Genomic DNA, 57,671 nt, shown 5'->3' on the forward strand with positions numbered 1-57,671 from the left:
TACAGGAGCTCGCGCCCGTCGGCGAGGCGTGTGCTGGTGACCGCGGACAACGACGCCGGGGCGTCGCTGCGGCTGATGATGCTGGTCATGGGGTTCCTTCAGGGGTGGGGACCGGGCGGTCAGAGGGCCTGGACGTGCAGGAGCAGGGCGTGCTCCGGGTTCAGGACCGGAAGGGGCAGGCCGACGTGCTGGAGGAAGGCGCCGGACGCGACGGCGCCGTCTTCGAGCCAGGCCGGCGGCTGGATCTGAGAGAAGGTGTGCGCGTAGTCGCCGTCGAGGGGTGTCGGCAGTTCGGCCCGGACACGGTAGGTCCGCTTCGGGTCAAGGCCCGGCAGCGAGGCCTGCCCGGGGACCTCAGCCGGAGAGGATGCGAGGGACACGGCAGCGAACAGGGCCTCGCCGGCGTCGTGGGCAACCACACCGTGGACACTCAGGGTGGGCTCGGCGGTGTCCGCGTTTACCCGCTTGCCGGAGTGGATCAGGGCGCGGTGGCGCTTGTACAGCGCAATCACGCGGCGCAGAGTGGCGCGCTCCTCGCTCGTGGCCGCGCGGATGTCCCACTCCATGCCGAAGTGGCCAAAGAGTGCGGTGATGGCGCGGAAGGAGATGTCGTGGGTGCGGGCCGTGGTGTGCGAGGTGGTCGGGCCGATATGCGCTCCGACGAGTTCCGGAGGCAGAATCGCCTGGGTCCAGCGCTGGATGGTCTGGCGTTCCAGGGCGTCGTTGCAGTCCGAGGCCCACACGCGGTCGGTGCGCTGCAGGATGCCGAGGTCCACGCGGGCCCCGCCGGAGGAGCAGCTTTCGATCTCCACGTCCGGGTGCGCTGCCTTGAGCGCGTCGAAGAGGCGGTAGGCGGCCAGCGTCTGTTTGTGGACGGACGGGCGGCCGCCGCGGCCGTGCTCGGTGAGGTCGCGGTTCTGGTCCCACTTGAGGTAGGCGATGGTGTTTTCGCGCAGCAGGGCGTCGAGGCGGTCGTAGATGTACTGCCAGGCCTCCGGATTGGCGAGGTCCAGGACGTGCTGGTGGCGCCAGGTGTGCGCGAGCCGGCCGCCGTCCTTGTACGAAAGCGCCGACGGGCCCACGATCCAGTCCGGGTGTTCGCGGGCGACGTCGGAGTCCAGGTTGACCATCTCCGGCTCCACCCACAGGCCGAATTCCATGCCGTGGCCGGTGACGGCGTCGATCAGCGGGGTGAGGCCGTTGGGCCACAGGCCCTCGTCTACGTACCAGTCGCCGAGGCCCGCGTGGTCGTCGCGGCGGCCGCGGAACCAGCCGTCGTCGAGGACGAAGCGTTCCACGCCGAGCCCGGCGGCCGATTCGGCGAGTTCCAGCAGGGGTTCGAGGCGATGGTCAAAGTACACGGCCTCCCACGTGTTGAGCACCACGGGGCGGACCCGCCCGGACGTGGTGTCCACGTGCTGCGGCCGGGCACGGAACCAGTCATAGAAGGCCTCGGTGATGCCGTCCAGGCCATGGCCGGAGTAGGCGGCAAAGAGCGACGGCGTCCGGTAGCTGCCGCCGGGGGGGAGCACCACTTCGCCGGAGCCGAGCAGCTCCGCGGCGCCGAGCATGCGCCGGCCGTCGGTGAGGCTGTCGAGGTACTGCTCGTGGTTGCCGCTCCAGCCGAAATGCGTGGCCCAGACCTGGCCCCGGCGGTTGGAGAAGCCGGCGGACCCGGCAGCCACCAGCAGCGAGGAATCGTGGCCGGTCCGGCCGTGCCGGCCGGTACGGACCCAGGTTCCCTGCTGGACGGCGTGCCGCTGCGGGTGGTTTTCGCGGCACCAGCGGCCGGTGAGGTCGAGCAGTTCCGTGGCGTCCCGCGGCACCGGCAGCACCGCGGCCAGTTCCTCGAGCTGGTACTCGGCCGTGCCGCTGTTGGTCAGCGTGTGCGCCAGCTCCAGGAGGCCGCCGGGGTGAAGGGTGAGCTCGGAACTGATTTCCAGTCCGGCCTCGGAATCCCGGTGGATGATCAGTACCCCGTGCCCGCCCTCCTGCATCTGGGCGGACACCACCCGCAGGGCCGGCGAGAAGTCCTGGCCGGGTCCGCCGTCGGCGTTCCGGTGCCCGCGCAGGCCCGGCCGTCCGGCCCAGCCGGAGGAGGCCTGCGGGAGCAGCCCGGCGGTGACGGGGATGTCGAGGGCGGAGTGGGGGACGGGCCCGCGGAGGACCGCCAGGTCGGGGAGGTGTTCGCCGAGGTCGGCGCCCCAGTGGACGATCTCGGCCTCGCCGGAGTCGAAGGCCAGCAGGAGGCTGGTGCCGGCAGAACGCAGGTGCACGGGGTGCATGGGATTCGCTTTCAGTTGTGCGGAAGTCAGGTGCTGGTGCGCGGGATCCGGCTCGGGATCCCGCGCACCGGGCGCCGCCGTTACTGGCGGCTATGGCTTCAGAGGCTTACTTGAAGAGGGCGTTGACCTGGTTGTTGGCCTCGGTGAGGGAGCTGGCAGGCTTCTTGCCGGAGAGGACGGCGTCCATGGCCGGCTTCATGATGCCGTCCACCTTGGCTGCCTTATCCGCGATCGGGAACAGGAACGTGGTTCCTTCCTTGACGTGGGTGGTGAAGGCGGAGACGTCGGTGCCCTTGGCCTTGAATGCTTCGGCTGCCTTCTCGGAGGAGCTGGTGAGAGCCGGGAACACGACGCCCTTGGAGGCTACGACGTCCTGGCAGGCGGTGGAGGCGAGGTATTCGACCCACTTGACTGAGGCGGCCGGGTTCTTGCTGCCGGCCCAGACGGAGTCGGCCAGGCCGTTGAACATGCTGGCGCGCTTGCCCTCGGGGCCCTTCGGGGTGGGGGCGAACGCGGTCTTCACGCCCTTGTAGCTCTTGTACTGGCCGATCAGCCAGTCACCGGTGGTGTTGATGGCAGCCTTGCCGGCGCCGAAGTTGTCCGCCAGGCTGGCGCCGACGGTGGTTTCGAGCTTGGGCATGTAGCCCTTTTCTACGAGTCCGGCCCACCAGGCGATGGTTTCCTGGAACTTGGGGTCGTCGTAGTTGAACTTGGTGCCCCAGGGGTTCTTGTCCGTGGCGCTCCAGCCGGTGGTGGCGCTGAGGAAGCTCCACTCGGTCTGGCCCTGCCCGGAGCCGCTGCCGGCGAGACCGAGGCCGTAGACGGCCACTTTGTTCTTGTCGAAACCTGCCGCGTCGCCGCGCACGCCGTTCTTGTCCACGGTCAGGTGCGCGATTGCCTTCTCGTAGCTGCCGCCGTCCTGCGGGTTCCAGTCCAGGTTGGCCATCTGCTCGGCGGTCAGGCCCGCGGAGTCCGTCATGGCCGTGTTGTAGAAGAGGCCCACGGTGTCCCAGTCCTTGGGCAGTCCGTAGCGCTTGCCGTCCTGGCCCACCCAGAGCTCGGGGAGTCCCTTGGTGTAGCTCTCCAGCTTGATGCCGTCCTTGGCCACTGCGTCGTCAAGGGAGAGCAGCTGCTTCTTCGCGGCGTACTCGGGGTACTTCGAGAGGTGGTTGGTGAAGACGTCGGGGGCAGTGCCGGCGACGAAGCCGTTGGTCAGCGTGGTCCAGTAGTCGTCCCAGCCGCGCTGGGTGATCTTGACCTTGATGTCCGGGTTGGCCTTGGTGAAATCGTCCGCGCACTGCTGGTAGGCCGGGAGCTGGTTGGCGTCCCACAGCCAGTAGTTGATTTCGCCCTTGGCCTCGGTGGAGGCCGGGGCGGACCCGCCGCAGGCGGAGAGGGAGATTGCGATGGCTGCGGCGGCAGCGACGGCGCCGAGGGTCTTCTTCATGGTGGACCTTTCATGGAAGTGCTTCTTTGAGGGGAACGCTTGTTGACGGGGCAGTGCGTGTTGGGTCGGGGTTACTTGATGCCGGAGAAGCCGATGGAGTTGACCACCCGTTTGCCGAAGGCGATGAAGAGCAGGAGGACGGGCAGGGCCGCGATCAGTGTTGCGGCCATCAGGCCGGACCAGTCGGGGGCGCCCTGCGGGGACTGGGACTTGAAGACGCCCAGACCCACGGTGAGGACGCGGACACTTTCGTCCTGGCCCACCAGCAGCGGCCAGAAGTACTCGTTCCACTGGCCGATGAAGGTTAGCAGCGCCAGGGTGGCCAGCGGGGCCGCGGCGTTCGGGAGCACGATCTGGAAGAAGATCCGCACGTGCTTGGCGCCGTCGAGCATGGCGGCCTCTTCCACTTCGCGGGACATGGAGAGGAAGAACTGGCGCAGGAAGAAGATGGCGAAGGGGGTCATGAACAGGAACGGCAGGGCCAGACCGGCGAACGTGTTGAGCAGGCCGAGGTTCTTGATCATCAGGAAGTTGGGCAGGGCTGTGAAGATCGGCGGGACCATCATGGTGGCCAGGAACAGGCCGAACACCACGTTCCGGCCCGGCCAGCGGAGCCGGGAGAAGGCGTAGGCGGCCATCGCGCTGAAGAAGACCTGCCCGGCGGTGGTGACGGTGGCGAAGATGACGGAGTTCCGCAGGTACAGCCAGAAGTTGATGGCGGCGCCGGAGCCGCCCTCGGCGATGGCTTCCTCGGGGCTCTGCAGCCCCAGGACCCGCTTGAAGGCGCCGAGGCTGAAGTCGGCCGGCAGCAGGTTGCTGGCGTTCGAGGCCAGGGAGGCGTTGCTGGACAGTGCGGTGCGGAGCATCCAGAGGAACGGCGCGATCGTCACGACGACGGCGATGGCGACGAGGGTCCAGGCGCCGACGCGGCGCCAGTTAACCGGCTTCCTGGGAGCGGGAACGGTGGCGGCGGGTTTCTTGCGGGAAGGGGCGGAGGTAGTCATGGCTGGGGTTCCTTAGTCCAGATCCGATTCGTTGCCCTTGAGGAACTTCATCTGGACGAAGGCCACAAGAGCGAGAATGACGAAGAGAATGACGGACAGGGCCGAGGCGTAGCCGAAGTCGGATTCACCGAAGGCCTTCTGGTAGATGTACATCTGGATGACGCGGGAGGCATTGATCGGGCCGCCACCCGTGGTCACTGCCACGGTGTCGAAGACCTGGAAGGAGCCGATCACGGTGACCACCAGGACCAGCACCAGCACGGGGCGCAGGAGCGGCATCGTGATGCTCCAGAAGGTCCGGGTCGGGGAGGCGCCGTCGAGCGAGGCGACCTCGTACACGTGGTTGGGGATGGACTGCAGGCCGGCGAAGATCAGCAGGGCCGTGTATCCCATGTGGCGCCAGACGTTGACGCCGGCGATGGTGGGGATGGCCCATTGCTCGCTGCCGAAGAAGGCGATGCGCGGCAGGCCCAGCCAGTTGATGACCTCGTTGACGATTCCCAGCTGGTAGTCGAGCATCCAGAACCACAGCAGCGCGACGATCACGTTGGCCACGAGGAAGGGCAGCAGCAGGGCGCCGCGGATAAGCGTGGACTTGGCGACGTTGTGCATCAGCAGGGCCAGTCCGAGCGCGATCACCGTCTGGAAGCCGATGTTCAATGCCACGTACTGGACCGTGACGGCCATGGCGTTCCAGAACAGATCGTCCGCGAAGATCGCGGTGTAGTTCTTGATCCCGATCCAGGTGGGATCCCCCAAGACGCTGTACTCGGTGAAGCTGAGGTAGACGCCGCGGATGCTCGGCACAAGGTAGAACGCCACGAAGCCGAGCAGGGCCGGGGCGATGAAGAGAAGGGCAACCTTCAGGTCGCTCCGGGGTCGGCGCCGGCGGCGGGGGGCAGCGTTGCCCGTTCCCGTGCCGGTCGCCTTGCGGGCCGGGGCGGCTCCGCGGGCAGTTGTGGTGGTCATTGGTGGTTCCTCCGCAGTTACGTGGATGCTGTGACGTGGATTACAACTGGGGATGAATCTACACGAGTAACTTTCCAATGCGCAACAGTTTCTTCCATGTTTCCGGGCTGGAAACTTCCGCTCATCATCAGCTATTGACTCGAGTAGAAGCTGGTGTGAAACTTGCGTGCATGACGTTCTCACTAGGCATCGTTGGCGCCGGACAATTCGCAGGCGCCTTCGCCAAACTCTTCGACGCCCACCCCGCCATTTCCGAAGTCCATGTCACCGACGTCCTGCCGGAACGGGCCGAGGCCCTCCGGGAGCGGCTGGGCCTGGCCGGGACCTATCCCAGCTTCGAGGCCATGCTCGACAGCGGCCTGGACGCCGTGGCGATCTTCACCCAGCGCTGGACGCACGGGCCCCTGGTGCTGCAGGCGCTCCGCGCGGGCAAGCACGTCTACTCGGCAGTACCGATGGCCATCAGTGAGGACGAGATCGCCCAGATCATCGACGCCGTCCGCGACACGGGCCTGACCTACATGATGGGCGAGACGAGCTACTACAACCCCGCCACGGTGTATGCCCGCAAGCGCAGGGCCGAAGGCGCATTTGGTCGCATTTTCTATGCCGAGGGCGACTACGTCCATGACATGGACCTTGGCTTCTACGAGGCCTACCAGTACAGCGGCGGGGAGGACTGGAAGCGCACCGCCAGCTACCCGCCCATGCTGTATCCGACCCACTCCACCGGCGGCGTACTGGGCGCAATCGGCGGCCATGCCGTCAGCGTCAGCTGCATTGGCGTCTCCGACGAGCGCGGCGACGGCGTGTTCGACAAGGACGTCAGCATGTTCGGCAACGACTTCTCCAATGCCACCGCGCTGTTCGAACTCTCAACCGGCGGGTCCATGCGCATCAACGAGATGCGCCGCGTCGGCTACCCCTCCCACCTGCGCGAAAGCCGCTTCCGGTACTTCGGCACGGACGCCAGCTTCGAGCAGCTGGCCACGGTCAGTGTGTGGCAGGACAAGGAGTCCGTGACCGACGTCAGCGCGGAACTGGCCACCGGGGCCACGCTCGCTGCCGACGATCCTTCGCTGGCCGGCGTCGCCCCGGCCCTGCGGGACGCCTTCACCTCCGGCATGGCACCCGTGCACGACGCCGGCAGGCTCCCCGCCGAGTTCCGCGGACTTCACAACGGGCACGAGGGAAGCCACCACTTCCTGGTGGACGACTTCGCCACAGCCGTCGCCACCGGAACGCTCCCGCCCGTCAACGCCTGGGAAGCCGCCCGCTACACCCTCCCGGGCATCGTGGCGCATGAATCCGCCCTCCGCGGCGGTGAGCGGTTGCCCGTGCCGGACCACGGCGACGCCCCGGCCAAGCTGCCCGCACAGGGACCCAACGAGGAAGGCTTTGCCGGGGAACTCCGGCGGTAGCATGGTCACTGTGCCACATTCGCCAGCCCCCGCCAGGCCCACGATCACCCGCAAAGACGTGGCCCGGCTGGCAGGTGTCAGCACCGCCGTCGTCAGTTATGTGGTGAACGATGGCCCCAAACGGGTCTCCCCGGCGACGGCCGCGAAAGTGCGTGAGGCCATCAGCGCCCTCGGGTACCGGCCGAACGCCGCGGCGAGGGCACTGAAACTGGGCTCGAGTGAAATGCTCGGCATGGTGGTCGCGGATACCACCAACCCCTTCTTCGCCGCCCTGGCCCACGCCGTGGAGGAAGCCGCAGCGGCGCGCGGCTACGCGCTGCTGCTGGCCAACTCGGGCGGATCAGCGGCCAACGAACGCCGCCAGGTCCGGAACCTCGCGAGCCGCCGCGTGGACGGCGTCTTCCTCTCCAGCGTGCTGTTCGAACCCGACCTGACAGAGCTTGAGCATTCGGAGATCCCTGCCGTGCTGCTGAACCACAGCAGCGAGGTGCCCGGCTTCAACTCTGTCGGCGTGGAACTGCAGGAAGGCTCCCGGCGCGCCGTTGAACACCTTGTGGGCCACGGGCACCGCAAGATCGCGCTGGTCATGGGCATGAACGTCGGCAATGATCTGGACGGGCGCGAGATCGGCTGGCAGCAGGGGCTCGCGGAGGCGGGGCTCCCGGAAGGGCCGATTGTGCGTTGCGACTTCGACCGCCAAGGCGGCTACCGGGCCGGGCAGCGGCTGCTCGCCGCCGCGGACCGGCCCACCGCGGTGTTTGTCAGCTCCGACCTGCAGGCTGTCGGCCTGCTGCGCGCAGTGCAGGAGGCCGGCCTGCGGATTCCCGAGGACCTGGCCGTCTTCTCCTTCGACGGCTCGGCCGAGGCGGAGTACAGCTGGCCACCGCTGAGCACCGTGGCACAGCCCGTGCAGGCGATGGCCGAGGCCGCCGTCGAGGCGCTCATCGACTCGGACGGCGTGTCTCCCACCCGGAACAGGACCTTCCCTGTGGACCTGGTCCTCCGGGCGTCGTGCGGCTGCGTGCCAGGGCCCGTGCCCGCCGCGCCCGCCCGGTAAGGTTCCGCCCCGCGCCGATACTTGTTCCCGGCGTCCTTCCCTGCGGCCGGCAGGGGCCAAATGGTCTATCGTTAGCGCTAACAGGATCCGGGGGCGGGCCACCAGCGGGCGTCCAATGCCCTCCTATAGTTTGATTTCAAGCCGGTGGACGCATCGGAGCGGAAGGGGCCTCGCATGGGGAACAGCAACGACCGGCGGCAGCCGCGGCTCGAAGACGTCGCAGCGCTGGCCAAGGTTTCCCATCAGACTGTGTCGCGGGTGATCAACAACCACCCGAACGTCAGCACGGCAACAAGGTCGCGGGTCGAGGCAGCGATCGCCGAACTCGGCTACCGGCGCAACACGGCCGCTCGGAGTCTGGTGACCCGGCGCACCCAGACCATCGGCGTCCTCGCCTCCGAGCTCGGGCAGTACGGCCCTGCGAATACCCTGCTAGGGGTCCAGCAAGCCGCCCGGGAAGCAGGGTATTTCGTGAGCATTGCCGCGATCAAGGGGGCCGGGGCGAAGGCCATTTCCGATGCTGTGCGCCATCTGACGGACCAGGGCGCGGACGGAATGATCGTGATCGTGCCGCACGACGGGACACTTCAGGTGCTCGAGGACCTGAACCTGGATCTTCCGGTGATTGTCGTCGGCGGAACCGGGGAAGGGCGGCTGAGCGGCGCAATGGTCGACCAGAAGCTGGGGGCGCGGCTGGCCGTCGCCCATCTGATCAGCCTGGGCCACCAGCAGATCGGGCATGTCTCCGGACCGCTGGACTGGGTGGACGGCAAAGCCCGGGTTGACGGGTGGCGCGAGGAGCTGGCGGAAGCCGGCCTCTCCGACGAACTTCTGGTCGAGGGGGACTGGAGTGCGGGCAGCGGGTACCGGATCGGGCAGCAGCTGGCAGAGCAGCGCAGCGCCACCGCGGTGTTTGTCAGCAACGACCAGATGGCGCTCGGACTGCTGCGGGCGTTCGGCGAAAAGGGCATCCGCGTGCCGGAAGACGTCTCCCTGGTCGGCTTCGACGACCAGCCCGAATCCGCCTACTTCATGCCGCCGCTGACTACCGTGCGGCAGGACTTCGAGGAACTCGGAAAGCGCTGCATGGACCTGATACGCGCCCAGATCGAGGACGATGCCACCAGCGGCGCCCTGGTGGTCAAACCTGAGCTCGTGGTGCGCGCCAGCACCGCGCCGCGGCCCCTGCCCTCCTAAGGGCCGAAGCCCTGTCCGTTGCCGGCTATGCCTGCCAGCACTTCTTGACAGTATCTTTGTTAGCGCTAACAATAAGGGAGGTCGCAACGTTGCGGAACCTATTGGAGGATTTGATGGACGTCTCAGTGGACGGAACCGAAAAATTTGTCATTGGCGTGGACTACGGCACGCTTTCCGGGCGGGCCGTCGTCGTCCGGGTCCGGGACGGCAAGGAACTGGGCAGCGGAGTTTTCGACTACCCGCATGCCGTGGTCACCGGCGAGCTTCCGGAGGACACAGCGGGCGTCGCCGGCATCCGGCTTCCGGGCGAATGGGCACTCCAGGTGCCCGATGACTACCGGGAGGTCCTGCGACACGCTGTGCCAGCGGCGATCGCCGACGCCGGCATCGATCCGGCCGCCGTCGTGGGGATCGCGACGGACTTCACGGCCTGCACCATGGTTCCGGTCAAGGCCGACGGCACCCCGCTCAGTGAACTGCCGGGCTTTGCGGACAGGCCGCACTCCTATGTGAAGCTCTGGCGGCACCACGCCGCGCAGCCGCAGGCGGACCGCATCAACGCCCTCGCCGCCGAACGGGGCGAAAGCTGGCTGCCGCGCTACGGCGGGCTGATCTCCTCCGAATGGGAATTCGCCAAAGGACTGCAGCTGCTCGAGGAAGACCCGGAGAGCTACGCCGCGATGGACCGCTGGGTGGAAGCCGCGGACTGGATCGTCTGGCAGCTCTGCGGCGACTACGTCCGCAACGCCTGCACGGCCGGGTACAAGGGGATCTACCAGGACGGGCGCTACCCGTCCGAAGAGTTCCTGGCCGCCCTGAACCCGGAATTCAAGGATTTTGTTAGCGCTAAACTCCAGCACACCATCGGCCGCCTTGGCGACGCGGCGGGCCGCCTGACCGCCGAAGCCGCCGCCTGGACCGGACTGCCCGAGGGGATCGCCGTCGCGGTGGGCAATGTGGACGCGCACGTCACCGCCCCGGCCGCCAAAGCGGTGGAGCCGGGCCAGCTGGTGGCCATCATGGGAACCTCCACCTGCCACGTTCTGAACGGCGATGAACTGCGGGAAGTGCCCGGCATGTGCGGCGTCGTCGACGGCGGGATCGTGGACGGCCTCTGGGGCTACGAGGCCGGGCAGAGCGGGGTGGGGGACATCTTCGGCTGGTTCACCAGGAACGGCGTTCCGCCGGAATACCACCAGGGCGCCAAAGCTGCCGGACTGGGTATCCACGAATATCTCACCGAACTCGCGTCCGGCCAGGCGATCGGGCAGCACGGCCTGATCGCGCTCGACTGGCACTCGGGAAACCGTTCCGTGCTGGTGGACCACGAACTCTCCGGCCTGGTTGTCGGCCAGACGCTGGCCACCCGCCCGGAGGACGTTTACCGGGCGCTTCTGGAGGCCACGGCTTTCGGCACCCGGACCATCGTGGACGCCTTCCGTGACTCAGGGGTGCCGGTGAAGGAGTTCATCGTCGCCGGCGGGCTCTTGAAGAACGAGCTGCTCATGCAGATCTATGCCGATGTCACAGGTCTGCAGCTCTCCACCATCGGATCGGCGCAGGGGCCGGCCCTGGGTTCGGCCATCCACGCCGCCGTCGCTGCCGGAAAGTACCCGAACATCAGGGTGGCTGCGGCCGCGATGGGCTCGGCGCCGGGCGCCGTCTACACGCCGATCCCGGAGAACGTCGCGGCCTACGAGGAACTCTTCCGGGAGTACCGGACCCTGCACGACTACTTTGGCAGGGGAGCGAACGAGGTCATGCACCGGCTCAAGGCGATCCAGCGCAATGCTGTCCGGCCCCTCGTCACCAAGACCCTCCTCACCGAAGGAGTGCCGGCATGAGCGCGCTGCTGGAGACCATTGCCCGCATCCGGCAGGAAGTCTGCACACTGCACTCGGAGCTGACCCGCTACGGGCTGGTGGTGTGGACGGCCGGCAATGTCTCGGCCCGCATCCCCGGTTACGAGCTCATGGTCATCAAGCCTTCGGGCGTCTCCTACGACGAGCTGACGCCTGAGCTCATGGTGGTTACCGACCTGCACGGCACCCCGGTCAGCTCAGTTCCCGCCGGAGACGGCGCCGCCGGCGGGACCGTCGAATGGCGCAACCCGGCCCTGTCGCCGTCCTCGGACACCGCGGCACACGCCTACGTTTACCGGCATATGCCCGAGGTCGGGGGAGTGGTGCACACCCATTCGACCTACGCCACGGCCTGGGCTGCCCGGGGAGAGCCGATCCCCTGCGTGCTGACCATGATGGGGGATGAGTTCGGCGGGACGATCCCGGTGGGCCCGTTCGCGCTGATCGGGGACGACTCGATCGGGCAGGGCATCGTGGACACTCTGGTCCAGTCCACCTCTCCCGCCGTGCTGATGCAGAACCACGGGCCCTTCACGGTGGGCAAGGATGCCCGCTCCGCCGTGAAAGCCGCAGTGATGTGCGAGGAGGTGGCCAAGACGGTCCACGTGTCCCGCCAGCTCGGCGAGCCCCTGCCGATCGATCCGGCCCAGATCGACTCGCTCTACGCCCGCTACCAGAACGTCTACGGCCGCTAGGCCCAAAACCCAAGCCGCCAGGCCGCGAAACCGCGGTCGCCCTTCGCCTTCGTCAGGAGAAAACATGTCCAACGCCAACAACACGTCCCTTGAGCAGTACGAGGTCTGGTTCCTCACCGGCAGCCAGCACCTCTACGGCGAGGACGTCCTCAAGCAGGTCGCCGCCCAGTCGCAGGAGATCGCCGACGCGCTGAACGCCGCCGCCGATGTCCCGGTGAGAATCGTCTGGAAGCCCGTGCTCACCGACTCGGATGCCATCCGCCGCACCGCCCTGGAAGCGAATTCCGACGACGCCGTGATCGGCGTGACCGCCTGGATGCACACCTTCAGCCCGGCCAAGATGTGGATCCAGGGCCTGGACCTGCTCCGCAAACCGCTGCTGCACCTGCACACCCAGGCCAACGCCGAACTGCCCTGGGCGGACATCGACTTCGACTTCATGAACCTGAACCAGGCCGCGCACGGCGACCGCGAGTTCGGCTACATCCAGTCCCGCCTCGGCATTCCCCGCAAGACCGTGGTGGGGCACGTGTCCAACCCCGAGGTCTCCCGCCAGGTCGGATCCTGGCAGCGCGCCTCGGCGGGCTGGGCCGCCGTCCGGACCCTCAAACTGACCCGCTTCGGCGACAACATGCGCAATGTTGCCGTCACCGAAGGGGACAAGACCGAGGCCGAGCTGCGCTTCGGCGTCTCGGTCAACACCTGGTCCGTCAACGAACTCGCCGACGCCGTGCACGGCGCGGAAGAATCCGACGTCGACACCCTCGTCGCCGAATACGAGCGGCTCTACGACGTGGCCCCCGAACTTCGGGCCGGCGGAGCCCGGCACGAGTCGCTGCGCTACAGCGCCCGGATCGAACTGGGCCTGCGCAGCTTCCTCGAGGCCAACGGCTCCGCGGCCTTCACCACCTCTTTCGAAGACCTCGGCGCACTCCGCCAGCTGCCGGGCATGGCCGTGCAGCGGCTCATGGCCGACGGCTACGGCTTCGGCGCCGAGGGCGACTGGAAAACCGCCATCCTGGTCCGCGCCGCCAAGGTCATGGGCGCCGGGCTCCCCGGCGGCGCCTCGCTCATGGAGGACTACACCTACCATCTGGTCCCGGGCCAGGAGAAAATCCTGGGCGCCCACATGCTCGAGGTCTGCCCGTCCCTGACCGCCACCACGCCCCGCGTGGAAATCCACCCGCTCGGCATCGGCGGCAAGGAAGACCCGGTCCGCATGGTCTTCGACACCGACGCCGGCCCCGGCGTCGTGGTGGCGCTGTCCGATATGCGCGACCGCTTCCGCCTCGTGGCCAACGCCGTCGACGTCGTGGACCTCGAGGAGCCGCTGCCCAACCTGCCGGTGGCCCGCGCCCTCTGGTCGCCCAAGCCGGACTTCGCCACCTCCGCGGCCGCCTGGCTGACCGCCGGGGCCGCCCACCACACCGTCCTCTCCACCGCCGTCGGCATGGACGTCTTCGAGGACTTCGCCGAGATCGCCCAAACCGAACTGCTGACCATCGACGACGGCACAACCATCCGGGGATTCAAGAAGGAACTGGCCTGGAACGCCGCCTACTACAAACTGGCCGGCGGTCTGTGACCGGGGACGAATTCGGGCTCCGGCACGGGGAATACTCCGCGCTCATCACCGCCCGCGGTGCGGCGGTGCGGGAACTGCGGCACAGGGAACGGGACCTGATCGTCCCGTTCCCGGCGGGCGGGCCCAACCCGGACTTCCGCGGCGTCGTCGTTGCGCCGTGGCCGAACCGGATTCCTGACGGCAGGTACACCTTCGACGGCGTGGACTACCTGGTGCCCGTCAATGAGCCCGGCCGGCAGTGCGCCCTGCACGGCTTTACCCCGGAGCTTGACTGGAAGATGGAGTTCCGGACGGAATCCGCCGTGGAGCTCTCCTGCGCCATCGAGCCGGTGCCCGGCTACCCCTTCGCGCTGTCGATCACAGCGCGCTACCGGCTTGACGGCGGCGGCCTGCGCACGAGAATCACGGCTTCCAATGTGGGGGAGCGCGCGGCGCCCTACGGGGTCTGTCCGCACCCCTACCTGCTGGCAGGACCGGCTCCGCTGGACGAATGGACCCTCGAGGTCCCGGCGCGGACGTTCCTTGAGGTGACGCCCGACCGGTTGCTGCCGGTCACCACCCGGCCCGTTGACGGTCACGAGTACGACTTCCGCACCGCCCGCGTCATCGGTGCGACCCAGATCGACCACGCTTTCACCGACATTGTGTTCGACGGCGGTGGGCAGGCACACGTTGTGCTCCGGGACCCGGGCGGGGCCGGCGTCGGCCTGGCCTGGGATCGCAGCTGCGCCTGGCTGCAGGTCCACACCGCCGACAAGCAGCCGCCGATACCCGACCGGCTGGGGCTCGCCGTGGAACCCATGACCTGCCCGCCGGACGCCTTCAACACCGGCACGGACCTCGTGCGGCTCGAACCCGGAGCCTCACACGACGCGACCTGGCGCATCTTTGCCGACTGACGGCCAGATCTCACGCCGTCAGTCGAAGGGGGTAAATCGTCGGATGTGCGTTGACTCACATGTTTCGAGAAGCTATCTTTGATCATATTGTTAGCGATAACAATCGGCCGCGGTTCCCTTACCGGCTGAATCCCCGTTCTATTCAGACCTCCGCAATCCTCCCGATGTTAAAGCCCCGCAGGGGCACAATGACGTGCAGGACTGCGATCAGGAGCAACTTCGCGGACTATGGGTCCGCGGAAGGAGAAAATTGTGAAGATCAGGAAACTCCTGGGCGCCGTTGCGGTTGTCCTCGCTGTGACCGTAGGGGCCACAGGGTGCGGCAGCCGGCCCGGCACGGCCGCCCCGGCCGCCAGTGCCGATGCTGCCGGTTCCCTCGTCGGGATCTCGATGCCGACGCAGACTTCGGAACGGTGGATCGCCGACGGCAAGAACGTCTCGGACTCCTTGACGAAGCTAGGGTACAAGGCTGACCTGCAGTACGCCAATGACGACATCCCCACGCAGGTGTCCCAGATCGAGAACATGCTCACCAAGGGCGCCAAAGCCCTGATCGTCGCGGCCATCGACGGCACCACGCTGACCGACGTCCTCGCCAAGGCGAAAGAACAGAACGTCAAGGTCATCGCCTACGACCGGCTCATCAACGGCACTCCGAACGTCGACTTCTACACCACCTTCGACAACTACACGGTGGGCGTGCAGCAGGCCACTTCGCTGCTGACCGGCCTGGGCCTTGTTGACGCCAGCGGCAACAAGGTCGAAGGCAAGGGCCCGTTCAATGTGGAGCTCTTCGCCGGCAGCCCGGATGACAACAACGCCAACTTCTTCTGGACCGGCGCCATGGACACCCTCAAGCCGTACCTGGACGCCGGAACCCTGAAGGTGCCCAGCGGCCAGACCAAGTTTGAGCAGGCTGCCATCCTGCGCTGGCAGGCCCCCGTGGCCCAGAAGCGCATGGAGGACATCCTCACGGCCGCCTACAGCTCCGGCACCAAGCTCGACGGCGTCCTCTCCCCGTATGACGGCCTCTCCATCGGCATCATCTCGGCCCTGACCAGCACCGGCGGCTACGCCAAGGGAAGCCTGCCGATCGTCACCGGCCAGGACGCCGAAAAGGGTTCGGTGAAGTCCATCACCGCCGGCGAGCAGTACTCCACGATCTTCAAGGACACCCGCCAGCTCGGAGCCCAGGCCGTGAAGATGGTCGACGCCCTCCTGAAGGGACAGGAACCCGAGGTCAACGACACCAAGACCTATGACAACAAGGTCAAGGTAGTCCCTGCGTACCTGCTCAAGTCCGTGATCATCACGAATGAGAACTACAAGAAGGAACTCATCGACTCCGGTTACTACACCGCGGCCGACGTCAAGTAGCCACCTCGAAGGGTGGCGGGCCGCGTCGAGTCCGGGCCGCCACCCTTCCCGTAGACCCCTGCAGCCGCAGGACGTCCCAAGTACTACCAGTCAGTGAGAATTGGCGATGAACACACCCATTCTTCAAATGCGAGGAATCACCAAGACCTTCCCGGGCGTGAAGGCCCTCCAGGACGTCACCCTGCAGGTGAACCGCGGCGAAGTCCATGCCATCTGCGGTGAAAACGGCGCCGGCAAATCCACCCTGATGAAGGTGCTGTCCGGCGTCTACCCGCACAGCTCCTTCGACGGCGACATTCTCTTCGAAAACGAACCCTGCAACTTCTCCAGCATCAGCGACAGCGAGAAGCGCGGAATCGTGATCATTCACCAGGAGCTGGCCCTGAGCCCTTACCTGTCGATCGCCGAGAACATCTACCTCGGCAACGAACAGGCCAAGCGCGGCTGGGTGGACTGGCGCAAGACCAACCTGGAAGCCGCGAAACTCCTGGCCCGGGTGGGCCTGAGTGAAAACCCGGTCACCCCCGTCCAGCACATCAGCGTGGGCAAGCAGCAGCTCGTGGAAATCGCAAAGGCACTCTCGAAGGAGGTCAAACTCCTTATTCTCGACGAACCGACGGCGGCCCTCAACGACGAGGACTCGAGCCACCTGCTGGACCTGATCCTGCACCTGAAGGGCCAGGGTGTCACCAGCATCATCATCAGCCACAAGCTCAACGAAATCCGCAAAGTTGCGGACGCCGTCACAGTCATCCGCGACGGCAAGACGATCGAAACCCTCCGCCTGGGCGACGGCGAGATCACCCAGGAACGCATTATCCGCGCAATGGTGGGCCGGGACCTGGAAAGCCTGTATCCGGACCGGGAACCACGGATTGGCGAGGAAGTCCTGCGGATCGAGGACTGGTCCGTCCGGCACCCGCAGGACTACAGCCGGATGGTGGTCAACAACGCCAGCCTCAACGTCCGCAAGGGGGAAGTCGTGGGGCTTGCCGGACTAATGGGTGCCGGCAGGACGGAGCTGGCCATGAGCGTCTTCGGGCGCAGCTACGGCACCGCAACGTCGGGGAAAGTGTTCAAGCACGGCACGGAAATCAACACTTCCACCGTCTCGGAGGCAATCAAGCACGGCATCGCCTACGCCACCGAGGACCGCAAGCTCTACGGCCTGAACCTCATCGAGGACATCAAACGCAACGTTTCCATGGCCGCGCTGCGCAAGCTGGTCAAGGGCGGCTGGGTGGACAAGAACCAGGAAACTGTGGTGGCCAACGACTACCGGAAGAGCATGAATATCAAGGCTCCGTCGGTTGCCGCCATCACGGGCAAGTTGTCCGGCGGCAACCAGCAGAAGGTCGTGTTGAGCAAGTGGATGTTCTCCGACCCGGACGTGCTGATCCTCGACGAACCGACCCGGGGGATCGACGTCGGCGCGAAGTTTGAGATCTACACGATCATCGCGAAGCTGGCCGCGGAAGGAAAGGCGGTCATTGTGATCTCCTCCGAACTTCCCGAACTGCTGGGCATCTGCGACAGGATCTACGCCCTGTCCGCCGGGCACATCACCGGCGAGGTCCCGATCGCCGAAGCATCGCAGGAAACCCTCATGCACTACATGACCAAAGAGAAGGAATAGCGAACATGTCCGCCCTCCGAGAATCCCTGGGCTTCCTGGCAAGCCGCCTCCGCCAGGTCGGCATCTTTGTCGCCCTGATCCTGATCGTCCTGCTGTTCCAGATCCTGACGGACGGGATCCTGCTGCAGCCGCAGAACGTCACCAACCTGGTGGTCCAGAACAGCTACATCCTGATCCTGGCCATCGGCATGGTGATGGTGATCATCGCCGGCCACATCGACCTGTCCGTGGGTTCGGTCGCCGGCTTCATCGGCGCCTGCGCCGGTGTCATGATCGTGCACTGGGGATGGGACTGGTGGCTCGCCATCCCGGCCTGCCTGCTGGTCGGCGCGCTGGTGGGTGCCTGGCAGGGCTACTGGATCGCGTACGTCGGCATTCCCGCCTTCATCGTCACCCTCGCCGGGATGCTGATTTTCCGCGGCCTGACACTGATCGTTCTCAAGAACCAGCAGATCACGCCGTTCCCGGGCGAACTGCGGGCGCTGGGCGGCGGCTTCCTGCCGGACATTTCCGGCGGCACGTCGGTTCTGGAGTGGCTGACGGTCATCCTTGGCGTCGGCGCCACCTTGGCGCTCGTGATCCAGGCCGTCAAGGAACGCCGGATCCGCAAGAAGTTCGAACTCGAGAACGAGCCAATGGCCTGGTTCGCCACCAAGACCGCGTTCATTGCCCTGCTCATGCTGACCATCACCTTCCTGCTCGCCAGCTACCGGGGCACCCCGATCGTCCTGATCGTGCTGGCGGTCCTGGTGATCGTCTACACGGCCCTGATGAACAACAGCGTCTTCGGCCGGCACACCTACGCGCTCGGCGGCAATCTCCACGCTGCTGAGCTGTCCGGCATCAAGACCAAGGCCGTCACCTTCCGGCTGTTCGTGAACATGGGCGTCCTTGCCGCACTGGCCGGCCTCGTGTTCACGGCCCGGCTCAACTCCGCCCAGCCGGCCGGCGGCACAGGCTTCGAACTGGACGCCATCGCGGCGGCGTTCATCGGCGGCGCCGCAGTCACAGGCGGCATCGGAACCGTTGCAGGGGCCATGATCGGTGGCCTCATCATGGGTGTCCTCAACAACGGCATGTCGATCCTGGGCCTCGGCACCGACTACCAGCAGCTCATCAAGGGCCTGGTGCTGCTCCTCGCCGTCGGCTTCGACATCTTCAACAAGAACCGCAGCGGCAAGGGCGGCGGGGCCTCGATCATTCAGCGCCTCAAGCTGAAAACCCCGCCCGCGGCGGATGCCGACGCCGGGAGGCCGGCGGAGGAGCGTCCGGTCCCGGTACCGGCCGGAAACTAGCGCGGGATACCGCAGACTGCTGCGACCCGGGTTGGCCTTCAGGAGGCCAACCCGGGTCGCTCGTTTTTGCGCGGGTATCTTTCGACGCGCAGAATGTCCTGCGACGCGCAAATTTCCTCCCGACACGGGAATCCCGGCGTCGCGAGGAAATTAGCGCGTCGCCAGGCTGAACGCGCGTCGCCGAGCGTCCAAGTCCGGCGCGCTCACTCGCCGTGGACGGCGGCCTGGCGCTCCTCTGACCGGTTCAAATAGGCCAGCAGCAGCTCCCCGGCGCGGTCCAGGTCCCCGGCCTCCAGGGCGCTGCAGATTTCCTCGTTGTCCGGCAGATAGCCCCGGTAGAAATGCGCATCCACGGTGGCCTTGTGGAAGAACAGCCGCATCTCGGCCAGGACCTGGGACATGATCGTGTCCAGCCGCCGGCTTCCGGCCAGGGCAACGATCGCGCCATGGAAATGCTGGTTGGCGTTGCCCAGGCCCTCCTCGTCGTTGGCGGCCGCCGCGGCTTTGCCCTCTTCCACAGCCGCGCGGACCGCGGCCACCCGCTCCGGACTGCCGCCGCCGCTGATCGCGCTGACTTCAATAGCGCGGCGCACCGTGTAGACGTCGTGGATGTCGCCCGCCTCCAGACTGGCCACAAAGACACCCCGGTTCGGGTGCCGGACCACCAGGCGCTCGGCCGCAAGTTCGGCGAACGCCTCGCGGACCGTGTTGCGCGAAACGCCCAGGTCTTCGGCGATGGTCGATTCCGTGAGCCGGGCTCCCGGCAGGAGCAGGCCCTCCGCCAGTTGCAGGCGCAGTTCGGCTGCCACCCGGTCCGCCACGGAAGGAACGGCCACCCGCAGCCGCGCCGCAGCCGCGGCCAGGGCGGGACCGGCAGCTGCTTCGGAAGTCGTCATAGTGCCGAATCTACACGATTGTTCCTACTTTAAATCGTCGGATTGTTGAACAATCGGAGAAATTGATGCATCCTAGTAGGGGGCTATCATGAGACGAGGATCACAAATGGCAACCATCGACCTGAACAGCGACGTTGGCGAGTCTTTCGGACGCTGGACCCTGGGCGACGACACGGCGATGTTCCGCTCGGTCTCCAGCGCCAACGTGGCTTGCGGATTCCACGCGGGGGATCCCAGCGTCATCCGCCGGACCTGCCGCGAGGCCGTGGCTGCGGGTGTCGTGATCGGCGCCCACGTCGGCTACCGCGATCTCGCCGGGTTCGGCCGCCGCTTTATGGACATCGACCCGATCGAACTGGCGGACGACGTCGTCTACCAGATCGGTGCGCTGCAGGCGCTGGCCGCCGTCGAGGGCGGCACGGTCAGGTACGTGAAGCCGCACGGCGGCCTCTACAACGCCATCGTCTCGCACACCGCCCAGGCGCAGGCCGTCGTCGACGCCGTGAAGTCCGTTGACCCTAACCTGCCGATCCTGGGCCTGCCGGGCTCGGAAGTGCTGCGCCTCGCCGAGGCCGCCGGCCTCCGCGCGGTCACCGAAGCCTTTGCCGACCGCGCTTACAACCCGGACGGCACCCTGGTATCCCGTACGCTCCCCGGAGCCGTGCTGGAGGACCCCGCTCTCGTCACTGAGCATGTCCTCCGAATGGCCACCGATTCCGCCGTCCGCACTATCGACGGCTCCATCCTGAAAATCCGCGCCGAAAGCATCTGCGTGCACGGCGACTCCCCGGGAGCCGTCACCATGGCCGCCGCTGTCCGCGAAGCGCTCAACGCCGCGGACATCACCACCGCCGCCTTCGTCTAAGCCGAAGCAACACCTGCTTCATCCCCGGTTCCGCCGGGATCACCCGCACTCACACCCAAGCAACAGGCAGCACCCGCACACCTGGAGGAAAACCATGACTGCAGCACCGCATCAGGCCACCCCGGCCGCCGGCAAGAGGAGGATCCCGCCAGGCGCCCTCAAGGCCTACGTCGCGAGCCTCACCGGCACTTCGCTGGAGTACTACGACTTCGCGATCTACTCCGTGGCCTCGGCCTTGGTGTTCCCCAAGGTCTTCTTCCCGGGCAACGACGAATACGTCGGGCTGCTGCTGTCCTTCTCGACCTTTGCGGTAGGCTACCTCGCCCGTCCCATCGGCGGCGTGATCTTCGGCCGGCTCGGTGACAAGATCGGCCGCAAGCACGTCCTCGTGACCACCCTGCTGCTGATCGGCATCGCAACGGTGGTGATCGGCGTGCTCCCGGGCTACGCCACCATCGGTATAGCCGCTCCCATCATCCTCGTGTTGCTGCGCCTGGCACAGGGCATCGGCGTCGGCGGCGAATGGGGCGGTGCCGTCCTGCTCTCGAGCGAATTCGGCGACGCCAAGCGGCGCGGCTTCTGGTCTTCCGCCGCGCAGATCGGCCCGCCCGCCGGCAACCTGATGGCCAACGGCGTCCTGGCCGTGCTCGCCGCGACCCTCAGCAACGAAGACTTCCTCTCCTGGGGCTGGCGTGTGGCCTTCCTCGCCTCGGCCTTGTTGGTGGGCTTCGGCCTGCTGATCCGGCTGAAGCTTGAGGAAACCCCCGTCTTCAAGGCCATCCAGGCCCACGGCGAACAGCCCAAGGCCCCCATCAAGGAGGTCTTCACCAAGGAGCCGCGCGCCCTCGTGTCCGCCGCCCTGTCCCGCATCAGCCCGGACGTGCTGTACTCCCTGCTTACCGTCTTCATGGCCGTCTACGCCACCAAGCAACTGGGCATGAGCACCAGCAACGTACTGACCGCCATCCTGATCGGCTCCGCCTTCCAGCTGGTCCTGATCCCCGCGGCGGGCGCCCTCACGGACCGCATCAACCGCCGCCTCGTATACGGGATCGCCGCCGTCGGAACCGCCATTTACATCCCGCTGTTCTTCGTCATGATCCAGGACAAGTCGGTCGTCACGCTGACCGTCGGCATCGTGATCGGGCTGGCCTTCCACGCCTTCATGTACGGTCCGCAGGCCGCATACATCACCGAGCAGTTCCCGGCCCGCCTGCGCTACGCCGGCAGTTCGCTGGCTTACACCCTGGCCGGCGTGGTCGGCGGCGCCATCGCACCGTTGGTCTTCACCGCCCTCTTCGCCGCTAGCGGCAACTGGTTCCTGATCGCCGGCTACCTCGCGGTCGCCTCGATCGTGACGGTGATCGGGCTGGCCATCGGGCGCAACCCGCATACCGACGAAGAAGAGCGGCTCCTGCAGGATGCCCACGCCTGAGCACTTTGGATCCTATGCAGCGGATCTGTCCACCGGCACCGGCACAATGAGTGAGGCACTCGTGATTGAGACAGCAGGGGAACCCCCGAAGGTAGAGAACGCAACAGTTCACAGAGTCCGCTCCGTGCGGGCCGTGGGAACGCGCGCGGTCCTGGCCGAGCTCTCCGGCACGCAGGATGTGCTTGCCCTGCAGGCACTGCTGCTGGAGAAGCCGCTGCCGGGCCAGCAGGACGTCCTGGCCGCGGCCGAGACCGTCCTGGTCAGGGCCGATTCCCCGGCCTCGGCCCGGCGCATCGCCGCCCGGCTGCTGCAGCTCGACCTCACCGCACCGGTGCAGCTCGACGGCGAACTGGTGGTTATCGACACCGTGTACGACGGCGAGGACCTCGCCGAGGTCGGGCGGCTAACCGGCCTCGGAACGGAGGGTGTGATCGCCGCCCACTCCGGCCAGGTCTGGACCGTGGCCTTCGCCGGCTTCGCGCCCGGATTCGGATACATGGTGGGGGAGAACCAGCAGCTGGAGGTGCCCCGGCGCAGCTCGCCGCGCACCGCCGTGCCCGCAGGTTCCGTGGCGCTGGCCGGCAACTATTCGGCCGTGTACCCGCGCCGTTCCCCGGGCGGCTGGCAGCTGATCGGGCGCACCAACGCCCGGATGTGGGACCTGGACCGGGACCAGCCCGCCCTGGCCGCCCCCGGTCACCGGGTGCAGTTCCGGCCGGTCCGGGATGCGGTGCTCGTCGCGGAGTCAGCCGCGGCGCCTGCGGCTGAGCATGCCGGCACCGTGCCGGAACCGGCTGCCGGGGACGTCGCCCGCGGACTCCGGATCGTTTCGCCCGGTCTGCAGAGCCTGATTCAGGATCTGGGCCGCCCTGGCCATTCTGCCCTGGGCGTCTCCGCCGCCGGTGCACTGGACCGGGCCTCGCTGCGCCGGGCCAACCGCCTCGTCGGCAACGCCCCCGCCGCGGCCGGCATCGAGACCGTCGCCGGGGGGCTCAAGGTCCAGGCCGTGGCCGACCAGGTCCTCGCGGTCACCGGCGCACCGTCGGCACTGAGTATCGAGCCGGCGCCGGACAGCGATGGTGAAACGTGGCACCGCGCGGTGCCGATGGCCGCCCCGTTCGCGCTGCTCGACGGTGAAACGCTCAGCCTTGGCGCGCCGCAGAGCGGCTTCCGCAGCTATCTCGCGGTCCGCGGTGGGGTGGGCGCAGCCCTGGTGCTGGGCAGCCGCTCGACCGACACGATGTCCGGGATCGGTCCGGCGCCCCTGGCCGCCGGGCAGGTGCTGGCCGCCGGCGGGGAAGCCGAATCCGGCGTCGTCGGGGCTCCCGAACTGCAGCCGGACTACCCGGGCACCGGGGTGACCGTCCTCGACGTCGTCCCCGGCCCCCGCGCCGACTGGTTCGATCAGGCGGCGCTGGACTCTTTCACCGCCCAGGACTGGTCCGTGCTGCCGCAGTCCAACCGGGTCGGCATGCGCCTGGATGGGACCCCGCTGCAGCGCAACCGCCAGGGCGAACTGCCCAGCGAAGGCACCGTGGCGGGCGCCCTGCAGGTCCCGCCGGAGGGGCTGCCCGTGCTCTTCCTGGCCGATCATCCCATCACCGGCGGCTACCCCGTGATCGCCGTGGTGGTCGACTCCCAGCTGGACCTCGCCGCGCAGGTCCCCATCGGCGGCAAGATCCGCTTCCGCTGGGCCGAACACAGCGCCACTGAGCGCAGCGCCGAACACGTCACCACCGAACACGTCACCACCGAAGAAGAAGCGAGTAACTGATGCGCAAGGTCCTGATCGCAAACCGTGGAGAAATCGCGGTCCGCATAGCCCGGGCCTGCGACGACGCGCAGCTGGCGTCCGTCGCCGTCTACGCCGACATCGACGCCGACGCCCTGCACGTCTCCGCCGCCGATGAAGCCTTCAGCCTGGACGGCAACTCGCCCGCGGACACGTACCTGAACATCCCCAAACTCCTCGCCGTGGCGGCCGAGTCCGGAGCGGACGCCGTCCACCCCGGCTACGGCTTCCTCTCCGAGAACGCCGACTTTGCCCAGGCCGTCCTCGACGCCGGACTGACCTGGATCGGTCCGGCGCCGGACGCAATCCGGCTGCTCGGCAACAAGATCACGGCCCGCGACGCGGCCGTCCGGGCCGGCGCCCCCTTGGTGGCCGGCAGCGACGGTCCTGTCGACACGGCTGCCGAAGCCCGGGCCTTCGCCGAACAGCACGGCCTGCCGATCGCCATCAAGGCCGCTTTCGGCGGCGGCGGCCGCGGCATGAAAGTGGTCAGGGTCATCGACGAGGTCGAGGAAGCCTTCGACTCCGCCGTCCGTGAAGCAGTGGCCGCCTTCGGCCGGGGCGAGTGCTTCGTGGAGCGCTACCTGGACCGTCCGCGCCACGTGGAGGCGCAGGTCCTGGCGGACACACACGGCAACGTCGTGGTCGTCGGAACCCGCGACTGCTCACTGCAGCGCCGGCACCAGAAGCTCCTGGAAGAGGCTCCCGCGCCGTTCCTCAGCGACGAGCAGACCACGCTGATTTACGACGCCGCCAAGGCCGTCTGCCGGGAGGCCGGCTACTCCGGCGCCGGCACCGTGGAATTCCTGGTCGCGGCGGACGGCACGGTGGCATTCCTCGAGGTGAACACCCGGCTCCAGGTAGAGCACCCCATCACCGAGGAAACCACGGGGATCGACCTCGTCCAGGAACAGTTCCGGATCGCCGCGGGGGAGCCGCTGTGCCTGGCCGAGGACCCGGCGCCGCGCGGGCACGCCTTCGAATTCCGGCTCAACGCCGAGGACGTGGGCCGCGGCTTCCTGCCCTCGCCCGGCACGATCGGCGAGTTCGCCGGCCCCACCGGCCCGGGCATCCGGCTCGACACCGGCGTCCGCTCCGGCTCCTTCGTCGCGCCGCAGTTCGATTCCCTGCTCGCGAAGCTGATTGTCACCGGCGCGGACCGCCAGCAGGCCCTGCGCCGGGCCCGCCGGGCCCTCGCCGAAATGCGGATCACCGGGGTGGCCACCGTGCTGCCGTTCCACCGGGCAGTGCTGGAGTCCCCGGACTTCACGTCCGAGGACGGGCTGGGCATCCACACCCGCTGGATCGAAACCGACTTCGCGGACAGCATTCCGGCGGATCCCGATTACAGCACCACCGCCCCCGACGGCGCACGCCGCACCATCACGGTCGAGGTGGACGGCCGCCGTCTGGCCGTCGGGCTGCCGGCCGATCTGCTGGACGGGTGGGCACGCTCTGGCGGGCCGCTGCCCGCGGGTGTGTCCTTGAACGGAGCGTCCGACGGCGGCGCTGCCGCTGCCGCTGACCCGGGGGAGCTGCGCGCCGACATGGCCGGGACCGTGGTGAAGTGGCTCGTCGAGCCGGGCGCCGAGGTCTCGGCCGGAGACCCCGTTGTTGTTCTTGAGGCCATGAAGATGGAAACCCAGGTGTCCGCACACCGGGACGGAACCGTCACTGACGTCCGCACCGAAGCGGGCGGGGTTGTCACGGCAGGAGCGATCCTGGCCCTGATCGGCTAGCTAGCTCCTCGTTGGGGAGTGACAAGGCCGTTTCCGCTGGGCGGAAGCGGCCCGTTGCCGTGCGTGCCGTGGGCGGGCAGGCTGACTGGATGACCAAACTGCAGCCTGCCGCCAACCTCTCCGGAGTGGAAGTCGCGACCGGGATCGAGGCGCAGCCGGACGGCGTCATTGCCCTGGATCCGGAGCTGGCGGCCCTCTGGGAGCTCGCGGCGCCGTTCCTGAAGGTGCGCGACAACGATGCCCACACGCTCTACGCCCTGGGGCTGGGCTGTGCATTGCTGGAGGCGCATCCCGAGGCGGATGCCGCCGTCGTCCTTCCCGCGATCCTGCTGCACGACATCGGCTGGTCCCAGGTGCCGCCGACGGAAGTCCTCCAGGCGATCGCGCCCGGGGGAGGCAGGCCGGACCTGGTCCTACTGCACGAAAAGGAGGGTGCCCGGCTCGCCGCCGGGATCCTCGCCGAGGCTGGCTACGACGCCGGGAAGGTGCCGACCATTGTGGCCATCATCGACGGCCACGACTCCCGGCGCGAGGCGATCTCGACCGAGGACGCCATCGTCAAGGATGCGGACAAGACCTGGCGGCTCAGCCCCCACGGCATCGACACGGTGATGGACTGGTTCGGGCTGGACCGCGGCCAGGCCCTGCGCCTGTGCAGCCAGCGCGTCCACGGGCACCTGTTCACGGCGGAGGCGCAGGCGATGGCGCGGGCGCTGTCGGCCCTGGAATCGGTGACGCTGTGGCCGCAACGGCAGGGGCTGCTAACGGCGCGTCCCGGGCTGGAGGGAGCGAAGATCATTGACGGTGATGCCTGTGAGGGTCTCCCGGATTGACCGGGACGGGCCGCCGGGGACGGGCGCGAGGTGGGGAATGACCAGGACTGTCATGCCGGCGGCGGCTGCGCTGGCTGCACCGGTGTCCGTGTCCTCGATGGCGATGCAGTCTCCGGGACGGATTCCCAAGGATGCTGCAGCCCTCAGGTATGGCTCGGGGTGCGGTTTGCCTTCAGTGACGTCGTCACCGGCCACGATCTTGAGGAAGGCGTCGGGGCCGGCGCTTTGGGCGATGTACTCGGCGACCGGCCGGAACGCCTGAGTGACCAGCCCGCACGGGATCCGGGCGTGCGCGAGGCGCGCGAGGAGCTCCTGTGCCCCGGGCCGCCAGGGGATCCGTTCGCGGATGGCATCGAGGACCTGGTGTACCAGCCGGTTGATGAGTTCGGGTTCGGCCAGCGTGACGCCGCGGCTGCGCATCTCGGCCGCGGACACCGGCAGGGGTTTGCCGACGAAGAAAGCCGCATCGGCTTCGCTCCAGGGGACGTTGTATTCGGCGGCGAGATCGGCGCGGGCCTGAATCCGGAACGGCTCGGTGTCCACGAGCGTGCCGTCCATGTCCCAGAGCACCGCGGCAGGGTATCCGGTGATGTTTTGCTCGGTCTTGAGCACTGCTTTCCTTCCCTGTGTGGGGTCGCGTTGAGGCGGTCTCGTGGTTCCGTCAGCGCCGGCACGATGGTCCGGGGAACATCGTGCCGGCACTGACAGTGGCGGCGTGGTTATGCTCCCAGCCCGAGTCCGCGCCTGCCGATGTGGTTGAGCTCGTTCTCGGGGAAACGGTTGTCCCAGTCGGCTTCGTAGTGCTCTTCGGGAAAGTCCCGGGGTGAGCGTCCGGCCTTGAAGCCCTCTGCTACGACGGCGGCGTACCGGGTGTTCTTTTCACATTGGGGGGCAGCCGGAATGTACATGACGTTGCCCCATCCTTGTTGGTCCTGCACGGGCGCGACGGCGTGGATCACGTCGCAGTGCCACCACACAGAGTCGCCCGCCTGCACATCGGGGATGGACGTGAGCGCGCGCATCAGCAGCGGGTGCCACCGCTCGCTGATCGGCAGGACGTGCCGCGGGCTGACGCCGCACAGCTCGTCCTCCGGCACGTCATCCAGCAGCGGGCGCAGCAGGATGTAGGCCATGGCTTCGGGAATGGGGACGGTCTGCAGCACGCCCTGGTCGTTGTTCATGTCCGACAACGCCGTCCAGCCCTGAAAGGTGCGGAAGGCCGAGCACATCGTGGATCCGCCCTCGTACTCGTCGACTTCGGTGCGGTAGGCGGCGTCCCACGGGTCGTACTTCTCCGGTTCGCCGTTGAACACGTGCCGGAACACCTGCTGGTAGGCCGGCAGGAGCCAGCGTTCCAGGGCGCCGGAGTCGGTGTGCGGGCCGAGGCCGCTCGAGTGGGTGCCCGGCGGGCGGCGGCGGATCCGGTCCGGGTACATCGAGTCCTGGTCCGGGTCGAACCAGGTCTCACCCTCCGATTCGAAGATCCAGCGGCGGTTCAGGAACGACTGGACGGCGGCCATCCGCGGATCCTGCCGTGCCTCCATCTGGGGGCGGGACCAATAGATCGGGTAGATCTCCGGGCGGGACGCGGCCAGGGTGCCGAAGAAGTCGTCCCCCGGGCCGCGGTACTTGGCATCGAAGTCGTTGCTCTCGACATAGTCGACGAGCTGCCGGTCCCAGTCCAGGGCCTTCTCACGGGGGAAGTGCCCGCGGACCACAGCGCAGCCGCGCCGCTTCAGCGCGGCCAGTTGGGCCTCGCTGACCTGACCGGACGCGATATCCGCGTAGTCGATGGCCGGCCAGACCTCCTGCCCGCGGGCCCGGATGGCCTCGATTTCCTCGACCTGTACCCGGATGCGGTCCTCGAGCCGCCGGAATACTCCTTCGACGTCGCCGATCCGGTGGCGCAGCTCGGCCTTGAGGGCGCGGATCTGGCCCGGGACATCGGCGGGAACCTGTGGGGCTTGGTGGATTGTGTCTTGCTCGCTCATTTTCATCGTTCCTTGTGTCGTCATTCCTAAACCGCGATTTGTTTCACCGGGCACTTCGATGTGTTGGGGAAGCCTCCCGCCCGGCGGCACTTGCCGTCACAGATCCCTGGGACCTCGTGATCCCGGACGCCGCGGAGACCCAAGTCGGGGCGGTGGTCATCGTCGCGGGACTTCTGCGTCTGCTCAACCACGCCGACGCTGCCGGGTGCCCGGGGCGTGAGTGCCCGGGGGTCGCCGGGGAGATCGGCCGGAATCTGAGGGCTAGCGGGGGTCTGATCCACGGCGATCTCTCCTATAGTAAAGAATCCTAACTAATTCCGATTTCCAGTGTAGGGCACTCCGCTACGATGGGGAAGACCCCTATCGGAGGACCTCTGCCGTGACCCGTTCCCCGCACTCCCTGGCCCCGGCTGCATCGACGCCGCAGGCATTGGCCACGGTCACTGACCGGCGGTTCTTCGAGCATCTGCGCCGCAACGGGCCCAGCTCCCGGGCGGCCATCGCAGCGGCCGCCGGACTCTCGAAGCCCACCGCCTCCGAGGCGGCCACCCGGCTGACCGAAGCCGGTCTGATTAGTGAGACGGGCCAGTCGGCGGGGCCGCGCGGCCGCACCGCGGCGATCTACGACATCGCGCCTGGCTACGGACACACGCTTGCCGTCGCGGTAGCCACCGGCCGCGCCCAGCTGCGCGCCACTGACCTGCGCGGCAGCGTCGTGGGTGATTACCAGGTCGTCTCAGGAACGCCGCAGACCAGGGAGCAGCTCGAATCCACCCTCTCCGGCCTTTTTGCCGAGTACCGGCGCGATGTGTCCACGCCATGCCTGGCCGCCGGCATCTCCCAGGCCAATCCCGTCGAGGCCGCCGGGCAGGCCGTGCTGAGCCTGCCGAACGCGCCCTTCCCTGAAGGGCAGTGGAACCTGACCGAACGGTTTCTCGGGGACTGTCGGGGACCGGTCCGGGTGGACAACGACGTCAACTGGGCCGCCCTGGCGGAGCGCGAATCCGGAACGATGCGCGGCGTCGACGACTTCCTGATGGTCTACGTCGGGGCCGGCATCGGCGCAGCCCTCGTCATGGGCGGCGAGGTGCGCCGCGGCTCGCACGGCATCGCGGGAGAAATCGCCTATCTGCGGCAAAACGGACGGACGCTGATGGAGCGTCTGCTCGATCTCGGGATCACCACGGCCGGCGGGCTTTCCCTGGACATGGAGCGCTACCGCAGTCTCTTTACGGAACGTCCCGACTCGCCGGCGGCCGACGACTTCCTCGAACTTCTGGGCGAAGCCATCGGAAACACGGCCACCCTGAGCGACCCCGCGGCCGTAGTGCTGAGCGGGCCGCTGGTGGACTGCCAGGCATTCGTGGACCGCATGCGCGACAGCCTGGTGCCGCATCTGCTGGAGCCCTCGGCCATGGTGACCGTCAGCGATCTCGGCACGGAAGGGCCCCTGGCCGGGGCCTCACTGCACGCCCGTGAAGCGGCAGTGGAGGGAATCTGGGCTGAATACCGCCGGTGATCTGACGGTGATCCCGTCCGATTCGCGGCACGCTGCCAAGGCCCGGCCGGGTGACCGCTGCGCCGGTACCGGCGTGGATTTCACTCACACGAGGTCATCTATTTTTCGAAGACCACCAGGATCTGCCGCGCGCGAATAGGCAAAAGTGGGCGGGAACAGCTCCCCGGGCGTCCGGTGTTCACTGTCACGGTCCGAATACGCTTCCTTCATCTTTTCGAAGAGCTGTTGGGCCTCGGCTTTCAGGCCCGGGACATCAATGCCCGGGATGACGCCGTCGCGCATGACGAGGCGCCCGGCGACGACGGAATGGGTGGCCTGCCGTGCCGTTCCGTTGAGCAGGAGGGTCCGGATCGGATCGTCCAGGACTCCGTCCCTGATGTCCTCCAGAGAGAACGCCACAAGGTCGGCCTGGGCGCCAGCTTCCAGCCTCCCCAGGTCCGTGCGGCCCAGGGCGCGGGCCCCGCCAAGGGTTGCGGCTTCAAAGTAGTGCTCCGCCGGGGCGGCGTCCTGCCTGTGGTCAAGAAGCTTGGCCAGATGCACGCCCGTGTCCATGCCCCGGATGAGATCCGGCGGAAAGGAGTCCGTTCCGAGGCACAGGTTGATGCCGGCCTCCCGGAAGGCCGCGAACGAGTCGAGGGCCATGCCGTACCTGAAGGATGTGAGCGGACAATGGATGATGGAGACGTTGGCCTCCGCCAGGGTCTGCAGATCGCCCAGATCGGCGCCATCCACGAGCGGATTGCGGTCCACGAAGATTCCGTGCGGGATGAGAAGACGCTCGCCCAGAAGTCCTGTCTGCTTCAGGAGCTGAAGGGGCGTCAGCCCGTGCCGGCGCTGCAGCAGCTCCCGCTCCAGAGCCCCCTGAAGGCAGTGCAACCGCACAAGGGCATGCCGTTCGCGGGCGATTTCGGCCGTTGCGCGCAGAAGTTCCGCGGTCAGCGTTTCAATCCTGCACGGCAAGAGAACCCCGTTGACCAGGGGGTCCGCCAACTCCTCTGCGTAGTCCAGGAATCGAACGGCGTCGGCAAGCCCGGCATGGCCCTCCACCTCGTCGAATGCGACGTCGCGTTGCCCATCGCCCTTGAGAACATTCACCCCGGAACGGAAGGCCGGGCCCAGGTATCCCCGCAGCCCGATCTCGCGGGAGGTTTCAGCCATGCCGGCAAGCTCGTCGAAACTTTCTGCCCATGCGGAATGGATTTCCGAGGCAATGGGCATGTATGTCGTGACGCCGTGCAGGGCCAGCTGCACCAGGGCGTATTTCCGGACGGTCTGGCGTTCATCCGCGGTGAAAACGTCCGCGCGTCGGTTGTGGAAATAGTCCTCGGACCATTGCAGGCCGTTGGCCCGGTCCGCGGCCGCCCACGAGTCGATCAGCAGGTGATCGATGTCGGCGAGGGCGTCAAGATCGATCAGGCCCGGCGTGATGAGGGAGCGGCCAAGATCGAACGACTCGTCCGCCGGGCCCTCATAGTCCGGCCCGACGTACACAATGCGACCGTCCTCATAGACAACGCTGCCGTTGCGGATAAGGACGTGTTGACCGGCTTCATGCCCGAGCACGAATTCCGCGCTGAATTTGGTGCGCAAACCAACCTCCGATTCGGTGATGGGGGCGGACACTAAGGCGGACCGCACAGATCAAACCATAGCGACTTTGGTATACCGAAGCTAGAGCCTGAAAGGCGTCACTGGAACCGCGCCTTCCAATATAGGCTCAAAATGGGACTTAGAACGTGATTTACATCTCGCTCCAGCTAGCCTAATCTATTTTGGTATACAAAATGGTTTGTGCTCTAGACGCGACAGACACACGCGACCCAGCAACCTCCCAGTACGGGTGGCGGGTCTTTCCCAAAGGACAGTCACTCCCATGGCCTCAGAAGCCCAGCTCATCAATCAATCCTCCGCCGCGGTCCAGGATCAACAGATCACGCGCCGAAACTGGTGGACGGTAGTAACCGTGTCAATGCTTGTCTCAGTGACGGCCGTCCTGATTGGCACCTACAAGTTCCAGCTGGGACCCGCGGCCGTGGTCCTCTTCCCCATCATCTGGGCCGTCGTCATCGGTGGAATTTTCGGTACGCAGCGAATCCGCCGTGTCTCCGGGGCGAGCCGGGCCGTTGCCACGCTGCTCCTGGAGATTGGAATCATCCTCTTCCTCGCCCGGCTCGGCACCCAGATCGGGCCGTCACTGGCCAAAGTCACCGAGGTCGGTCCCGCCATCCTTCTGCAGGAAGTAGGGCACATCTTCGGCACGGTCATACTCGCATTGCCGATTGCCGTGGCCATGGGGCTGGGCCGGGTAGCGGTCGGAGCCACCTGGTCGATCGACCGCGAATCATTCCTCGCCTTCGCCATACAGCGCTTCGGGGTCCGGTCCGGAGAGTACAGGGGTGTCTTCTCCGTCTGGTTGCTCGGCAGCCTCTTTGGTGCTGTTTTCATCTCCCTGCTCGCCGGATTCCTCGGCGGACTCAATATCTTCGATCCCCGCGCACTGGCCCTCGGGCTTGGACTCGGCTCAGCGTCGATGATGCTCGGAGGCGTCGGGGCGCTGTCCCTGCTCTACCCGGATCAGGCCGGCGAAATCATGGCGCTGGCCGCCTTATCCAACCTCGTCACGAACATCGTTGGCTTCTACGCGGGCGTCTTCCTGTCCCTGCCTCTGTGCCGAAGGCTATACGCCTTCTGGAGCCGCCTCTTCGGAAAAGACGACGACGGCAGGTCCACCCGCGGGGCACGCAGCAAGCCGGTGCTGCCAACAGCAACGCAACTTGCCGCTCCGGTAGCAGTGGAGGCGGATCCCACGCTCAAAGTGACGCCGCGGATCACCATTCTTGCCTTTGCCATCGCCGGAGCCTCGGCCCTGGTCATGAACGTCGTCGGGACAAAGAACTTCGCCTGGAATGACGTGGCGGGCGTGATCGTCCTGTTGCTGCTGACGGGCCTGTCATTCCGTCTGACCCGGCTGCTGCCATCGGTGCCATCAAGCGTGTGGGTGCTGACTGTCACCACGGTGCTTTCGGCGCCTTTCCTGCCCACCGCGGGACTCCTCGCGGGGCTGACCGAAGACCTGGACGTCATTCTCATCGGACTGCCGGCGCTGACCTTGATCGGGCTGACCGTCGGGCGGGACATCAAGGCGCTGAAGTCCCTGAGCTGGAAAATCATCGTGGTCGCCCTGGTGACTTACAGTGCGTCCTTCATTGCCGCGGCCGCGCTGGGGCAGATGGCCCTCGGGTGGTAGCGGAGCCCCGGGGACGGCCCCGGACGCCTGCGGCGTCAAAGATCGCATGGACCCTCATCGCCTTGAGCCTCGTCTCCATTAACCTTCGGCCGGCGATTACGAGCGTTGCCGGATCCATGGGCCAGCTGGAACAGGGGCTCGGGATAGATGCCCAGACGATTCCCCTCCTTGCAGCCCTTCCCGTGTTTGCCTTCGGGCTTTCCGCCCCCTGCGGGCCGTGGCTCGCCCGGCGTCTGGGTGCAGGGCGAGCCGTCGCTCTTGCGATGCTGATGCTGGCCGTGGCACTGACGGCCCGCGTGCTGCTGCCGGAGCTCATGCTCCCCGGGACTTTCCTGGCGGGGATGGCCATCATGACCGGCAGCGTGCTGTTGCCCCAGATCGTCAAGGCCAACCAGGGGACCGGCTGGTGGACGGGGCTGTGCAGCATGGGCTTCGGTCTCGGCGCGGCACTCGGGGCAGGACTCATCCAGCCGCTGCAGCACGCATTGGGCGGAAGCCTGCAGGCTGCTCTGGCCGTGTGGGCTATTCCTGCCATGCTGGCGGCAGTGCTGATTCTCAGGCACGGCGGCAGGCGGGCAGGACCCGTGGATCCGGGGGTCCCCATTCTCCCTGAACGTGCCCTCGTCCCCGTCAGCTCGACTGCTGACGTGGAGGCACGGACCCGCGCCGCACGCACACTGCGGCAGCAGGCGACTGCCTGGGCGGTGACCGCCTTCTTTGGTCTCCAGGCGATGCTGTATTTCGCGGTTACGTCATGGCTGACGGTCCTCCTCGTGTCGAAGGGCCTCACTGCCGGTGATGCTGCGGCGCTCCTTGCCTGGTTCAGCGTGGCGGGCCTTCCCGCCAGCCTGCTGTCACCTGTGTTGGCCGGCCGGCCGGCTGTCCTCAGGATCATGGCCCCCGGATTGGGGGTGCTCGTGGCGGCCGCGTTGCTCGGGGTGCTGGCGGGCCCGGCTGAGCTGCAGTTCCTCCTTGTGGGTGTTTTGGGGGTTGTCCAGAGCGCGGGCTTCGGGCTTGGCATTGCGCTCGTGGTGCTCCGATCTACGGGTCCCCAGACCGCCGGGAAACTGTCGGCGATGAGCCAGGGCCTGGGTTTCGCCCTCGCCTCCCTGGGACCTCTGGGGGCCGCCCTGCTTCATGGCGTATCCGGCGGCTGGGACGCTGTGTTCTGGGCCTTGGCAGGAGTGGCCATGCTGCTGGCGCTGGCAGGGTACTTCGCGGTGAACGGACGCATCGTGTCCGTCGAGGAAGGAACGGTCTCCGCCGGGGACGTTCAGCCGGCCGGCGTCGGGGGTTTATAGGACAAAACGTGTGTAAATCCCGGGCGTGCCGGGGGGGTGTCCCGCCGGGACCCTGAGCTATGGGACTCGGGCTCCCCTGGTCTCGCCCGGCGGCTGCGGTCCGGGGGCACTTTGACACGGACACGCCGCGAACACCGGACCCAAGGGCCGGAATCGTGTCCAAAGGCGCCCCGGCTGGCGAGCGGCAGGGTCTCCGCCCGAGCGGCTCGCCCCGCAACCCAGGCATCGGTACCGCTGCTGCCAGCAGCTGTTTTCCCGTTCCGGACCAGCGCCCGACCGCACATCAAACATTCCAGCGATCCTAAGATTTCAAAGCTAAGCGACCCCTGATTTGCCCCGCCGGCACTGGGAAGCGAGCACAACCCATACACACGTCTTCATCTATATCCCGGCATCGGAAGCTAAAACCAGGTAATAGGCAGGTAATAGGACAGAAAAGTGGCAGGTCCCTCAGGCGAGGGAACTGCCACTTTTTCTTGCGGGCTTAGGGAAGCAACTGCAGTTGGTCCGCCACGATGCGGCCACGGTGGATCACGGTGCGGTCGGTGCCCCGGTCCATGACGGCGGAGGCGACCGTCTCGCCGTCGACCAGCAGCAGCTCGGCGGGATCGCCGGCCTCAAGGCCCGGCCGGTGCGCGGTGCCTTTCAGCCTTGTGGCGGCCGGATCCAGTACGCTGGCGCCTCCCACGGTGGCGATCGCCAGGCAGTGTTCGATCAGCTCATCCCTGCGGAACCCGTGCGTGAAGGCGAGCTGCCAGGTGCGGTCCAGCATGTCGGTGTTGCCGTAGGGGGACCAGTAGTCGCGCTGGCCGTCTTCGCCGAGACCGACGCGGACTCCGGCCTCGGCCAGCAGCGGGAGCGGGAGCTGGCCGGAAACCGCCGGGGCCACGGAGGCCATCGAGACGTCCAGCTCCGCGAACTCCTCGATCAGCCGGTGCGTGGTGGCCTCGGAGACGCTGCCCAGCTGGTAGGCATGGGACATGGTGACCTTGCCTTGCATCCCCAGGGCGCGGGTCCGCTCCAGCACCAGATCCGTGCTGAAGACGCCGAGGTCGCCGGGCTCGTGCAGGTGGATATCGATGGGGACCTGGTACTTCTCCGCGAGGCCGAAAACGATGTCCAGATGCCGGGCGGGATCGCGGTCCAGGCTGCATGGATCAATGCCACCCATCACGTTGGCCCCGGCCTTGAGCGCTGCCTCCATCAGCGGCACGGTGCCTTCCTCGAGCAGGAGGCCGGCCTGCGGGAATGCGATGATTTCGACGTCGGCTTGGTCCCTGAACTGTTCCTTGGCCGCCAGGACGGCGTCGAACCGTTCCAGCCGGCAGTCCACGTCGACCTGAGCGTAGGAACGGACCCGGGTGGTGCCGCGCGCGATCATCCGGCCCAGTGTGTTGTTGACCCGTTCCTGGAGGGGGACCTCGGCGTTGCGCCAGTTCTCCCGGTCGTTCATCATCATGGTCCAGACGCCGGGACCGCCGGTGTGCTCGCGGAAAGGCAGCCCGATGCGGGTCGAGTCCAGGTGGACGTGAACGTCGGAGAAGGACGGGAGCAGCAGCCGGCCGCGGCCCTCCACGACGGTGACTGTCTCGCCCGGGGTGCCGGATGAGTCCGACGGCGTTCGCGCCGGGTCATGCGGTTCGATGCCGGCGATCTTGCCGTCTTTGAGCAGGACGTCGCTCAGCGCCTGTCCCCAGGGACGGACGGCGCGGATCAGGGTACTCAATGTAATGCTCCTTTGTGTTGGGTCTATTGCACACCGGCGGGGACGGCAGCTGCCAGCCCCGCGTGGTGGCAGGCCGGGGCGGCTGGGCCGGCCGGCGAGGGAACGTTGCTGATACAGAGCTGCTGCCGGCTTTCGGGCAGCGTGCCGAACAGCGGGCAGCGGGTGCGGAAGACGCAACCGCTGGGCGGGTTGGCCGGTGACGGGAGGTCTCCGCGGAGCCGGATCTTCACCTGTTGCCGGGCTGCCCGCGGATCGGGCAGCGGCACCGCGGACAGGAGCGCCTGCGTGTACGGGTGCCGGGGCAGGCGGAACAGTTCCTCGCGGGGGCCCTGTTCGACAATCTTGCCGAGGTACATGACGGCCACCTGGTGGGAGATGTGCCGGACGACGGAGAGGTCGTGGGCGATGAAGATGTACGCGACACCGGTTTCGCGCTGGATCTCCTGGAGCAGGTTGACCACCTGCGCCTGGACGGAGACGTCCAGGGCGGACACCGGTTCGTCGCACACGATCACGGAGGGATTCAGCGAGATGGCCCGGGCGATGCCCACCCGTTGGCGCTGGCCGCCGGAGAACTCATGCGGAAAGCGGTTGTAGTGTTCGGGCTTGAGGCCCACCTGCTCCATGAGTTCTTTGACGCGGTTCCTAAGCCCTGCGGGCGGAGTGATCTTCTGCGCCACCATCGGCGCGGCGATCGCGGTACCGACAGTCTGCCTCGGGTTCAGCGACGCGAACGGGTCTTGGAAGATCATCTGGACCCTGCGCCGGAAGTTGTACAGATCCTGCCCGCCCAGCTGGCTGATGTCGACGCCGTCGACGACGATCCGTCCGCCGGTGGGGTCCAGCAGGCGGGCGACCATGCGGCCGGTGGTGGATTTTCCGCACCCGGACTCACCGACGAGCCCGAGCGTCTGGCCCCGTTCGAGACTGAACGAGACGCCGTCGACGGCCTTGACGGAGCGATGCCCGCCGGGGGAGAAGAGCCCGCCCTTGACGGGGAAATGCTTCTGGAGGTTCTCCACCTGGAGAATTGGCTGCCTGTCCATGGCGGGTCCTAACGCGAAGTCCGGATAGTGATGAGCTGGGGACTGCTGAGATGGCAGCGCTTGCCGTGGCCGGCCTCCACCAGGAGCTCGGGCCGCTGCTCCCGGCAGACGTCGGCGCCGGCCAGCGCGGCGTAGTCGCACCGGGAGCTGAAGATGCACCCTGCCGGCAGGTCAAGCAGCGACGGCGGCTGGCCGGGAATCGGATTGAGGCGGCCGGAGGTGCCGGCAAGCGTCGGCATGGAATTGAGGAGGCCCAGGGTGTACGGATGCCGGGTGTCGTGGAAGATCTCGTCCACCGGTCCGGACTCGACGCACTGGCCGCCGTACATAACAAGGACGGAATCGCAGACCTCGGCCACGACGCCCAGATCGTGCGTGATGAGGATCAGCGCAGAGTTGGTTTCCGCCTGGAGTTCGGCCATGAGGTCCAGGATCTGCGCCTGGACCGTCACGTCCAGGGCTGTGGTGGGCTCGTCCGCGATGAGCAGTTCCGGCTCGCAGATGAGGGCCATGGCGATCATGGCCCTCTGCCGCATGCCGCCGGAGAAATGGTGCGGGTACTCGTCGTAGCGCTGCTCGGGGCTGGGAATCCCCACCCGGCCAAGCATATTGATGGCCGCAGCCCGGGCCTGTTTCTTGCTAGCCTGGTGGTGAACGAGGTAGGCCTCCGCAATTTGGTGCCCGACCGTGTAGAACGGGTGCAGTGCCGACAGCGGGTCCTGGAAGATCATGCCGATGTTCCGGCCACGCAGCTGGCGCATCCCTGACTCTGACAGCGTGATGAGGTCCTTGCCTTGGAACAGTGCCTGGCCGGAGACCTGGGCCGAGGTGCCTTTCAGCAGGCCCATCAGTGCCTGGCTCGTCACCGATTTTCCGGATCCTGATTCGCCAACGATGCCGAGCGTCTGCCCGCGCTCGAGAGTGAAATCCATGCCGTTGACGGCCGAGACCAGGCCGTCGTCGGTGGGGAACCGGACGGACAGGTTCCGGACGTCCAGGAAGGCGCCGGTCCCGCCGTCGTCCGCTGCAGGGTTTGGCACGGCGGACGGAAAAGCCGCCGGCGCGCCGGGATGGGTCTGGGTCATTGGAGCCTCACTCGGGGATCGATGGCGGCATAGGCGAGGTCGACGGCGACATTAGCGACGATCACGAAGAAAGCGGCCAGCATGGTGATGGCCATGGTGACGGGCAGGTCGCCGGAAATCGCGGCCCGGACGGCGGTGAAACCGAGTCCCGGCACGGAGAAGATCTGTTCGGTGAGGACGGCGCCTCCGAGCAGCAAACCGATGTCCATGCCGAGCATGGTCACGATCGGGGTGATTCCGGCCCGGATGCCGTGCTTGAACGTCACGGTCCGCGGGGCCAGTCCCTTGGCCCGGGCTGTGCGGATGAAATCCTCGCCGAATGTTTCAATCATGTTGGTGCGGGTCACCCGGATATAGGAGGCGCTGAACAGCACGGCAAGGGCAATCCACGGCAGCAGATAGTTCAGCACCCAGGCCCATGGCCCCTGGGAGCCGAACGGGCTGTTGATCTCATTGGTGGTGAACGGCAAGAGATGAAGCTGGTTGACGAATACCAGCAGCAGGAACAGGCCCGTGACCGGGATCGGCAGCGAGACGCCCACGGAGGCGGCGCCGACGATGAACTTGTCGGTGGCACTGCCCTTCCTGAGGGCTGCGAGCAGGCCGAGGCCCACTCCCGAAACCGTCCAAAGGACCAGGGCGCCAGCTGCCATCGAGAGCGTGTAGGGCAGGGACCGGCTGATGATGTCCGAGACGTTCTCATTCGTCTGGAACGATTTGCCGAGGCAGGGCCACCGGCACACGGATTCGGAGCCGGGGGCGCCGATCATGCGCGGTGAAACCAGCCCGCGCATGTAATCGGCGTACTGGATGAAAAACGGCTGGTCCATGCCGAGGGCTACGCGAGCCTCGGCGACACGTTCCGGGGTGCATTCCTGGCCGCAAGCGGCCGAGGCCGGGTCTGCCGGACCGAGCTGGAACAGAGTGAAGGTGATGAAACTGACGGCTATGAGTAGCAGGACCAGGGAGCCTGTCCGGCGAAGTATGAATCTGATCATTGTGGTTGCGGGCCGCCCGCCTGAATCCGGGCGGCCCGCGTCTCCTTCTGTGAGGACCGGTTAGTGCTCGACGCCGACGATCGACAGGTCGATGCCGCCGAAGAAGTAGCCCACCTGGGCGTTGCGGACATTGGAACCGACGACGCTGTTCGTGTGGCTACGAACGAGCGGAATGATCGGGTAGGTCTTCAGGGCCTTTCCGAACTCCTCGGACCACTTCTTGCCCAGCTCCTCCGAGGTCCCCGCGGTGTCCCGCAGCTCAAACATGGCCTTGGATACCTGAGGGTCGAAGTAGCGGGAGGTGTTGGAGAATCCGTACGTGGTGCCGTCGTTGTTCGGACCGAGGATGGGGTCGGCCGAGGTCCGGATCGAAGCGGGATCGGCGCCCCCGCACCAGCCTGACCGTCCGATGTCCGGCAGCTGCTCGCTGGCCATGACGGAGTAGTAGTTCGGGGCCGGAATCGGCACCAGCTGCACGTCGATGCCCAGGGCCTTGAGGTTTTCTTGGACCACGGTGCCCGTGTTCTTGTAGGCGTCCCGGTTGTTGGCGTAGCCGAAGGTGAGGGACTTGGGGTACGTCTTGCCTTCGAGGAGCTTCTTGGCCTCATCCAGCTTGGGCTTTCCGCTGGGATCGATCTCCAATTCCTGGGCGACATACCCGCGCATCTTGTCGTTCAGCGGCGTTTGGGTGAGCTCGCCGAAGCGGCGTCCGCCGTACTGGACCAGGATCGACTGGCGGTCCAGGGCCAGCGCAATGGCCTTGCGGACATCCGGGTCCTGGATCTTCTGCGTGTTCAGGCTCAGCACGTCGTTGCAGCCCAGCAGTCCCGACGCGACGCGGTCCTTGACCTCGGCATCGGCCAGCTTGGCCGAATCCGAGGTCTGCAGGGCACCGTTCGAGTCCAGGGTAATGGCGTTGGGGTCTGCGTTGGCCAGAAGCTGCTGGCTGATGGTGGCCTGGGATGTGGACAGCGAGAAGTTGAAGGTGTCCGGGAGGGCAGTGCGGTTGGGGTCCGTGGCGGGATCCCAATGCGGGTTCCGGACAAGCTTGAGCGACTTGCCGCGGTTGTATGACTCCACCATGTACGGTCCGGACGAGACCGGATGGTTCGTGTAGTCCAGCTTGGTGTCCTTGTCCCGGGGCACGGGAGCGGTGTTGGACCGTGAGGCCAGTGCCGGAAATTCAGCGAACGGCTTCTTCAGGTGGAACACGACAGTGCGCTCATTAGGGGTCTCGACTGCCTGGAGTACCGCGGCAGGATCCTTGTAGGGTCCCTTGTAGCCACCGGCGTCGAGCGCGGAATTCAGCTCCTGGGGCGCCTGGGTGTACACGTCCTGGGCGAAGGTGCGTTCGATGCCGTACTTGACGTCCGCGGAAGTGATAGTGCGGCCGTCCTCGAACTTGACGCCGTCCCGGAGCGTGAACGTCCAGGTGAGGCCGTCGGCCGAAGCCTTTCCGGTGTCCGTGGCGAGGTCCGGGACGATGGTGGGCGGCTGGCCCGCAGTTTCTTTGGCCATGGTGAGCGTCCGGTAGTACAGCTGTCCGACGTTGGCCGTCTGGACGTAGTTGCTGTTTCCAGGGTCAAGCGTCTGGAAGTCGGAGGACATCAGGACATTGATGTTGCCGCCCTTGGTGGCAAAGCGGGGCTTGACCACCGCCGCGGCTAGCTCCGTTGCCGAACCGCTGGTCTTGGTGGCGCCCGGCTGGCCCTGGGACGCGGCACAGCCGGTGGCGGCCACGGAGATCAGCACGGCAAGTGCCAGCGCTCTGGATGGGTATTTCATGGTTCTCCTCATGTGGGGGTCGGTGATGGTGATGGGTGCTAGTGGCGCGAGGCTTTGGGGTCCAAGGCATCGCGGACGGCGTCGCCGAGCAGGTTGAACGCCAGGACGGTGACGACCAGCATGGCGCCGGGGACGGCCAGGAACCATGGATCGCTGAGGTACCAGTTGCCGGACTGGGCGGCGTTGAGCATCTGGCCCCACGACGGCGTCGGGTCCTTGACGCCGACGCCGAGGAAGGACAGGGCGGCTTCCGCGGAAATGTTGGTGGGGATCAGCATGGTGGCGTAAACCAGCACGACGCCCATGACATTGGGGATGATCTGCCGAAACAGGACGCTGAGGTGCGAGGCCCCGAAGGAGCGGGCCGCCTCAACGAATTCACGCTCCCGGAGGCTGAGGACCTGGCCCCGGACGATCCGGGCAAGATACGCCCAGCCGAAGAACCCCAGGATGATCACCAGCGAGGCCATGGGCAGGAAGCTGCCTTGGCCCAGAGGCGTGCCGCGCAGCCGGGACTGAAGGATCGGCGTCAGTGAGAGCACCAGCAGAAGGTGCGGGAAGGCGAGGAAGAGATCCATGATGCGGCTGATGATCGCGTCCGTCCTTCCACCGAAGTAGCCGGCCGCCGCCCCGATCACAGTGCCAAGGACAACGGAGACGGCGGTTGACAGGAGGGCAATGGTAAGGGAGACCTGACCGCCAAAGGCGAGCCGGGCGAACAGATCCCGCCCGAGCCCGGGTTCTACCCCCAGCCAATGCTGCTCCGAGGGATACATGTAGCCGGGAAGTGGCAGGCCCGGGGTTTCGAAGTCATCAAGCACCTCCGGGCCGGTGTTGGAGGTGAAGGGATCATTTCCGGACCAGGCACTGAGCAATGGCGCGAGTGCGGCAAAGAGCACAATCGCGACCACGACACAGAGGCTCAGCAGGGCGATCTTGCTCCTGCGGATCCTCAGCCAGGCCGTGGCCAGCAGCGACCGTGCCTGGGCGGGAGCAGCAGAGAGAGTGGTTTGGTCGCCGGGGGACAAGGGGCGGCTGCCGCCGCTGCTGCCATCGTCGCTGTCGCTGGCGCCGGGCAACGGACTCGCAGCAGTTGGTGTGGCACCGGACTGAAGCTGGGTCATCGGGAACGCTCGATTCAGGGTCCAAGGAGCAAGCTCCATCGTTTTGTATACCAAACAAAGATTAGAGCACCATTTGTGCGATGTAAATCACAATTAGGCATCATCTGGAATACCAGAAGATGGAGCGGTCTGGGCTCCTCCGCGGCATGGCTAGCCCGCCGTTCCCCGCGGGAAGTCACCTGGGGCTGGCTGGGCGGGAGTCCCCGAAGGTGCCCGGAACCGGCCGTTGGGCACGTGTATGCTCAGGTGGAATGCTGAGCGGCACCGTCCGCCAGGGCCACGGGGTGAGTGATGAACGGCGGTGTGAGGGTGGTTGAACCGAAGGGGGATGCGCTGAACGGGCGGGACGACGAGGTCCGGGCCGAACACGTGTATCAGCTGGTCCTTGAGGGGATTGTGACCGGTAAATACGAGCAGGGCATGCGGCTGCGCGAACGGGAACTGTCAGAACTTCACAACGTGTCCAGGATTCCCGTGCGGGAGGCCATCCAGCGCCTGGAGCAGGACGGCTTCGTTGAAACTTTCCCACGCCGGGGCGCGGCGGTGCGGCGGCTAACCCTCACCGATGTCAACGAACTATTCGACGTCCGGCTCTGCCTCGAAACATTCGCCGCGCGGACCGCGGCGGTCCGGGTTGCCGGGGGTCGAAGCGGCGCAAGGCTGCAGGAACTCGTGGACGAAACGCGGCGGGCCATCGACGACGGTCCGGAGGCGAAGGTTGCGAGTCTCAGCGCGGAATTCCACGCCGAGATAGTGCGGCTTTCCGGCAACCGTCTGCTTGTCGAATCGGTCAAGCCGCTCTTTGGCCGCATGCGCTGGATCTTCGGCCTGGCCCACAACCGCAGCAATGAGCTCCAGCGTGACGAGCACGTGGAGCTCTGCAATGCCATCCTCAAGGGCCGCCCCGATTTGGCCTATTCGCTGGCGTATTCGCACATCGAGCTGGGCCGCGAGCCGGTTCTTGCCGGGCTCGCCCACACGCTCGCGCCGTAGTCGGCTGATTTATTGGCCCTCTGGGTCTCCGGCTGTCGCCGAGAGTCCAGAAATGCCCGCCCGGGTTACCCCGGGCGGGCGTTTCTGCGTGGCGCTGCGGGAAGGCTAGAGCAGGCTTGTCCCGATGTCTTTCCCGATTTGGCGGAGCAGCGCGGCGGAAAGGCCGGGGTCATTGGCGGAATCCTGGTCCGTGTAGTCGGACAGGGTGTAGACCCGGGTGAGTTCCATTTCGGCCCACCGTTCCCGGGGGAGGAGCGAGCGGCCGGCCACGGCGATGATCGGACGGGATCCGGAGCGCCGGGCGACGGCGGCGGGCAGCTTGCCGGCCAGGGTTTGTTCGTCCAGGCTGCCTTCGCCGGTGATGACGACGTCGCAGCAGTCCTTGCGGGTGTTGAAGTCCAGCAGGTCCAGGAAGTAGTCGGCGCCCGAGACCTGCTTTGCCCCGAGCAGCATGCACGCGTAGCCGAGTCCTCCGGCGCTGCCGGCGCCGTCGTGCTGGGCGAGCCGCTCGGCGTCGGCGAATCCTCCCGCCGTCAGCCTTTCAACGAAATGTTCGAGGCCTTTGTCGAGCGCGGCGATCTCCCCGGGTACGGCGCCTTTTTGGGGGCCGAAGACCGCCGGTGCGCCGTGGGCGCCGAGCAGCGGGTTGTGGACGTCGCTGGCGACGACGAGCTCGGTGTCGGCAAGTTCGGGGAGGGCGGTCCGCTGGATGCTGTGGATCTGTGCCAGCGCCCCGCCGCTGCCGTAGAGCTGGCGGCCGTCGGCGTCCCGGAAGCTGTACCCGAGGGCGGTGAGCATTCCCATGCCGCCGTCGGTGCTGGCGCTGCCGCCCAGGGCCAGAACGATCCTGGCCGGTTTCAGGCTCAGGGCGAACAGGACAGCTTCGCCGAAGCCGCGGCTGGAGGCACCCAGCGGATCCAGTGTTCCGCCGGGCAGGAGTCCCAGGCCGCAGGTGTTGGCCACCTCGACGACGGCGGTGGCGCCGTCGAACGCGATGCTGGCCTGGACGGGCTGGCCGGTGGGTCCTGAGACGGTGTAGCTGCGCCGGGTGAAGCCGGAGGCGACGGCGGCGTCGACGCTGCCGTCACCTCCGTCCGCCAGTGGAAGCAGTTCGCAGTGGATCGTCCCGGCCCTGCCCGTGAAACCAGACGCGGAGCGGAGTCCTGCTGCCAGGGCATCGGCCACCTCGCCGGCCGTGAGGCTGCCCTTGAACTTGTCGGGTGCGATCAGGGCTCGCACGCGTTTCGGGGCGGTTGTGGTGAACATGTCAGATGCTTTTCGAGTAGGCAGGGCGCCGGTCATCACTGGAGGCGGGGGCGTCGTCGGCCGGTTCTGCGTGCTGGGGACTGGCCGTGCGGGGATCGTGGGCGGTCAGGTCAGCAGCGATGTCCGTGAACTCGTCGAGGGGTGTCGGATCCTCGCTGGGCAGGGGCTCAACCACTTCGCCGTTGAAGACTCGGCGGACACGGTCCGCGTCCAGCGTCCGGTCCCACCAGGCGATGAACAGGGTGGCGACGGCGTTGCCTGTGAAGTTCACCAGGGCCCGGCATTCGGACATGAACTTGTCGATGCCGAAGATGAGCATGATGCCGGCGGCCGGGATGGTTCCGATGGTGGCCAGGGTGGCGGTCAGGGCGATGAAGCCGCCGCCGGCGACGCCGGCCGCGCCCTTGGAGGTGAGCAGCATGACCGCGATCAGGCCCAGCTGCTGGCCGATGGTCAGCTCGGTGTTGGTGGCCTGGGCGATGTAGACGGCGGCCAGCGAAAGGTAGATGGCGGCGCCGTCGAGGTTGAAGCTGTAGCCGGTGGGAACGACGAGCCCGACGGTTTCCTTCTTGACCCCTGCGTGCTCAAGCTTGCGCATCAGGCCCGGCAGCGCCGGTTCGGCGGTGGAGGTGCCAAGGATGAGCAGGTACTCCTCCTTGAGGTGGCGGATCATCTTGAAGATGTTCAGCTTCAGGAAGGCCATGACGGATCCGAGGACCACGACGACGAACAGGATCGACGTGGCGTAGAACAGGGCGATCAGCCCGCCCATGCTGGAGAGGGACGAGACGCCGTACTTGCCGACGGCGAAGGCCATCGCGCCGAACGCGCCCAGCGGGGCGGCTTTCATGATGAAGCCCAGGATCTTGAACATGACCCCGGTGAGGCGCTGGACCCCGTCCAGGACGGGCGCCCCGACTTTGCCCGTGGCGTTCAGGGCGATGCCGAAGATCACGGCGATGAAGATGATCTGGAGGATGTCGCCCTCCACGAAGGGCGCGGCGATGCTGGTCGGGATGATGTGGGTCAGGAACTGCCACCATTCCTGGTGGGCGCCGGTTTCGATGAGCTTGGCCGCGGAGTCCGTGGTCTTGATGGCGCTGGCGTCGGCGTTGACGCCCTCGCCGAGGCGGAAGATGTTGATGGCGACCAGGCCGAAGAGCAGGGCGAAGATGGTGCCGATCTGAAAGTACGTCAGGGCCTTCAGGCCGGTCATGCCGACCTTTTTCAGGTCCGCGACGCTGGCGATGCCGCCGACGATGGTCAGGAACACGATGGGACCGATCAGCATCCTCATGGCGTTGACGAACGTGGTGCCGATCGGTTCCAGGGCGATGCCGGCGGCGGGCGCGAGCCAGCCCACGAGAATGCCGAGGACGATTCCGGTCAATACCCAGAAGTACAGCTGCCTGTACCAGCGTGTCTTGGGGGCCGGCGTTGCCGCGCCCGGGGTGGTGATGGGTCCCATGATTCCTACCTCATTGTGGAATGTGATTGCCGGTGGTGTTTGAAGAATGAAAGAGCTGGGCCGGGCGGGCGGCGGCGACGGTGCGCGGCGCCGCCCGCCCGAACGTGGTCTGGCTAGACGGCGGCCAGGGTGTGGGCGAGGGCCTTGATGATGGCGTCGGTGACGTCATCGGTGTTGGCTTCGCCGCCGACGTCGCGTGTCAGGTGGCCGGCGGCCGTGGTCTGTTCGATGGCGGCCTCGATGCGGCGGGCTTCCTCGTGCAGGCCGAAGTGGTCCAGCATCAGGGCGGCGCTGGCGATCGCGCCGATCGGGTTACTGATACCCTTGCCGGCGATATCCGGCGCGGAGCCGTGGACCGGTTCGAACATGGACGGGAAGCGGCGTTCCGGGTTCAGGTTAGCGCTGGCCGCCAGGCCGAGGCTCCCGGCCAGGGCCGAGCCGAGGTCCGAGAGGATGTCCGCGTTCAGGTTCGAGGCGACGACGACGGAGAGGTCTTCCGGGTGCAGGATGAACTTGGCGCTCATGGCGTCGACCAGGACGCTTTCGGTGGCCACGTCCGGGTAGTCCAGGGCCACTCGCTGGAAGGTTTCGTCCCAGAGGACCATGCCGTACTGCTGGGCGTTGGACTTGGTGACGGAGGAGACCTTCTTCACCGTGCGGGTCCGGGCGAGGTCGAAGGCGAAGCGCATGATCCGCTCGCAGCCCTTTTCGGTGAACAGGGCGGTCTGGAGGGCCACCTCGTTGCCGGGGCCGCGGCCGCTGAGGTTCCGTCCGCCCAGGCCGGCGTACTCGCCTTCGCTGTTTTCGCGGACCACGATCCAGTCGAGCTCGGTGTGATCGGCCTTGCGCAGCGGGGACCGGACGCCGGGCAGGAACTTCACCGGGCGGATGTTGGCCCACTGGTCGAAGTTCTGCGTGATGTTCAGGCGCAGGCCCCAGAGGCTGATGTGGTCCGGGACGTTCTCCCAGCCGACGGCACCGAAGTAGATGGCGTCAAAGTCCTTGAGGACTTCCAGGCCGTTCGGGTCCATCATCTGGCCGGTCTTTTCGTAGTAGCCGCAGCCCCACGGGAACTCGGTCCACTCGAAGGCGAACTTGCCGCCGGAATTCTCGGCAAGGGCATCCAGGACGCGGCGGCCGGCGGAGACAACTTCCTTGCCGACGCCGTCGGCGGGGATTGAAGCGATGCTGAATTTCTGGGTGGCGCTCATGTGCCTACCTCCTCGTTGAGTGTGTTAGCAGCGTCACACTGCTTGTCCTCTTCAAGTAGACGGTCCGGCACCAGCCGCCGTCCAAGACCAAGATTCGATACGGTAAATAGGCTCAACCTATTGGTCGACGGCCTGCGTGCCCGTGGCTGCCGCCACATGCAGCTCTGCGACCGCCAGGAAGGCCTTGGCGGCGGGCGTCAGGCCGTCCTTCCGGCTCAGGATGGCGACGTCCAGATGGGACACCGGTTCGATCAGCAGGGTCCGCAACCCTGACTTGTGCGCCAGCGGCGCCCACGATGAGGGCATCACGGCGTGGCCCACCCCGGCCAGGACCAGCGGCAGGATCGAGGTCCGGTGCGCGACCTCCACCACGATTTCAGTGTTGACGCCGCGGGCCAGCGCATCATCGACCAGCCAGCGCATCAGGGATCCGCGCTGGCTGGCGATCAGCCTGTGCCCGCCCAAATCCTCACGCTGAATCGCCGGCCCCGGGCCGAACGTGTCCGCCTGCGGGTTGACGATGAGGATCAGCGGCTGGCGCTCCAGCTCCAGGACCTGGACGCCCGGGACCCGGACGGGGTTTGGGGATCCGGCCAGGCCGATCTCGGTGCTGCCGCTGCGGACGGACTCAACGACCTCCTCGGGCGTGAACGCGGCACTGACGTTAAGCCGCACCGACGGATGCGCCCGGGTGTACGCGGCGATCATCGACGTCAGCGGCTCGATGCCGGGGGAGGGCATGGTGACAATGTCCAACCGCCCGCTCCGCACGCCCCGCAGCGCCTGCACCGCGGACTGCGCGGCATCGAGGTCCCGCATGACGAGCCGGGCCGGCCCGACGAGTTCCTTGCCCGCTTCGCTGAGCACCGCACGGCGGCCTATGCGGTGAAAGAGCGGCACCCCCAGGTCCTTTTCCAGGCCCGCGATGGTCTGTGAGAGGGACGGCTGGGCGATGAGCAGGTGCTCCGCGGCGCGGCTGAATCCGTCGTGGTCAACGACGGCCAGAAAATACTTCAGCTTCCGGGTGTCCACGCCAGCTCCTTCACCGGTCCGGTCCTGGGGCTCCGGCCGCCCCGGATATCACGCCCGAGGGCGGCCAAGCGTGGGGCGCGGAAGCATAGATAGCTTACGCCTATCAGGACGGGGCCGCTCAGCTGACCTGCACTGATGACTGGTCTGGCTGCAACCCCCGGGCCTAGAATCGGGCTGGGCGCAACAGGCCAAGGCACCGGCCGGACACGCCCGCCCGAGGATCAAGTCCATGTTCCAGCGGTGCCAGTAGAGGGGGCCTGCCATGGACACCACCGGAAAACTTGAAACGGAACAAAAGTACGACGCCGAAACCTCCTCAGCGCTTCCAGACCTGCGGGAAATCGAGGGTGTGGACCACGTCGCGGAGCCGACGACGGATCATCTTGAGGCTGTGTACTTCGACACCCGGTCCCTGGCCCTCGCCGCACGGCGCCTGACCCTGCGGCGCCGCACGGGGGGAACGGATGAGGGCTGGCACCTCAAGCTTCCCGCCGGCACGGACCAGCGGCAGGAAATCCACGCACCCTTGGGCCAGCCGGAGACCGTACCGGAAGAACTGTCCGATCATCTGCAGGTATTCACCCGGGGCGATGAACTGGTGCCCGTCGCCCGGCTGAGTACGCGACGCACCACCTACCGGCTCTACGGACCCGGCGGTGAGCACCTGGCCGACTTCGCCGACGACGTTGTCCATGCCGAGGCCCTGCAGCCGCCAGGGCCGGCCCTGGACTGGCGTGAATGGGAGCTCGAACTCGTCCACGGACCCCGGGAGTTCCTCGACGCTGCCGCCGAAACCCTGACGTCCACGGGAGCGAGCCACTCCGTCTTTCCTTCCAAACTTGCCCGCACTTTTGGCGATGCGTGGCCAGCCGGGCTCGGCCCCCGGGCCGGAAAACCCCGGAAGAAAGGACGGGCAGTCGACGTCGTGACGGCCTATCTCGACGCAAGGATCGAAGACTTCATCGCCAATGATCCCGGCGTCCGGCTGGGGACACCGGATTCCGTCCACAAGATGCGGTCCGCGACCCGCCGGGCGCGCTCAGCCCTGGCCACCTATCGCAAACTCTTCAACCGCTCAGCGGTCCGGGAACTCCAGTCTGAACTGAAGTGGCTGGGCCAGATCCTGGGTCCGGCGCGCGATGCCGAAGTCATGCTGGAGCGGCTTCGCCGGCACGTCATGGAACTCCCCGAAAAACAGAGGTCCGGCTCCTTGAACCAGATGATCGAACAGGAGTTGGTCGCAGCCCACAACGCAGGTTACAGAAACGTCCTGAAGACCCTCGGGACCGCTCGCTATTTCCGTCTTCTTGGCTCCCTTGAGGAGTTCCGGGACCACCCGCCTGCCAAGCCTCGCGCCTTCCGCCCGGCGCGCAAAGTGACGGCCAAGCTGGTCAACAGGGCAGCAGAGCGGGTGGAGCGTTCCCGGAGGGCCGTCAAACGCTCCGCCGGCCGGACCTCCCGCGACACGGCGCTGCACGAGGTGCGAAAGGATGCCAAGCGCCTGCGCCACGCGGGCGAATCGGTCACGGAAATCCACGGCAAACGCGCCGTCAAACTCACGAAGTCCGCTGGACGGCTCCAGACAGTCCTCGGCGACCATCAGGACAGCGTCATGGCAACAGCCCTGCTGGGGAGACTGGCGGCCACCCCGGACCTGACCGCCGACACTGACCTCGGCTTCCAGGGTTTGCTGGAGATGGAAGAACGCATTGCCCGGAAAACGGAGAAGAAAGCCCGCAAGGCAGGGAAGAAGCTTCGCGGCCTGCGCCTCCGTTCCTGATTCGCGACGTTTCCGTGTCAGGATCAGTTATGACCGACCGTCTGATGCTGCTCGACACCGCGTCGCTGTACTTTCGCGCGTTCTACGGGGTACCCGACACCATCCGCCGTGCCGACGGCACCCCGGTGAACGCCGTCCGCGGGCTGCTCGACATGATCGCGCGGCTGACCACCGACTACGGCGCGACGCACCTCATTGCGTGCTGGGATGACGACTGGCGTCCGCAGTGGCGGGTGGACCTCATCCCGAGCTACAAATCGCATCGAGTTGCCGAGGTGGTGGCCGACGCCCCCGATGTGGAGATCGTGCCGGACGCGCTCGAGGCGCAGATTCCGATGATCCGCCGGGTGCTCGGGCTCGCCGGCATCGCCGTCGTCGGGGCTGTCGAGCATGAGGCCGACGATGTCATCGGCACCTACGCCAGCCACGCCGAGCTTCCGGTCGACGTGGTGACGGGCGACCGCGACCTCTTCCAGGTCGTCGACGACGCCCGCCACGTGCAGGTGATCTACACCGCGCGCGGCATGAAGAACCTCGAAGTCCTGACCGACGCCGTCGTCGTCGGCAAGTACCGCGTGCTGCCCGGGCAGTATGCCGACTACGCGACCCTGCGCGGCGACAGCTCCGACGGGTTGCCGGGCGTCGCCGGCATCGGCGAGAAAACCGCCGCGTCGCTGCTCGGGGAGTACGGCACGCTTGACGGGCTGCTCGCGGCTGCCGCTGACGCAGAAAGCGGGCTCTCCGCATCCGTACGGTCGAAGCTCGCCGCGGCGGCGGACTACCTCGCGGTCGCGCCCGCCGTCGTGAAGATCGTGCGGGACCTGGAACTGCCGACGCTCGAGGAGGCCGGCGCGCAACTGCACCCAGTCCTCGGCGGTTCCCGGGCCGATCTTGAGCGTCTCGCCAAAGAGTGGAACCTCGGCGGCTCGGTCGGGCGGCTCCTTGAGGCACTCGACCTGCTCCGTTAGGGAAAGTCCTTGGATTGTGTGGTCAAAAGGCCGGGGCGGAGGTGCGATACGGATCGCACCTCCGCCCTCCGGAGGCCTGTTTTCAGTGTTTCTTGAAGGCGTCCTTGACTTTTTCGCCGGCCTGCTTCAGGTCTGCTTTGACGTGATGGCTTTTGCCCTCTGCCTTCATCTTGTCGTCGCCGGTGGCTTTGCCGGCCGTCTCTTTGCCTTTGCCGTGGAGTTTCTCGGCGGCATTGTGGATCTTGTCACCCAGGCCCATGATGATCCTCCTTATTTGGTCGCCCCCGCGACGTGAATGCCATGGAGGCCACAGTTAATTGTAGGGACAGATGTGCCGAAAGTGGGGGCGATGACCCGACACCATTTGCGGCGGTCCGGGGCCACCGTGCGGCCCTGGGAAACCTGTCAGGATCAAGCGATCAGGGTATGCAGATCCACTCCGAAGATGGCTACAAGGGGCCAGAGGATAATTGCCGCCAGGCCTTCCACAATGTTGCCGGGAATGTTCCAGGCCACTAGATAGCCGTGGGTGGCGGCGACCACGACGCCGATGGCCAGATACACGGTCCCGATCAGACCTATTCCGCGCCCGCCAGATTGGCGCCTGCCTATTCCGCGCATCATCGCTCTTTTCCCGCTGCGGGGTGTGGCTCTAACTATATTGTTGCCGGGTCATTTGCGGGAGGGGCCATTGGCACCATTGGCAGGGGGCCGCGCCCGAAGCCAACGCATGGAACTCGGGGCCGTAAACGGGGGTGTTAGTCGGCGAGGATGCGGTAGAGCGCGCGGCGGGTGTCATCGATTACTTCCATGGCGGCAGTGCGTTGTTCCTCGGTCGCCGAGAAGCGGAACTGGTGGATGACTCCCATGAGCTTTCCCACGCTCTGGTGAAACGCCGGCCCGGATCCTTGGGGATCGGTGTTCCACGCGTTCCCCAGCTCCTCGGCGTGATCGGCCACGTAAGCCTTGCCCGCGTCGGTGAGGGTGAACTCGGTGCGCCGTCCGTCACCCACGGGCGCGATCAGCTCCTCATCAACGAGCTGCTGGAGCGTCGGGTAGACGGAGCCCGGGCTCGGACGCCAGGCTCCCGACGTCTTGTCGGCAATTGTCTTGATCAGGCCGTAGCCGTTGGACGGTGATTCGGCCAAGAGGGAGAGAATCGCGGAGCGAACATCGCCCCTGTTGGCCCGCCGCGAACCGCCGGGACCGAATCCCGGTCCGAAACCCGGTCCGAATCCTGGCCCGAAACCCGGCCCAAACCCGCGGCCCGGCCCGAATCCGCCGTGTCCGTGGGGTCCGCGACAGCTCCTGCCGCGCCCGAAGCGTCCCAGCGCGGGTCCGCCGTCCGTTAATTTGTCGTCGTGATTGCCTTTCATAACAACATCGTCCTTCCACTTCACTTGAATCTCACTGATGGTCGCCGATCCTTCGGCGATAATTAACGATATATCGGTGAGTGTCGCCGGTCAACGGTCCATCCGACTGGTATTTCGCTGACAGTGGGGAGGTTGCCGGCCGCCGCCGGACCCAGGGCCGACAGTCCGTGCCATCGCCTCGACGCTGAAATGTTCCAGCCGGGCACCCTTCGCGGATTCGCCCAGCCGGACAGATCAATCAGCACCCGATCACGGGCCGAAGCCGCGGGAAGCCGCGGTCACTTCTGTTCGTGGTCTCTGAAAGTGATTCGGAGCGGCCGGGGTGCAGGGCCGGACGTGCAGGCTTTAGACCGGCCCTGACTGGGTGAACGTGGGCACCATTGTCACGGATCCCACGTTCGGGAGTGCGTGGCGGGTGGCGTGGTCGATTTCGTCGTGGAGAGTGGCAAGTTCCCCTAAAGCGGTGATCGCGGTCATGGGGATGGAGACCTCGACGTGGAGCCGGTGGCCGGACCAGCGCAGCCGGGACGTTGCGCCCTCGGGGGCGTGGGCGGTGACAACTGCTGCCAGGCGGTCCGTCAGGTTCGGGTCGACGCCGTCCATGAGCCGGCGCCCGATGTCGCGAATGGTTCCCCACAGCAGCACGGCGATTGCTGCGGAGATGAGCAGGCCCACGATCGGGTCCGCGAGGGGGAACCCGAGCCATATGCCGATGACTCCGGCGACGACGGCCAGTGAGGTGAACCCGTCGGTGCGGGCGTGAATGCCATCGGCCACGAGCGCGGCGGAGCCGATCCGTCGTCCCACGCGGATCCTGTAGATCGCGACGAGTTCGTTGCCGGCAAAGCCCACCAGCCCGGCGGCGAGCACCCAGCCCAGGTTCTGGACCGGCTGGGGTTCAAAGAAGCGGCGGAGGGATTCGACGGCGGCCACGACGGCCGAGAGTGCGATCATCGCCACGATGAACAGCCCTGCGAGGTCCTCGGCACGGCCGAACCCGTAGGTAAACGTCCGGGTCGCGCGGCGGCGTCCGAGCAGAAAAGCGATCCACAGCGGCACGGCGGTCAGGGCATCGGAAAAATTGTGGACCGTGTCCGCCAGCAATGCCACGGAGCCGCTGACGAGCACGATGACCAGCTGGAACAGCGACGTGGCCCCCAGCCCGAGCAGGGATACCTTGACGGCGCAAATGCCCTGCGAGCTGCTCTCCAGGGCTGAGTCGATCGAGTCGGCCGAGTCATGGGAGTGCGGCACGAAGAGCTCCTGCAGCCACCCCTTGAACCCGGTCGCGTGAACATGCCCGTGCGGGCCGTGGTGGTGGTCGTCGTCGTGAGCTTGAAGGTCGCCCTTGCCAGCGCCGTGTTCAGAGTGAGCGTGCGTGTGCCGGTGGACGTCGTGGCCGGGATGGGGATGCATCGGCTGGTTCATGCGCCGGCCTCCCGCTTGAGGCTGTGCGGAGCGATGGTGTGATGCGGAGCTGTGCCGAGGGTGTGTTCGGCCTGGTGAATTGCGTCGGCCACAAGCTGCCAGGCGTGCCCGTCCTGCAGGCGGTAGTAGACCTTGGTGCCTTCCTGCCGGGTGGCGACCATGCGCGCCAGCCGCATCTTGGCCAGATGCTGGGAAACCGCAGCCGCCGATTTCCCCGCCTTTTCGGCGAGCACGTTGACGGGCAGCTCGCCGTGGCGCAGGGCCAGGATCAGCCTGACCCGGGTGGCGTCGGCCAGCATGGCGAAAACCTCCACAGCCAGTTCAACGTACTGGCTGTCCGCGGTAAGGTTGCCGGCATTGTTATCTGCATTCATACGCAGATACTTACATATAGCTGCGCCTCTCTCAAGACGGCGGCCGCGCGCCGGGTGCGCGGCCGCCGTCGCTGGCCCCTCCTAGCAGGTCAAGCCTGGGCTTTCGGACGGGCGGGACGTGCTACCGGCCGCCGAGGGATACGGCTTGAACATGCTGTTGGGACTGCAGATAGCCGAACAGTTGCCGCAGCCCGAAGGACCATTCCGGCAACTCTTCCGCAGCGCCCACGAGGTTGATCAGGGCCCCGAGATGGCTGCTGCGGATCGTCACAACGTCTCCCATGTGGTGGGTGAACCCCTGCCCCGGCTCATCCCGGTCCTGGTTGGGGGCGAACAGCGTGCCTGTGAACAACGCGAACCCGTCCGGGTACTGATGGTGCTTCCCGAAAGTCGCCGCCACGAGTTCTTCGAACGGCCGGCTGATCCTGGCCACCGAGTTGCGGCCCTCCAGCGAATAGCCGTCCTGGCCCTCGACACGCAGCAGGATCTCTTCCTGGCGCAGCGTTTCCAGGCTGAACCCGTCATCGAACAGCCGGATCAGTGGGCCCAAAGCGCTGGATGCATTGTTGTCCTTCGCCTTTCCCAGCAACAGGGCGCTCCTGCCCTCCACATCCCGGAGGTTCACGTCGTTGCCAAGCGTCGCGCCCACAACCTGACCGGCCGAGGTGACGATGAGCACCAGTTCCGGCTCGGGGTTGTTCCATGCGGAAAAAGACGGAATCCCGACTCCCGCGCCGAGCCCCACCGAGGACAGGACCGGGGCCTTCGTGAAGACCTCGGGGTCCGGTCCGATGCCCACCTCCAGGTACTGCGACCAGAGGCCCTCCGCGATCAGGACTTTTTTGGTCTCGGCCGCCGCCGGGGAGCCCGGGCGGATTGCGCCGATGCTGCCGCCGAGGGCGGTGGCCACCAGTTCCCGCATCTCTGTGGCCCTGCTGGCGTCTCCGCCGCAACGCTCCTCGATCACGCGCTCGATCATGCTGTCCACGAAGGTGACGCCGCAGGCCTTAATGACTTGGAGGTCCACTGGCGCCAGGAAGTGCGGACGCGTTGGGTCCTGCGCCAGGGATGCTTCGACGACGTCGGCGGTCTTCCAGCGCGCCGCATCCATCGCAGCACGCACGTCCGCCACAAGATCGGGACGTTCGAGGAGCTCAGAGACCGTACCGGCCAGCTGGTGAAGGTCGAACACCCCCTCCTCCTGGACCGCGACCACCCGGGGTCCCGAGGTTTCAACGTCCCAGACACGGCCGATCAGCAATGCTTGCGCTGCATCGTCCGGGAGCACAGATGCTCCGCCGATGTTCAGGGGTGCGTTCATCGCTGAGCCTCGCTCCCGGGAAGTCCCTCTGTGATGACGGGCCGCCGCCACACTCCATCCACCCGCTGCGGCACGTTCCAGCCGTTGGCGTCCTGCAGCGGTTCGGGCAGCCGCGCTTCCGGGAACGACTGGTAAGCCACGGGCCGGAGGAATCGGCGGATGGCGGCCGTTCCCACCGATGTGGTGGCGGACGTCGTGGCGGGGTAGGGTCCGCCGTGGTGCTGGGCGTAGCTGACCGTGACCCCCGTGGGCCAGCCGTTCCAGAGCACGCGGCCACTGATGTCCGTCAACCGCGCGGCGAGGTCGGAGACGTCGTCGCCGGGCTCCGCCTGGACAGTGGTGGTCAGCTGTCCCTCAAGAAGTTCCGCGAGGGCGGGGAGTTCCGACTCGTCGCCGTACTCCACCACCAGGCTGGCCGGTCCGAACATTTCCTGCCGGAGGATCGACGGATCGCTGCGCGCCGCAGCTGCCGTCGTGTGAAGCACGGTCGGCGCCGGCGTCTCGGCGAAGTCTCCTTCCACCAGGACCTCGACGCCTGCGTTGCTCTGCAGGTGGGCCACAGACTGCCTGTAGCCGCCGTGCAGCCGCGAGCTCAGCAACTGGGTTGCTGCGCAGTCCGCCAGGGCGCCGCTGAGCACCCGCCGGACGAGGTCGGTCTGTCCGCGGGGAACAAACAGCAGCCCCGGCTTGGTGCAGAACTGGCCCATTCCCATGGTGAAGGAGCTGGCGTAGCCGCTGAGGATTTCCTCTCGCCGGGCCGCCCAGGCGCCCTCGGTCACGAAAACAGCATTGATGCCGCCCAGTTCGCCGAAGAACGGAATCGGTTCGGGCCGGGCCGCGGCACGGTCGAACAGGGCCCGTCCGCCCGCCGTCGAACCCGTAAACCCGATCGCCTTGACCGCGGGGTGGTCCACCAGGGCCTCCGCCGCGGGCCGGCCGGTGACGAGCGAGAACAGGCCGGAGGGTGCCCCGGCGGCGTCAAGTGCGGCGATAACGGTCTCGGCCGTGCGAACCGCAAGGTTCAGGTGTCCGTCGTGTGCCTTGTGCACGACGGCGCAGCCGGCGGCCAGGGCCGAGGCGCTGTCGCCGCCCATCACGCTGAAGGCGAACGGGAAGTTGGACGCCCCGAAAACCCCGACGACGCCGATCGGCACGTTGAGCCGGCGCAGGTCAGGCCGCGGCCCCATGCCCCAGTCCGGGTCTGCGTGGTCGATGGTGGCGTCGAGGTGCTCGCCCTGACGGATTTCCGCCGCGAAGAGCCTGAGCTGGAAGACGGTGCGCTTCAATTCGCCCCGGAGCCGGGCGTCGCCCAGATGCGTTTCCTGGTGGGCGATTTCCACGAGCGAATCCGCGTCAGTCTCCAGGCCGGCGGCCGCTGCCTCCAGCCAAGACGCCCGGGTGTGGGGATCGGCCGCGCGGCCCTTTTCGAACGCGGCCTGGGCGGCATCGATACGCGCATTGAGGTCCTCAAGAGTGGTTGTCATCGGACCGCCCCGGCTTCGGTCAGGGACGCGCCCGTGACGGCGGCGCGGCTTCCCACTTCCACCCATCCTGCCCCGGCGGGGAACTCCCAGCGGGAGCGGGAGGCGCTGAACATTTCGGCGCCGGTGCCCGGCAGTTCCGGGGCGGCGTACCGGCCGTTGATGATGCGGACCGGCTCGGCGAAGTGCTCGTGAAGATGGTCCACGTACTCGATCATCCGTCCGTCCTGGGTACCGCTGATGGCCGCGTAGTCGAAGAACGAGAAGTGCTGGACAAGCTCGCACAGCCCGACACCGCCGGCGTGCGGGCAGACCGGCACGTCGAAGCGGGCGGCGAGCAGGAGGTTGGCGATGTTCTCGTTCACGCCACCCACCCGCGTGGAATCCAGCTGGAGAACGTCGATGGCCCCGGCCTGCAGCAGCTGCTTGAAGACGATGCGGCTCGCTACCGCCTCGCCGGTGGCGACCCGCACGGGTGCAACACCCTTCCGGATCTCGGCATGGCCCAGGATGTCGTCCGTGCTCGTGGGCTCCTCGATCCAGTAGGGGCTGAACTCTGCCAGCTGGTTGACCCATTCGATGGCCTCGGAAACTTCCCACCGCTGGTTGGCGTCGATCGCGATCGGGAGGTCGCCGACGGCCGCCCGGGCCAGGGCCATGCGGCGGCGGTCATCGTTGAGGTCACCGCCCACCTTCAGCTTGATCATGGAGAAGCCGTCGGCGGCTGCCTTCTTGCTCAGCCTGACCAGTTTCTCGTCGCTGTAGCCGAGCCATCCGGGCGATGTGGTGTACGCGGGATATCCCTCCACTTTGAGGGCCGCGATCCTGGCAGCCTTGCCGGCTTCGCCGGCCCGCAGGATGT

The 57,671-nt window shown here is 66.8% G+C and carries 49 protein-coding genes (2 of these 49 only partly in view); 21 read left to right on the forward strand and 28 right to left on the reverse strand.

The genetic code is table 11. The features are described from left to right. The 5 genes from galT to MRBLAR12_RS13960 all read right to left on the reverse strand — a co-directional run. Positions 1–50, reverse strand: partial view of a galactose-1-phosphate uridylyltransferase gene (gene galT / locus MRBLAR12_RS13940; RefSeq protein ID WP_364747065.1) — the 5' end (the start) only. Its footprint begins 1,051 nt before the window's first position; only the first 50 of its 1,101 coding nucleotides appear in the window; its start codon is at positions 48–50; its stop codon lies off the left edge, out of view. A 69-nt stretch (positions 51–119) separates the two neighbouring features. Beyond that, positions 120–2,285: an alpha-galactosidase gene (locus tag MRBLAR12_RS13945; RefSeq protein ID WP_364746689.1), complete on the reverse strand. Its 2,166-nt coding sequence runs from the start codon at positions 2,283–2,285 to the stop codon at positions 120–122. A 106-nt stretch (positions 2,286–2,391) separates the two neighbouring features. Next, the gene (locus MRBLAR12_RS13950; protein WP_364746691.1) at positions 2,392–3,732 is read right to left on the reverse strand and encodes an ABC transporter substrate-binding protein; all 1,341 of its coding nucleotides are present in this window, start codon (positions 3,730–3,732) and stop codon (positions 2,392–2,394) included. A gap of 71 nt (positions 3,733–3,803) precedes the next feature. Continuing rightward, positions 3,804–4,736 carry a carbohydrate ABC transporter permease gene (locus MRBLAR12_RS13955; protein ID WP_364746693.1) on the reverse strand — a complete coding sequence of 311 codons (933 nt, stop codon included), beginning with the start codon at positions 4,734–4,736 and terminating at the stop codon, positions 3,804–3,806. A 12-nt stretch (positions 4,737–4,748) separates the two neighbouring features. After that, positions 4,749–5,705, reverse strand: a complete 957-nt coding sequence (locus MRBLAR12_RS13960; RefSeq protein WP_229994250.1) for a carbohydrate ABC transporter permease — start codon at positions 5,703–5,705, stop codon at positions 4,749–4,751. 170 nt (positions 5,706–5,875) lie between these two features. On the opposite strand from MRBLAR12_RS13960, the gene MRBLAR12_RS13965 reads away from it, so the two are divergent. The 10 genes from MRBLAR12_RS13965 to mmsB all read left to right on the forward strand — a co-directional run bounded on the left by MRBLAR12_RS13965 (position 5,876) and on the right by mmsB (position 18,729). After that, a complete protein-coding gene (locus MRBLAR12_RS13965; RefSeq protein ID WP_229994249.1) occupies positions 5,876–7,126 on the forward strand; it encodes a Gfo/Idh/MocA family protein in 1,251 nt (416 codons plus the stop codon). A gap of 1 nt (position 7,127) precedes the next feature. Then, positions 7,128–8,183, forward strand: a complete 1,056-nt coding sequence (locus tag MRBLAR12_RS13970; protein ID WP_364746696.1) for a LacI family DNA-binding transcriptional regulator — start codon at positions 7,128–7,130, stop codon at positions 8,181–8,183. Positions 8,184–8,357: 174 nt separating this feature from the next. Then, positions 8,358–9,380: a LacI family DNA-binding transcriptional regulator gene (locus MRBLAR12_RS13975; RefSeq protein WP_229993543.1), complete on the forward strand. Its 1,023-nt coding sequence runs from the start codon at positions 8,358–8,360 to the stop codon at positions 9,378–9,380. A 113-nt stretch (positions 9,381–9,493) separates the two neighbouring features. Next, a complete protein-coding gene (gene araB, locus MRBLAR12_RS13980; protein WP_364746698.1) occupies positions 9,494–11,224 on the forward strand; it encodes a ribulokinase in 1,731 nt (576 codons plus the stop codon). Next, positions 11,221–11,937, forward strand: coding sequence for an L-ribulose-5-phosphate 4-epimerase (locus tag MRBLAR12_RS13985; protein WP_229993545.1), 717 nt, complete (start codon positions 11,221–11,223; stop codon positions 11,935–11,937). Before araB ends, MRBLAR12_RS13985 begins: the two co-directional genes overlap by 4 nt. A gap of 64 nt (positions 11,938–12,001) precedes the next feature. Then, complete coding sequence (araA, locus tag MRBLAR12_RS13990; protein WP_364746701.1) at positions 12,002–13,522, forward strand: L-arabinose isomerase; 1,521 nt, start codon at positions 12,002–12,004, stop codon at positions 13,520–13,522. Next, complete coding sequence (locus tag MRBLAR12_RS13995; RefSeq protein ID WP_364746703.1) at positions 13,519–14,421, forward strand: aldose 1-epimerase family protein; 903 nt, start codon at positions 13,519–13,521, stop codon at positions 14,419–14,421. Before araA ends, MRBLAR12_RS13995 begins: the two co-directional genes overlap by 4 nt. Before the next feature lie 228 nt (positions 14,422–14,649). Beyond that, on the forward strand, positions 14,650–15,798 hold the full coding sequence (gene chvE / locus MRBLAR12_RS14000) for a multiple monosaccharide ABC transporter substrate-binding protein (protein ID WP_414645513.1): 1,149 nt from the start codon (positions 14,650–14,652) through the stop codon (positions 15,796–15,798). A 106-nt stretch (positions 15,799–15,904) separates the two neighbouring features. Then, entirely contained in the window at positions 15,905–17,434 is a 1,530-nt protein-coding gene (gene mmsA, locus MRBLAR12_RS14005) for a multiple monosaccharide ABC transporter ATP-binding protein (RefSeq protein ID WP_364746707.1), read from the forward strand. A 5-nt stretch (positions 17,435–17,439) separates the two neighbouring features. Beyond that, the gene (gene mmsB / locus MRBLAR12_RS14010) at positions 17,440–18,729 is read left to right on the forward strand and encodes a multiple monosaccharide ABC transporter permease (RefSeq protein WP_229993550.1); all 1,290 of its coding nucleotides are present in this window, start codon (positions 17,440–17,442) and stop codon (positions 18,727–18,729) included. A gap of 203 nt (positions 18,730–18,932) precedes the next feature. Here the strand turns inward: mmsB and MRBLAR12_RS14015 are convergent, their stop codons facing one another. Continuing rightward, positions 18,933–19,625, reverse strand: a complete 693-nt coding sequence (locus MRBLAR12_RS14015) for a GntR family transcriptional regulator (protein WP_229993551.1) — start codon at positions 19,623–19,625, stop codon at positions 18,933–18,935. 106 nt (positions 19,626–19,731) lie between these two features. Here MRBLAR12_RS14015 and MRBLAR12_RS14020 point away from each other — a divergent pair, with 106 nt between their 5' ends. From MRBLAR12_RS14020 to MRBLAR12_RS14040, 5 genes are all read left to right on the forward strand, one after another. Then, positions 19,732–20,490, forward strand: coding sequence for a LamB/YcsF family protein (locus tag MRBLAR12_RS14020; protein WP_364746710.1), 759 nt, complete (start codon positions 19,732–19,734; stop codon positions 20,488–20,490). Positions 20,491–20,584: 94 nt separating this feature from the next. After that, positions 20,585–21,925: an MFS transporter gene (locus tag MRBLAR12_RS14025; RefSeq protein ID WP_229993553.1), complete on the forward strand. Its 1,341-nt coding sequence runs from the start codon at positions 20,585–20,587 to the stop codon at positions 21,923–21,925. Positions 21,926–21,986: 61 nt separating this feature from the next. Next, positions 21,987–23,699, forward strand: coding sequence for a 5-oxoprolinase/urea amidolyase family protein (locus MRBLAR12_RS14030; protein WP_414645514.1), 1,713 nt, complete (start codon positions 21,987–21,989; stop codon positions 23,697–23,699). Next, positions 23,699–25,456, forward strand: coding sequence for an acetyl/propionyl/methylcrotonyl-CoA carboxylase subunit alpha (locus MRBLAR12_RS14035; protein WP_364746712.1), 1,758 nt, complete (start codon positions 23,699–23,701; stop codon positions 25,454–25,456). Before MRBLAR12_RS14030 ends, MRBLAR12_RS14035 begins: the two co-directional genes overlap by 1 nt. 89 nt (positions 25,457–25,545) lie before the next feature. Next, on the forward strand, positions 25,546–26,289 hold the full coding sequence (locus tag MRBLAR12_RS14040) for an HD domain-containing protein (protein WP_364746714.1): 744 nt from the start codon (positions 25,546–25,548) through the stop codon (positions 26,287–26,289). Here MRBLAR12_RS14040 and MRBLAR12_RS14045 read toward each other — a convergent pair. The 3 genes from MRBLAR12_RS14045 to MRBLAR12_RS14055 all read right to left on the reverse strand — a co-directional run bounded on the left by MRBLAR12_RS14045 (position 26,218) and on the right by MRBLAR12_RS14055 (position 28,561). Continuing rightward, positions 26,218–26,901, reverse strand: a complete 684-nt coding sequence (locus tag MRBLAR12_RS14045; RefSeq protein WP_364746716.1) for an HAD family hydrolase — start codon at positions 26,899–26,901, stop codon at positions 26,218–26,220. The genes MRBLAR12_RS14040 and MRBLAR12_RS14045 overlap by 72 nt on opposite strands. Positions 26,902–27,008: 107 nt before the next feature. Beyond that, positions 27,009–28,280 (reverse strand): DUF1479 domain-containing protein, encoded by a 1,272-nt coding sequence (locus MRBLAR12_RS14050; RefSeq protein WP_364746718.1) that lies wholly within the window; start codon positions 28,278–28,280, stop codon positions 27,009–27,011. 26 nt (positions 28,281–28,306) lie between these two features. Further along, positions 28,307–28,561 (reverse strand): hypothetical protein, encoded by a 255-nt coding sequence (locus tag MRBLAR12_RS14055; RefSeq protein WP_364746720.1) that lies wholly within the window; start codon positions 28,559–28,561, stop codon positions 28,307–28,309. A 98-nt stretch (positions 28,562–28,659) separates the two neighbouring features. On the opposite strand from MRBLAR12_RS14055, the gene MRBLAR12_RS14060 reads away from it, so the two are divergent. Beyond that, positions 28,660–29,799, forward strand: coding sequence for an ROK family protein (locus MRBLAR12_RS14060; protein ID WP_364746722.1), 1,140 nt, complete (start codon positions 28,660–28,662; stop codon positions 29,797–29,799). A gap of 84 nt (positions 29,800–29,883) precedes the next feature. Here the strand turns inward: MRBLAR12_RS14060 and MRBLAR12_RS14065 are convergent, their stop codons facing one another. Next, a complete protein-coding gene (locus MRBLAR12_RS14065; protein ID WP_364746724.1) occupies positions 29,884–31,389 on the reverse strand; it encodes a chlorohydrolase family protein in 1,506 nt (501 codons plus the stop codon). A gap of 283 nt (positions 31,390–31,672) precedes the next feature. Between MRBLAR12_RS14065 and MRBLAR12_RS14070 the strand changes: the two genes are divergently transcribed. Together MRBLAR12_RS14070 and MRBLAR12_RS14075 are read left to right on the forward strand one after the other, a co-directional pair. After that, positions 31,673–33,046 (forward strand): DUF3100 domain-containing protein, encoded by a 1,374-nt coding sequence (locus MRBLAR12_RS14070; protein WP_364746726.1) that lies wholly within the window; start codon positions 31,673–31,675, stop codon positions 33,044–33,046. Positions 33,047–33,108: 62 nt separating this feature from the next. Then, positions 33,109–34,347, forward strand: a complete 1,239-nt coding sequence (locus tag MRBLAR12_RS14075) for an MFS transporter (protein WP_364746728.1) — start codon at positions 33,109–33,111, stop codon at positions 34,345–34,347. A gap of 484 nt (positions 34,348–34,831) precedes the next feature. Here MRBLAR12_RS14075 and MRBLAR12_RS14080 read toward each other — a convergent pair whose 3' ends face one another. From MRBLAR12_RS14080 to MRBLAR12_RS14105, 6 genes are read right to left on the reverse strand one after another with little or no spacing between them, the layout of a single operon-like run. Next, positions 34,832–36,073 carry an amidohydrolase gene (locus MRBLAR12_RS14080; protein WP_364746730.1) on the reverse strand — a complete coding sequence of 414 codons (1,242 nt, stop codon included), beginning with the start codon at positions 36,071–36,073 and terminating at the stop codon, positions 34,832–34,834. A 23-nt stretch (positions 36,074–36,096) separates the two neighbouring features. Continuing rightward, positions 36,097–37,119 carry an ABC transporter ATP-binding protein gene (locus tag MRBLAR12_RS14085; protein WP_364746732.1) on the reverse strand — a complete coding sequence of 341 codons (1,023 nt, stop codon included), beginning with the start codon at positions 37,117–37,119 and terminating at the stop codon, positions 36,097–36,099. A gap of 8 nt (positions 37,120–37,127) precedes the next feature. Continuing rightward, positions 37,128–38,204, reverse strand: a complete 1,077-nt coding sequence (locus tag MRBLAR12_RS14090) for an ABC transporter ATP-binding protein (protein WP_364746734.1) — start codon at positions 38,202–38,204, stop codon at positions 37,128–37,130. Then, positions 38,201–39,202: an ABC transporter permease gene (locus MRBLAR12_RS14095; protein WP_364746736.1), complete on the reverse strand. Its 1,002-nt coding sequence runs from the start codon at positions 39,200–39,202 to the stop codon at positions 38,201–38,203. The genes MRBLAR12_RS14090 and MRBLAR12_RS14095 overlap by 4 nt, the downstream gene beginning before the upstream one ends. A 60-nt stretch (positions 39,203–39,262) precedes the next feature. After that, entirely contained in the window at positions 39,263–40,987 is a 1,725-nt protein-coding gene (locus tag MRBLAR12_RS14100; protein ID WP_364746738.1) for an ABC transporter substrate-binding protein, read from the reverse strand. 38 nt (positions 40,988–41,025) lie between these two features. Then, entirely contained in the window at positions 41,026–42,111 is a 1,086-nt protein-coding gene (locus MRBLAR12_RS14105; protein WP_364746740.1) for an ABC transporter permease, read from the reverse strand. Positions 42,112–42,420: 309 nt separating this feature from the next. Between MRBLAR12_RS14105 and MRBLAR12_RS14110 the strand changes: the two genes are divergently transcribed. Further along, positions 42,421–43,104: a GntR family transcriptional regulator gene (locus tag MRBLAR12_RS14110; protein WP_364746742.1), complete on the forward strand. Its 684-nt coding sequence runs from the start codon at positions 42,421–42,423 to the stop codon at positions 43,102–43,104. 105 nt (positions 43,105–43,209) lie between these two features. Here the strand turns inward: MRBLAR12_RS14110 and MRBLAR12_RS14115 are convergent, their stop codons facing one another. From MRBLAR12_RS14115 to MRBLAR12_RS14130, 4 genes are all read right to left on the reverse strand, one after another. Next, entirely contained in the window at positions 43,210–44,370 is a 1,161-nt protein-coding gene (locus MRBLAR12_RS14115; protein WP_364746744.1) for a glycerate kinase, read from the reverse strand. Position 44,371: 1 nt separating this feature from the next. Next, the gene (gene dctA / locus MRBLAR12_RS14120; RefSeq protein ID WP_229993556.1) at positions 44,372–45,838 is read right to left on the reverse strand and encodes a C4-dicarboxylate transporter DctA; all 1,467 of its coding nucleotides are present in this window, start codon (positions 45,836–45,838) and stop codon (positions 44,372–44,374) included. Positions 45,839–45,951: 113 nt separating this feature from the next. Further along, positions 45,952–47,049 carry a tartrate dehydrogenase gene (locus MRBLAR12_RS14125; RefSeq protein ID WP_364746746.1) on the reverse strand — a complete coding sequence of 366 codons (1,098 nt, stop codon included), beginning with the start codon at positions 47,047–47,049 and terminating at the stop codon, positions 45,952–45,954. A gap of 117 nt (positions 47,050–47,166) precedes the next feature. After that, the gene (locus MRBLAR12_RS14130) at positions 47,167–48,081 is read right to left on the reverse strand and encodes a LysR family transcriptional regulator (RefSeq protein WP_364746748.1); all 915 of its coding nucleotides are present in this window, start codon (positions 48,079–48,081) and stop codon (positions 47,167–47,169) included. Positions 48,082–48,343: 262 nt separating this feature from the next. Here MRBLAR12_RS14130 and MRBLAR12_RS14135 point away from each other — a divergent pair, with 262 nt between their 5' ends. Then, the gene (locus MRBLAR12_RS14135) at positions 48,344–49,861 is read left to right on the forward strand and encodes a CYTH and CHAD domain-containing protein (protein WP_364746750.1); all 1,518 of its coding nucleotides are present in this window, start codon (positions 48,344–48,346) and stop codon (positions 49,859–49,861) included. A gap of 29 nt (positions 49,862–49,890) precedes the next feature. Continuing rightward, positions 49,891–50,829: a 5'-3' exonuclease gene (locus MRBLAR12_RS14140; RefSeq protein ID WP_229993560.1), complete on the forward strand. Its 939-nt coding sequence runs from the start codon at positions 49,891–49,893 to the stop codon at positions 50,827–50,829. A gap of 82 nt (positions 50,830–50,911) precedes the next feature. On the opposite strand, the gene MRBLAR12_RS14145 is transcribed toward MRBLAR12_RS14140, so the two are convergent. The 8 genes from MRBLAR12_RS14145 to MRBLAR12_RS14180 all read right to left on the reverse strand — a co-directional run. Continuing rightward, a complete protein-coding gene (locus MRBLAR12_RS14145) occupies positions 50,912–51,088 on the reverse strand; it encodes a CsbD family protein (protein ID WP_229993561.1) in 177 nt (58 codons plus the stop codon). Between the two features lie 152 nt (positions 51,089–51,240). Then, positions 51,241–51,453: a hypothetical protein gene (locus tag MRBLAR12_RS14150; protein WP_364746752.1), complete on the reverse strand. Its 213-nt coding sequence runs from the start codon at positions 51,451–51,453 to the stop codon at positions 51,241–51,243. 134 nt (positions 51,454–51,587) lie between these two features. Further along, positions 51,588–52,205, reverse strand: a complete 618-nt coding sequence (locus tag MRBLAR12_RS14155) for a PadR family transcriptional regulator (RefSeq protein ID WP_229993563.1) — start codon at positions 52,203–52,205, stop codon at positions 51,588–51,590. Positions 52,206–52,550: 345 nt separating this feature from the next. After that, positions 52,551–53,633 (reverse strand): cation diffusion facilitator family transporter, encoded by a 1,083-nt coding sequence (locus tag MRBLAR12_RS14160; protein ID WP_364746754.1) that lies wholly within the window; start codon positions 53,631–53,633, stop codon positions 52,551–52,553. Then, positions 53,630–54,007 carry an ArsR/SmtB family transcription factor gene (locus MRBLAR12_RS14165; protein WP_364746756.1) on the reverse strand — a complete coding sequence of 126 codons (378 nt, stop codon included), beginning with the start codon at positions 54,005–54,007 and terminating at the stop codon, positions 53,630–53,632. Before MRBLAR12_RS14165 ends, MRBLAR12_RS14160 begins: the two co-directional genes overlap by 4 nt. Before the next feature lie 121 nt (positions 54,008–54,128). Then, complete coding sequence (locus MRBLAR12_RS14170; protein WP_364746758.1) at positions 54,129–55,328, reverse strand: fumarylacetoacetate hydrolase family protein; 1,200 nt, start codon at positions 55,326–55,328, stop codon at positions 54,129–54,131. Next, positions 55,325–56,812, reverse strand: a complete 1,488-nt coding sequence (locus tag MRBLAR12_RS14175) for an aldehyde dehydrogenase (NADP(+)) (protein ID WP_364746760.1) — start codon at positions 56,810–56,812, stop codon at positions 55,325–55,327. The genes MRBLAR12_RS14170 and MRBLAR12_RS14175 overlap by 4 nt, the downstream gene beginning before the upstream one ends. After that, positions 56,809–57,671, reverse strand: the 3' portion of a protein-coding gene (locus MRBLAR12_RS14180) for an enolase C-terminal domain-like protein (RefSeq protein ID WP_364746762.1). It continues 484 nt past the right edge of the window; 863 of the gene's 1,347 nt are visible here — the last part of the coding sequence; the start codon falls outside the window, past its right edge; the stop codon is at positions 56,809–56,811. Before MRBLAR12_RS14180 ends, MRBLAR12_RS14175 begins: the two co-directional genes overlap by 4 nt.

The organism is Arthrobacter sp. LAR12-1-1.1 (assembly GCF_040676555.1).
GTDB lineage: Bacteria > Actinomycetota > Actinomycetes > Actinomycetales > Micrococcaceae > Arthrobacter.

Coding starts and splice junctions, on each gene's coding strand:
- MRBLAR12_RS13945 (WP_364746689.1), bottom strand. CDS start 2,285: ATGCACCCCGTGCACCTGCGTTCTGCCGGCACCAGCCTCCTGCTGGCC.
- MRBLAR12_RS13950 (WP_364746691.1), bottom strand. CDS start 3,732: ATGAAGAAGACCCTCGGCGCCGTCGCTGCCGCCGCAGCCATCGCAATC.
- MRBLAR12_RS13955 (WP_364746693.1), bottom strand. CDS start 4,736: ATGACTACCTCCGCCCCTTCCCGCAAGAAACCCGCCGCCACCGTTCCC.
- MRBLAR12_RS13960 (WP_229994250.1), bottom strand. CDS start 5,705: ATGACCACCACAACTGCCCGCGGAGCCGCCCCGGCCCGCAAGGCGACC.
- MRBLAR12_RS13965 (WP_229994249.1), top strand. CDS start 5,876: ATGACGTTCTCACTAGGCATCGTTGGCGCCGGACAATTCGCAGGCGCC.
- MRBLAR12_RS13970 (WP_364746696.1), top strand. CDS start 7,128: ATGGTCACTGTGCCACATTCGCCAGCCCCCGCCAGGCCCACGATCACC.
- MRBLAR12_RS13975 (WP_229993543.1), top strand. CDS start 8,358: ATGGGGAACAGCAACGACCGGCGGCAGCCGCGGCTCGAAGACGTCGCA.
- araB (WP_364746698.1), top strand. CDS start 9,494: ATGGACGTCTCAGTGGACGGAACCGAAAAATTTGTCATTGGCGTGGAC.
- MRBLAR12_RS13985 (WP_229993545.1), top strand. CDS start 11,221: ATGAGCGCGCTGCTGGAGACCATTGCCCGCATCCGGCAGGAAGTCTGC.
- araA (WP_364746701.1), top strand. CDS start 12,002: ATGTCCAACGCCAACAACACGTCCCTTGAGCAGTACGAGGTCTGGTTC.
- chvE (WP_414645513.1), top strand. CDS start 14,650: ATGGGTCCGCGGAAGGAGAAAATTGTGAAGATCAGGAAACTCCTGGGC.
- mmsA (WP_364746707.1), top strand. CDS start 15,905: ATGAACACACCCATTCTTCAAATGCGAGGAATCACCAAGACCTTCCCG.
- mmsB (WP_229993550.1), top strand. CDS start 17,440: ATGTCCGCCCTCCGAGAATCCCTGGGCTTCCTGGCAAGCCGCCTCCGC.
- MRBLAR12_RS14015 (WP_229993551.1), bottom strand. CDS start 19,625: ATGACGACTTCCGAAGCAGCTGCCGGTCCCGCCCTGGCCGCGGCTGCG.
- MRBLAR12_RS14020 (WP_364746710.1), top strand. CDS start 19,732: ATGGCAACCATCGACCTGAACAGCGACGTTGGCGAGTCTTTCGGACGC.
- MRBLAR12_RS14025 (WP_229993553.1), top strand. CDS start 20,585: ATGACTGCAGCACCGCATCAGGCCACCCCGGCCGCCGGCAAGAGGAGG.
- MRBLAR12_RS14035 (WP_364746712.1), top strand. CDS start 23,699: ATGCGCAAGGTCCTGATCGCAAACCGTGGAGAAATCGCGGTCCGCATA.
- MRBLAR12_RS14040 (WP_364746714.1), top strand. CDS start 25,546: ATGACCAAACTGCAGCCTGCCGCCAACCTCTCCGGAGTGGAAGTCGCG.
- MRBLAR12_RS14050 (WP_364746718.1), bottom strand. CDS start 28,280: ATGAGCGAGCAAGACACAATCCACCAAGCCCCACAGGTTCCCGCCGAT.
- MRBLAR12_RS14070 (WP_364746726.1), top strand. CDS start 31,673: ATGGCCTCAGAAGCCCAGCTCATCAATCAATCCTCCGCCGCGGTCCAG.
- MRBLAR12_RS14085 (WP_364746732.1), bottom strand. CDS start 37,119: ATGGACAGGCAGCCAATTCTCCAGGTGGAGAACCTCCAGAAGCATTTC.
- MRBLAR12_RS14090 (WP_364746734.1), bottom strand. CDS start 38,204: ATGACCCAGACCCATCCCGGCGCGCCGGCGGCTTTTCCGTCCGCCGTG.
- MRBLAR12_RS14095 (WP_364746736.1), bottom strand. CDS start 39,202: ATGATCAGATTCATACTTCGCCGGACAGGCTCCCTGGTCCTGCTACTC.
- MRBLAR12_RS14100 (WP_364746738.1), bottom strand. CDS start 40,987: ATGAAATACCCATCCAGAGCGCTGGCACTTGCCGTGCTGATCTCCGTG.
- MRBLAR12_RS14105 (WP_364746740.1), bottom strand. CDS start 42,111: ATGACCCAGCTTCAGTCCGGTGCCACACCAACTGCTGCGAGTCCGTTG.
- MRBLAR12_RS14115 (WP_364746744.1), bottom strand. CDS start 44,370: ATGTTCACCACAACCGCCCCGAAACGCGTGCGAGCCCTGATCGCACCC.
- dctA (WP_229993556.1), bottom strand. CDS start 45,838: ATGGGACCCATCACCACCCCGGGCGCGGCAACGCCGGCCCCCAAGACA.
- MRBLAR12_RS14125 (WP_364746746.1), bottom strand. CDS start 47,049: ATGAGCGCCACCCAGAAATTCAGCATCGCTTCAATCCCCGCCGACGGC.
- MRBLAR12_RS14135 (WP_364746750.1), top strand. CDS start 48,344: ATGGACACCACCGGAAAACTTGAAACGGAACAAAAGTACGACGCCGAA.
- MRBLAR12_RS14140 (WP_229993560.1), top strand. CDS start 49,891: ATGACCGACCGTCTGATGCTGCTCGACACCGCGTCGCTGTACTTTCGC.
- MRBLAR12_RS14145 (WP_229993561.1), bottom strand. CDS start 51,088: ATGGGCCTGGGTGACAAGATCCACAATGCCGCCGAGAAACTCCACGGC.
- MRBLAR12_RS14150 (WP_364746752.1), bottom strand. CDS start 51,453: ATGATGCGCGGAATAGGCAGGCGCCAATCTGGCGGGCGCGGAATAGGT.
- MRBLAR12_RS14155 (WP_229993563.1), bottom strand. CDS start 52,205: ATGAAAGGCAATCACGACGACAAATTAACGGACGGCGGACCCGCGCTG.
- MRBLAR12_RS14160 (WP_364746754.1), bottom strand. CDS start 53,633: ATGAACCAGCCGATGCATCCCCATCCCGGCCACGACGTCCACCGGCAC.
- MRBLAR12_RS14165 (WP_364746756.1), bottom strand. CDS start 54,007: ATGAATGCAGATAACAATGCCGGCAACCTTACCGCGGACAGCCAGTAC.
- MRBLAR12_RS14170 (WP_364746758.1), bottom strand. CDS start 55,328: ATGAACGCACCCCTGAACATCGGCGGAGCATCTGTGCTCCCGGACGAT.
- MRBLAR12_RS14175 (WP_364746760.1), bottom strand. CDS start 56,812: ATGACAACCACTCTTGAGGACCTCAATGCGCGTATCGATGCCGCCCAG.